44 protein-coding genes and 3 tRNA genes (2 of these 47 cut by a window edge) are annotated in these 57,671 nt (G+C 37.1%); 34 read left to right on the forward strand and 13 right to left on the reverse strand.

The annotated features are described in order from the left end of the window. The 9 genes from prmA to DYE19_RS01055 form a co-directional block, all read left to right on the forward strand. Positions 1-655, forward strand: the 3' portion of a protein-coding gene (gene prmA / locus DYE19_RS01015; protein ID WP_115322317.1) for a 50S ribosomal protein L11 methyltransferase. Its footprint begins 227 nt before the window's first position; the window shows 655 of its 882 coding nt (coding positions 228-882); its start codon lies beyond the left edge, outside the window; it ends in the stop codon at positions 653-655. Positions 656-896: 241 nt separating this feature from the next. Beyond that, positions 897-1,895, forward strand: a complete 999-nt coding sequence (gene dusB, locus DYE19_RS01020; protein WP_049214295.1) for a tRNA dihydrouridine synthase DusB — start codon at positions 897-899, stop codon at positions 1,893-1,895. Further along, positions 1,876-2,175, forward strand: coding sequence for a DNA-binding transcriptional regulator Fis (gene fis, locus DYE19_RS01025; protein ID WP_005723276.1), 300 nt, complete (start codon positions 1,876-1,878; stop codon positions 2,173-2,175). The genes dusB and fis overlap by 20 nt, the downstream gene beginning before the upstream one ends. A 242-nt stretch (positions 2,176-2,417) precedes the next feature. Beyond that, complete coding sequence (gene purL / locus DYE19_RS01030; RefSeq protein ID WP_115322318.1) at positions 2,418-6,311, forward strand: phosphoribosylformylglycinamidine synthase; 3,894 nt, start codon at positions 2,418-2,420, stop codon at positions 6,309-6,311. A gap of 78 nt (positions 6,312-6,389) precedes the next feature. Next, positions 6,390-6,836 (forward strand): hypothetical protein, encoded by a 447-nt coding sequence (locus DYE19_RS01035; RefSeq protein ID WP_115322319.1) that lies wholly within the window; start codon positions 6,390-6,392, stop codon positions 6,834-6,836. Continuing rightward, entirely contained in the window at positions 6,829-7,605 is a 777-nt protein-coding gene (locus DYE19_RS01040) for an adenylate/guanylate cyclase (RefSeq protein WP_115322320.1), read from the forward strand. The genes DYE19_RS01035 and DYE19_RS01040 overlap by 8 nt, the downstream gene beginning before the upstream one ends. 319 nt (positions 7,606-7,924) lie before the next feature. Then, on the forward strand, positions 7,925-8,386 hold the full coding sequence (locus DYE19_RS01045) for a hypothetical protein (protein WP_115322321.1): 462 nt from the start codon (positions 7,925-7,927) through the stop codon (positions 8,384-8,386). A gap of 60 nt (positions 8,387-8,446) precedes the next feature. Then, positions 8,447-9,472 (forward strand): DUF6630 family protein, encoded by a 1,026-nt coding sequence (locus DYE19_RS01050; protein ID WP_115322322.1) that lies wholly within the window; start codon positions 8,447-8,449, stop codon positions 9,470-9,472. Between the two features lie 147 nt (positions 9,473-9,619). Next, a complete protein-coding gene (locus tag DYE19_RS01055) occupies positions 9,620-10,699 on the forward strand; it encodes an endonuclease/exonuclease/phosphatase family protein (protein ID WP_115322323.1) in 1,080 nt (359 codons plus the stop codon). Between the two features lie 72 nt (positions 10,700-10,771). Here the strand turns inward: DYE19_RS01055 and DYE19_RS01060 are convergent, their stop codons facing one another. Together DYE19_RS01060 and DYE19_RS01065 are read right to left on the reverse strand one after the other, a co-directional pair. Then, positions 10,772-12,427 (reverse strand): phospho-sugar mutase, encoded by a 1,656-nt coding sequence (locus DYE19_RS01060; protein WP_115322324.1) that lies wholly within the window; start codon positions 12,425-12,427, stop codon positions 10,772-10,774. A 413-nt stretch (positions 12,428-12,840) separates the two neighbouring features. Beyond that, on the reverse strand, positions 12,841-14,598 hold the full coding sequence (locus tag DYE19_RS01065) for an ABC transporter ATP-binding protein/permease (RefSeq protein WP_049214280.1): 1,758 nt from the start codon (positions 14,596-14,598) through the stop codon (positions 12,841-12,843). A gap of 187 nt (positions 14,599-14,785) precedes the next feature. On the opposite strand from DYE19_RS01065, the gene DYE19_RS01070 reads away from it, so the two are divergent. After that, positions 14,786-16,441 (forward strand): putative transporter, encoded by a 1,656-nt coding sequence (locus DYE19_RS01070; RefSeq protein WP_115322325.1) that lies wholly within the window; start codon positions 14,786-14,788, stop codon positions 16,439-16,441. 63 nt (positions 16,442-16,504) lie between these two features. On the opposite strand, the gene DYE19_RS01075 is transcribed toward DYE19_RS01070, so the two are convergent. Next, positions 16,505-16,795: a YfcZ/YiiS family protein gene (locus tag DYE19_RS01075; protein ID WP_049214276.1), complete on the reverse strand. Its 291-nt coding sequence runs from the start codon at positions 16,793-16,795 to the stop codon at positions 16,505-16,507. A gap of 222 nt (positions 16,796-17,017) precedes the next feature. Between DYE19_RS01075 and DYE19_RS01080 the strand changes: the two genes are divergently transcribed. The 4 genes from DYE19_RS01080 (at position 17,018) to DYE19_RS01095 (ending at position 20,426) form a co-directional block, all read left to right on the forward strand. Beyond that, positions 17,018-18,343 (forward strand): porin, encoded by a 1,326-nt coding sequence (locus tag DYE19_RS01080; protein ID WP_115322326.1) that lies wholly within the window; start codon positions 17,018-17,020, stop codon positions 18,341-18,343. Positions 18,344-18,408: 65 nt separating this feature from the next. Then, positions 18,409-18,951 (forward strand): methylated-DNA--[protein]-cysteine S-methyltransferase, encoded by a 543-nt coding sequence (locus tag DYE19_RS01085; RefSeq protein ID WP_115322327.1) that lies wholly within the window; start codon positions 18,409-18,411, stop codon positions 18,949-18,951. 9 nt (positions 18,952-18,960) lie between these two features. Beyond that, entirely contained in the window at positions 18,961-19,629 is a 669-nt protein-coding gene (mutH, locus tag DYE19_RS01090; RefSeq protein ID WP_115322328.1) for a DNA mismatch repair endonuclease MutH, read from the forward strand. 68 nt (positions 19,630-19,697) lie between these two features. Continuing rightward, the gene (locus tag DYE19_RS01095; protein WP_049214269.1) at positions 19,698-20,426 is read left to right on the forward strand and encodes a TerC family protein; all 729 of its coding nucleotides are present in this window, start codon (positions 19,698-19,700) and stop codon (positions 20,424-20,426) included. 62 nt (positions 20,427-20,488) lie between these two features. Here DYE19_RS01095 and polA read toward each other — a convergent pair whose 3' ends face one another. Then, positions 20,489-23,278, reverse strand: a complete 2,790-nt coding sequence (polA, locus tag DYE19_RS01100) for a DNA polymerase I (RefSeq protein WP_115322329.1) — start codon at positions 23,276-23,278, stop codon at positions 20,489-20,491. 249 nt (positions 23,279-23,527) lie between these two features. Here polA and DYE19_RS01105 point away from each other — a divergent pair, with 249 nt between their 5' ends. From DYE19_RS01105 to DYE19_RS01130, 6 genes are all read left to right on the forward strand, one after another. Next, the gene (locus DYE19_RS01105) at positions 23,528-24,346 is read left to right on the forward strand and encodes a 5'-nucleotidase, lipoprotein e(P4) family (RefSeq protein WP_049214265.1); all 819 of its coding nucleotides are present in this window, start codon (positions 23,528-23,530) and stop codon (positions 24,344-24,346) included. A 130-nt stretch (positions 24,347-24,476) separates the two neighbouring features. Continuing rightward, complete coding sequence (locus tag DYE19_RS01110) at positions 24,477-24,698, forward strand: YceK/YidQ family lipoprotein (protein WP_115322330.1); 222 nt, start codon at positions 24,477-24,479, stop codon at positions 24,696-24,698. 13 nt (positions 24,699-24,711) lie between these two features. After that, positions 24,712-26,727, forward strand: coding sequence for a DNA helicase Rep (gene rep / locus DYE19_RS01115; RefSeq protein WP_115322331.1), 2,016 nt, complete (start codon positions 24,712-24,714; stop codon positions 26,725-26,727). Between the two features lie 119 nt (positions 26,728-26,846). Then, positions 26,847-26,939: transfer RNA gene (locus DYE19_RS01120), tRNA-Ser, on the forward strand. Between the two features lie 65 nt (positions 26,940-27,004). Further along, positions 27,005-27,081 (forward strand) — tRNA-Arg (locus tag DYE19_RS01125). 60 nt (positions 27,082-27,141) lie between these two features. Beyond that, positions 27,142-27,218: transfer RNA gene (locus tag DYE19_RS01130), tRNA-Arg, on the forward strand. A 117-nt stretch (positions 27,219-27,335) separates the two neighbouring features. Here DYE19_RS01130 and DYE19_RS01135 read toward each other — a convergent pair. Further along, positions 27,336-27,731 carry a hypothetical protein gene (locus tag DYE19_RS01135; RefSeq protein WP_115322332.1) on the reverse strand — a complete coding sequence of 132 codons (396 nt, stop codon included), beginning with the start codon at positions 27,729-27,731 and terminating at the stop codon, positions 27,336-27,338. A 120-nt stretch (positions 27,732-27,851) separates the two neighbouring features. On the opposite strand from DYE19_RS01135, the gene DYE19_RS01140 reads away from it, so the two are divergent. From DYE19_RS01140 to purT, 5 genes are all read left to right on the forward strand, one after another. Continuing rightward, positions 27,852-28,451: a beta-phosphoglucomutase family hydrolase gene (locus DYE19_RS01140; RefSeq protein WP_049215164.1), complete on the forward strand. Its 600-nt coding sequence runs from the start codon at positions 27,852-27,854 to the stop codon at positions 28,449-28,451. A gap of 3 nt (positions 28,452-28,454) precedes the next feature. Beyond that, positions 28,455-29,066, forward strand: a complete 612-nt coding sequence (locus tag DYE19_RS01145) for a sugar O-acetyltransferase (protein WP_115322333.1) — start codon at positions 28,455-28,457, stop codon at positions 29,064-29,066. Next, on the forward strand, positions 29,059-29,541 hold the full coding sequence (locus DYE19_RS01150; protein WP_049215168.1) for a YqaA family protein: 483 nt from the start codon (positions 29,059-29,061) through the stop codon (positions 29,539-29,541). The genes DYE19_RS01145 and DYE19_RS01150 overlap by 8 nt, the downstream gene beginning before the upstream one ends. Before the next feature lie 179 nt (positions 29,542-29,720). Beyond that, positions 29,721-30,227: an S-ribosylhomocysteine lyase gene (luxS, locus tag DYE19_RS01155; protein ID WP_049215170.1), complete on the forward strand. Its 507-nt coding sequence runs from the start codon at positions 29,721-29,723 to the stop codon at positions 30,225-30,227. A 37-nt stretch (positions 30,228-30,264) separates the two neighbouring features. Then, on the forward strand, positions 30,265-31,446 hold the full coding sequence (gene purT, locus DYE19_RS01160) for a formate-dependent phosphoribosylglycinamide formyltransferase (protein WP_049215172.1): 1,182 nt from the start codon (positions 30,265-30,267) through the stop codon (positions 31,444-31,446). Positions 31,447-31,526: 80 nt separating this feature from the next. Here purT and gdhA read toward each other — a convergent pair whose 3' ends face one another. Together gdhA and DYE19_RS01170 are read right to left on the reverse strand one after the other, a co-directional pair. Beyond that, complete coding sequence (gene gdhA / locus DYE19_RS01165) at positions 31,527-32,873, reverse strand: NADP-specific glutamate dehydrogenase (protein WP_115322334.1); 1,347 nt, start codon at positions 32,871-32,873, stop codon at positions 31,527-31,529. A gap of 482 nt (positions 32,874-33,355) precedes the next feature. After that, positions 33,356-33,982, reverse strand: a complete 627-nt coding sequence (locus DYE19_RS01170) for a YchE family NAAT transporter (protein WP_115322335.1) — start codon at positions 33,980-33,982, stop codon at positions 33,356-33,358. Positions 33,983-34,296: 314 nt separating this feature from the next. Here DYE19_RS01170 and mltF point away from each other — a divergent pair, with 314 nt between their 5' ends. The 3 genes from mltF to tnpA all read left to right on the forward strand — a co-directional run bounded on the left by mltF (position 34,297) and on the right by tnpA (position 36,612). Beyond that, on the forward strand, positions 34,297-35,763 hold the full coding sequence (gene mltF, locus DYE19_RS01175; RefSeq protein WP_115323561.1) for a membrane-bound lytic murein transglycosylase MltF: 1,467 nt from the start codon (positions 34,297-34,299) through the stop codon (positions 35,761-35,763). Positions 35,764-35,773: 10 nt separating this feature from the next. Continuing rightward, entirely contained in the window at positions 35,774-35,926 is a 153-nt protein-coding gene (locus DYE19_RS11230) for a hypothetical protein (protein WP_162837296.1), read from the forward strand. A gap of 176 nt (positions 35,927-36,102) precedes the next feature. Beyond that, complete coding sequence (gene tnpA, locus DYE19_RS01180; protein WP_115322336.1) at positions 36,103-36,612, forward strand: IS200/IS605 family transposase; 510 nt, start codon at positions 36,103-36,105, stop codon at positions 36,610-36,612. 71 nt (positions 36,613-36,683) lie between these two features. Here the strand turns inward: tnpA and dsbB are convergent, their stop codons facing one another. Both dsbB and nhaB read right to left on the reverse strand, forming a co-directional pair. Continuing rightward, positions 36,684-37,220: a disulfide bond formation protein DsbB gene (gene dsbB / locus DYE19_RS01185; RefSeq protein WP_115322337.1), complete on the reverse strand. Its 537-nt coding sequence runs from the start codon at positions 37,218-37,220 to the stop codon at positions 36,684-36,686. A gap of 15 nt (positions 37,221-37,235) precedes the next feature. After that, complete coding sequence (nhaB, locus tag DYE19_RS01190; protein ID WP_115322338.1) at positions 37,236-38,780, reverse strand: Na(+)/H(+) antiporter NhaB; 1,545 nt, start codon at positions 38,778-38,780, stop codon at positions 37,236-37,238. A gap of 152 nt (positions 38,781-38,932) precedes the next feature. On the opposite strand from nhaB, the gene fadR reads away from it, so the two are divergent. Next, a complete protein-coding gene (gene fadR, locus DYE19_RS01195; RefSeq protein WP_049215182.1) occupies positions 38,933-39,658 on the forward strand; it encodes a fatty acid metabolism transcriptional regulator FadR in 726 nt (241 codons plus the stop codon). Positions 39,659-39,706: 48 nt separating this feature from the next. On the opposite strand, the gene DYE19_RS01200 is transcribed toward fadR, so the two are convergent. From DYE19_RS01200 to DYE19_RS01215, 4 genes are all read right to left on the reverse strand, one after another. Continuing rightward, a complete protein-coding gene (locus DYE19_RS01200) occupies positions 39,707-40,744 on the reverse strand; it encodes an ABC transporter ATP-binding protein (RefSeq protein ID WP_115322339.1) in 1,038 nt (345 codons plus the stop codon). A 2-nt stretch (positions 40,745-40,746) separates the two neighbouring features. Continuing rightward, on the reverse strand, positions 40,747-42,405 hold the full coding sequence (locus DYE19_RS01205; protein ID WP_115322340.1) for an ABC transporter permease: 1,659 nt from the start codon (positions 42,403-42,405) through the stop codon (positions 40,747-40,749). Positions 42,406-42,487: 82 nt separating this feature from the next. Next, positions 42,488-43,501 (reverse strand): Fe(3+) ABC transporter substrate-binding protein, encoded by a 1,014-nt coding sequence (locus tag DYE19_RS01210; protein WP_115322341.1) that lies wholly within the window; start codon positions 43,499-43,501, stop codon positions 42,488-42,490. A gap of 283 nt (positions 43,502-43,784) precedes the next feature. Next, positions 43,785-44,999 (reverse strand): pyridoxal phosphate-dependent aminotransferase, encoded by a 1,215-nt coding sequence (locus tag DYE19_RS01215; protein ID WP_049215189.1) that lies wholly within the window; start codon positions 44,997-44,999, stop codon positions 43,785-43,787. Positions 45,000-45,167: 168 nt separating this feature from the next. Here DYE19_RS01215 and DYE19_RS01220 point away from each other — a divergent pair, with 168 nt between their 5' ends. From DYE19_RS01220 to DYE19_RS11435, 5 genes are all read left to right on the forward strand, one after another. Further along, positions 45,168-46,466, forward strand: a complete 1,299-nt coding sequence (locus tag DYE19_RS01220) for an isochorismate synthase (RefSeq protein WP_049215191.1) — start codon at positions 45,168-45,170, stop codon at positions 46,464-46,466. Between the two features lie 9 nt (positions 46,467-46,475). Then, a complete protein-coding gene (gene menD, locus DYE19_RS01225; protein ID WP_115322342.1) occupies positions 46,476-48,182 on the forward strand; it encodes a 2-succinyl-5-enolpyruvyl-6-hydroxy-3-cyclohexene-1-carboxylic-acid synthase in 1,707 nt (568 codons plus the stop codon). A gap of 56 nt (positions 48,183-48,238) precedes the next feature. Continuing rightward, the gene (gene menH / locus DYE19_RS01230) at positions 48,239-48,970 is read left to right on the forward strand and encodes a 2-succinyl-6-hydroxy-2,4-cyclohexadiene-1-carboxylate synthase (RefSeq protein ID WP_115322343.1); all 732 of its coding nucleotides are present in this window, start codon (positions 48,239-48,241) and stop codon (positions 48,968-48,970) included. Positions 48,971-49,300: 330 nt separating this feature from the next. Beyond that, positions 49,301-51,025, forward strand: coding sequence for a ShlB/FhaC/HecB family hemolysin secretion/activation protein (locus tag DYE19_RS01235; protein WP_115322344.1), 1,725 nt, complete (start codon positions 49,301-49,303; stop codon positions 51,023-51,025). A 29-nt stretch (positions 51,026-51,054) separates the two neighbouring features. Then, on the forward strand, positions 51,055-57,671 hold the 5' end (the start) of the coding sequence (locus DYE19_RS11435; protein WP_255313056.1) for a YopT-type cysteine protease domain-containing protein. Its footprint extends 9,814 nt past the window's final position; 6,617 of the gene's 16,431 nt are visible here — the first part of the coding sequence; its start codon is at positions 51,055-51,057; its stop codon lies beyond the right edge, outside the window.

Genomic DNA, 57,671 nt, shown 5'->3' on the forward strand with positions numbered 1-57,671 from the left:
ACATTACCTTAATGAAAACTCAGCTTACAAGATTGAACAAATCGAAGATAAAGATTGGGAACGAGAGTGGATGGATAATTTTCATCCAATGCAATTTGGCAAACGCTTATGGATTTGTCCAAGTTGGCGTGAGGTACCTGATGAAAATGCCGTCAATGTGATGCTTGATCCAGGGCTTGCTTTTGGAACGGGAACACATCCGACCACTGCATTGTGTTTAGAATGGTTAGATGGTTTAGATTTAACCAATAAAACCGTTATTGATTTTGGTTGCGGTTCGGGAATTCTCGCTATTGCAGCCCTGAAATTAGGGGCTAAGCATGCAATTGGCATTGATATTGACCCACAAGCCATTCTTGCTAGCCGTAATAACGCAGAACAAAACGGTGTAGCAGAGCGCCTACAGTTATTTTTAGCTGATGATAAACCTGCAGATTTAAAAGCGGATGTAGTTGTAGCAAATATCCTCGCGGGTCCATTAAAAACACTTTATCCTGTGATTAATCAACTAGTTAAACCAAATGGGGTTTTAGGCTTGTCTGGCATTTTATCTACACAGGCACCTTCTGTTTGTGACACTTATGCACAAAAATTTACGTTAGAACCTGTACAAGAACGTGACGAATGGTGTCGGATTACAGGACAACTAAATTGATAATAGTATTATAATTGAGTATAAAATTTAATCTGAACAATAAATTGTCAAGTTTTATTTAAATTTTAATCAAGGAAACGGTTGCATTTTTAATAAAAATCAAAAAATATCAAAAAAATGCTTTTTGTATAAAAAATATGCTTTGCAAATGAAGCAAAAGTGCGTATTATAGCGACCCTTGTCGGTTAGGGTGGGTGTCAAACTAACAATATCCGGATTTATGATATTTGAGAGGTAGTAAATGCGAATAGGTTCTTATCAACTTAAAAATCGCATTCTTTTAGCTCCAATGGCGGGTATTACTGATCAACCTTTTCGGCGAATCTGTGCTCATTATGGTGCAGGTTTAACTTTCTCCGAAATGATGTCAACGAATCCACAAGTTTGGCATACAGAAAAATCGAAACTGCGTTTGGCTCATCACCAAGAGGCAGGGATTAATGCTGTGCAAATAGCAGGTTGTGATCCTGATGAAATGGCGAAAGCTGCTCAAGTTAATGTCGAGTATGGGGCAGAAATTATTGATATCAATATGGGCTGTCCTGCCAAAAAAGTGAATCGTAAAATGGCTGGCTCTGCACTTTTACAATATCCTGATTTGGTTAAACGTATTCTTGATGCTGTTGTTAATGCTGTTCATGTACCAGTAACCTTAAAAATAAGGACTGGTTGGGATCGAGATAACCGGAATTGTGTCGAAATCGCTAGAATTGCAGAGCAGTGTGGTGTTCAAGCTTTAACTATCCACGGACGAACAAGGACTTGTATGTTCGAGGGGGAAGCTGAATATGACAATATCAAAGCGGTTAAACAACAAATTTCCATTCCTGTCATAGCTAATGGCGACATTACTTCTGTTGAAAAAGCAAAGTATGTTCTCAACTATACCAACGCAGATGCAATAATGATCGGACGTGGTTCATTAGGCAATCCGTGGCTTTTCCAAGTGATGGAAGGCTTAATTGAAAAAGACTCGATTGTTTTAGAGCCAAGTTTAAACGAGAAATGTAATGTGATTTTACAGCATATCCAAGACCTCCATCATTTTTATGGTGCAGACAAAGGATGTCGTATTGCACGTAAACACGTTGCTTGGTACTTACAGGGAATTCAAGCTAATCCCGTTTTTAGACAGGCTTTTAATGCAATTACTGATCCCAAAGAACAATTGATTGCTTTAGAAGATTTTTTTAATTTGATTCTGATGGATAAAGAAAAAAATGTTAGAACAACAACGTAATCCAGCTGATGCATTGACAGTATCAGTGTTAAATTCACAATCTCAGGTAACAAATAAACCATTACGCGATTCAGTGAAACAAGCATTGCGAAATTATTTGTCGCAATTAGATGGCCAAGATGTAAATGAGCTTTATGAATTGGTATTAGCGGAAGTTGAACACCCTATGCTGGATATGGTTATGCAATATACACGTGGTAACCAAACTCGTGCGGCAACAATGTTAGGCATTAACCGTGGAACTTTACGTAAGAAACTAAAAAAATACGGTATGGGTTAATTAACCAGTGTATTTTTGACTAATTTGTTAGTTAGATAAGGCGGACTTGGGTTCGCCTTTTTCTATATATATTTTTGCTTTATGACAATTCTATTTATACTGAAATGTTGTCAAATTTGACCGCACTTGAATGCTTATCTCTCTACATATAAATATCTACGCAAACGTTTTCGTTTCGGTGAAATTTCCTTTATAATAGCCTACAACTTTTTCAATTTATTTTACTCAACAGGGCTAATCCTATGTTACAAATTTTTCGTGGTTCTCCTGCACTTTCTGAATTTCGCTTAAATCAATTGGCAATGACTTTCCAAAAATCTACTTTGCCTGTGAAATCTTGTTATGCAAAATATTTACATTTTGCTCATTTAACTGAAGGCTTAACAGAAGAAGAAACGGCGAAGTTAGAGCAGTTATTGCATTATGGACCAACGCTCGCTGAACATGAACCTGTAGGAGAATGTTTCATCGTGATCCCTCGTATTGGGACAATTTCTTCTTGGTCATCAAAAGCAACAGACATTGCGCATAATTGTGGGTTAAATAAAGTGAATCGTTTAGAGCGTGGTCTTGCATTTTATTTTGAACTTGACCGCACTTTATCGAGTGAAGAACAACAAAAATTGGTTTCGCATATTCACGATAGAATGTTAGAAGGTATTATTCGCAATGCAGAAGATGCGAAAGTGTTATTTGACCAACAAGAACCGAAGCCATTTACGACAGTCGATATTCTTACTGGCGGTCGTCAAGCGTTAGAAAATGCGAATGTAGAATTAGGTTTGGCTTTAGCAGAAGATGAAATTGATTATTTAGTGGAAAATTTCACTGCACTTGGGCGTAACCCAAATGATATCGAACTCTATATGTTTGCACAGGCAAACTCTGAACATTGCCGCCATAAAATTTTTAATGCAGATTGGATCATCGATGGCGAAAAACAAGAAAAATCCTTGTTTAAAATGATTAAAAATACGTTTGAGAAAACGCCAGATCACGTTCTCTCTGCTTATAAAGATAATGCTGCGGTGATGGAGGGCTCAAAAGTCGGACGTTTCTTCCCTGATCAAGATGGGCAGTATCGCTACCACAATGAAGATGCACATATCTTAATGAAAGTGGAAACCCATAACCACCCAACTGCGATTTCACCGTTCCCAGGAGCTGCCACAGGTTCTGGTGGTGAGATCCGTGATGAGGGGGCAACAGGTCGTGGTGCAAAACCAAAAGCCGGTTTAGTAGGTTTTTCTGTGTCTAACCTAGTGATCCCCGGTTTTGAGCAACCTTGGGAAAATCCCGTTTCTAAACCAAATCGTATTGCCTCTGCGCTCGATATTATGATCGAAGGACCTTTAGGTGGCGCGGCATTTAACAACGAATTTGGGCGCCCAGCATTATTAGGTTATTTCCGTACTTATGAAGAAAAAGTGAATAGTTTTGCGGGTGAAGAAGTACGTGGCTATCACAAACCCATTATGTTAGCAGGCGGTATTGGTAATATTCGTGCAGAACATGTTCAAAAAGGCGAAATCCCTGTAGGGGCAAAATTAATTGTCTTAGGTGGTCCTGCGATGAATATCGGTTTAGGCGGTGGGGCAGCTTCCTCTATGGCTTCTGGTAAATCAAAAGAAGATTTGGATTTTGCTTCTGTACAACGTGATAACCCAGAAATGGAGCGTCGCTGCCAAGAAGTGATTGATCGTTGCTGGCAGTTAGGTGAGGACAACCCTATTTTATTTATTCATGATGTCGGCGCAGGTGGTTTATCAAATGCGATGCCAGAATTAGTACACGATGGTGGGCGTGGTGGTAAATTTGAATTACGCAAGATTTTAAGCGATGAGCGTGGCATGAGCCCGTTAGAAATTTGGTGTAACGAATCACAAGAACGCTATGTGTTAGCTGTTTCTCCTGAAAAATTGGCATTATTTACCGCACTTTGTGAGCGTGAACGTGCGCCATTTGCGGTGATTGGTGAAGCGACGGAACAGGAACATTTAACCTTACACGATGAGCATTTCGGTAATGCCCCAATCGATTTACCAATGAACGTGTTATTGGGTAAAACGCCGAAAATGACCCGTGATGTGAAATCAAAAACCGTAGAAGGTACGGCTATAGATCAATCACAAATTGACTTAAAAGAAGCGTTCCATCGTGTGTTACGCCTACCTGTGGTGGCAGAAAAAACTTTCTTAATTACTATTGGTGACCGCTCTGTAACTGGTATGGTGGCGCGTGATCAAATGGTGGGTCCATGGCAAATCCCTGTGGCAGACTGTGCAGTAACGACAGCAAGTTTAGATAGTTATCACGGTGAAGCCATGTCAATGGGTGAACGTGCGCCCGTAGCATTATTGGACTTCGCTGCTTCAGCACGTTTAGCGGTAGCAGAATCCATTACCAACATTGCAGCAACTAACATTGGTGACATCAAGCGCATTAAATTGTCGGCGAACTGGATGTCTGCTGCAGGTCACGAAGGTGAAGATGCTGGCTTATACCAAGCAGTAAAAGCAGTCGGTGAAAAGTTATGTCCACAACTTGGCTTAACTATTCCAGTGGGCAAAGACTCGATGTCAATGAAAACCACTTGGAACGAAAACGGCGAACAAAAAACGGTTACTGCACCATTATCACTTGTCATCAGTGCATTCGCACGTGTAGAAGATGTGCGTAAAACCGTGACACCACAATTACGCACCGATAAAGGACACAGCCGCTTATTATTAATTGACTTAGGGGAAGGCAAAAATCGCCTAGGGGCAACCGCACTTGCCCAAGTGCATAAACAACTTGGTGATAAACCTGCTGATGTAGTGAACGTTGAAAACTTGAAAAACTTCTTCAATGCCATGCAAGCCTTGGTAGCAGAGCAAAAATTATTGGCGTACCACGATCGTTCAGATGGTGGTTTAATCACGACCCTCGCGGAAATGGCGTTTGCGGGTAACTGTGGTTTATCGATCCATATCAGCGCATTAGGCGATAACGATCTTGCGGTGTTATTTAACGAAGAATTAGGCGCGGTGATTCAAGTGCGCGAGAGCGATTTAAGCTATGTGCGTGAGGTGTTATCACAGCATGGCTTAATTCACTTAACTAAAGAATTAGGGGAAGTGACGACAGAAGATCGCATCGAAATTTCTCGCGGCACTAAATTATTATTCAGCCAAAAACGTTCTGAATTACGTGGTATTTGGGCAGAATTAACCCATCAAATGCAACGTCTACGTGACAATCCAGAATGTGCCGACCAAGAGTTTGCGGCAAAAAAAGATCCGGAAAACAAAGGCTTCTCTGCCCATTTAACCTACGACATTCACGAAGATATCGCCGCACCTTATATTGCCACAGGCAAGAAACCACGCATTGCAATCTTGCGTGAACAAGGGGTTAACAGCCATTACGAAATGGCTGCTGCCTTTGATCGTGCAGGCTTTGAGGCGATTGATGTACACATGAGCGATTTACATAACGCTCGCTACAACTTAAAAGAGTTCAATGCGTTAGTGGCATGTGGTGGCTTCTCTTATGGTGATGTACTTGGTGCAGGTGGCGGTTGGGCAAAATCGATCTTATTTAACCCAATGTTGCGTGATCAATTTAGCGAATTCTTTGCTAATCCAAACACCCTCACCTTAGGGGTGTGTAACGGTTGCCAAATGGTTTCCAACCTTGCTGAAATTATCCCGGGTACAGACGCTTGGCCACGTTTCGTGCGTAATAAATCTGAACGTTTCGAAGCTCGTGCGGCATTAGTGCGTATTAATGAAACCAAATCACTTTGGTTCCAAGGCATGGCTGGTTCACATATGCCAATCGCGGTTTCACACGGTGAAGGACGTGTCGAGTTCAAACACGATAAACAGTTACAGATGTTAAAAGATCAAAACTTAATCGTAGCACAATACATCGACAACAACCTCAACCCAACAGAAATCTACCCAGCCAACCCAAACGGTTCAGTGGAAGGTATCACCGCATTGTCTAACCAAGACGGACGCGTCGCCATCATGATGCCACACCCAGAGCGAGTATTCCGCACGGTTTCTAACTCATGGCACCCAGAAGATTGGAGTGAAGATGGGGCATGGATGAGATTGTTCCGAAATGTACGTGTTGCGTTGAAATAATGAATAAAAGCCACACCTTTGGTTGGGCTTTTTATCAATTTTATATTTATTAAAATAGAGTTAGTTTACGAGTTATTTATGAGTTCAAATTTTAATATTATAGATGTATTAGAGAAACAAATTGTAAATATGCAACCAATAATTCAAAGTCAGGATAACAAAATTAGCTTTCTTTTGGTTTTTTGTTGTCTGCCAATTAGTCAATTAGAACATTTTGAAAAAATGTTGCCATGTTTAACTCTCACCTGCTTAGGAAGACTGTTATTAATTTTATTGATTGTTTTATGGATTTGTTCTATTTTCGTTTTATTATACGGTTTATACCCTAAAAATAAATTTAAATTTATTAATGTAGAAACTAATGAAGAAAATTATAGAATATTTCTAGAAAACGATTATAAAAAAGTAAAAGAAATTCTATCTAATAAAATTAGATATGTGAAAATAGCAAATGTATTAATTTTATTATGGTGTGTCATCTTAGCTATATCAGAAATGATTTATTGGGGAGTATTGTATGTCTAATCTAACAAAACAACAAAGAGCGGATATAGAAGAAATTATTACAAAAGCTTTAGATATAGCTGAAAAATTTTGGAATGAAAGCGGTCGAAAATTAGAAAAAGAAGTCGCTCTATCTGCTAATGTTATAGATAGTATTAATGAAGCAAGATATTCTGAAGAAAGTGTATCATCTCAAATACCAAATCATAGAACTGTCAACCCCATTAAAAGTGAAAATGATGAGTTTATAGCAATTGTTGCAGATATGAGATATTCAACGAAACATGCTAAAACTCAAACCGGAGGTATAAATCCTCTCAAAAGAATTTTTCTTGAAACATCAGCTCTTTTACCCGCAATAGAGAAAGTAATAAACATACATGGAGGTTCTGTAACTGAGTATTTAGGTGATGGGGTTTTAGGTTTCTTTAAATTTAACACAGAGAATATATATAAGTCATATAATGCTGCCAAAGTCATTATCAATGATGTTGGTCCAATGTTAAATGAAATATTATACGAAAGGTATTCATTACCTAAAGAAATTTACTTAGGAGTCGGATTAGCAAAGAGCCAAACGATCATCTATGCTGCAGGAGTAGAAAAAAAGTACGCTAAAGCTTTTGGTAGTTGTGTATATGATGCGACTAAATTATCTTCTGGAGTGAATATCATTGGAGTTTCTGAAGGATTAAGAGATGTTTGGCCTCAATCTACAAATGGGCAGGTAACGCTTATAAAGAGGAAATTTAGAGATATTGATGGTTATAAAATAAATCCTAAAAAATAGGAGATTTTCATATGAGCTTTTATCTCGATGGTGCTCGTCTTTTAGCACAACTGTTCGAAACCTTAGATTGGATCCCAAATATTGTCAGCCTTGTTTGAGTATCCACTACAAGGGGTGACAATTTTTTTCATTAATAAACTTTTTAGTTCAAGTGCCATTTTTAATTTCGGGATTTTATAGCCATATAAATTATTCACCTAGATATCACAAACCACAACATAACCAACCACTATCAATAAAGTGCTTCAGATATAACCCTTTTTAATCAATACTATCGTATAATAAACAAGCTATTTTTGCTTTTATTAGGATTGTATTTATGAAAAAACGTCAATACTTCAAGTCCCTATATGTTGTTCTTTTGGGGAGTGTTTGCTGGTTAAGTGTTAATGCTCAATCTCAGTTATTCACGCCAGAGCAAATAACTAAAATTGAAAATCAATTGATTGGGGAACACAAACTTTCTTTACAGTGGGTGAGTTGGGAAACGTTTGGCTCAGTGGATATCTTAAGAGATGCCGATGGGTTAAGTATTGAAGGGATACAAGAGTTAAATGGGAATTTTGTCTCTTTATTTGGCAAAATTAAGGTGATTGATGAAAAAGCGTTTCTTTTTACAGGGGAAATTGTCACACGTGTTGATCATATTAATAACGGTAAAGCATGTATACGACAGGGGACGTATGAATTCCGAGCAACGGGAAAACGCAAGTATTGGCGTTTACAACAAATGGAGAACCCTTGTGATCCTGTGACTGATTATGTTGATGTATATTTTTAAGTCAGTAAAGTGCGGTAGGAATTTTGATAAATTTGACCGCACTTTTTAATGGAGAGCAAAATGACACTCATCGAAAAGCTAAAAAAGATTGAAGACTATGTTTTACAACATTGCCAATATCGTTTTTATTTCGCTAAATCACCATTTGGTATGGCGTTAAAGGCACAATATTATTATTACCCTGAAGATATTCCAGAAGCGACGAAAAATTTGGCTAGTCATTTTTTAACTCAAGCAGGCTATGAGGATTTTTATACGCCCCTTGAAGAACTGATGAACAAGGCGAAGATCACACCGCCTAGTCCTGCGGAGATGATTGAGGGAGGCAATTGGCGATTTTTTGCGATTAAATTTAATTTCTTTTCTCCGTTAAATCCAGCATTGAAGAAATATTATAATACAGAATATGTCACTTTTATTTGCATACCTTGCCAAGATCATGAAGGTAAGGATGATATGGAGTTGCTTTATACCTCACCGACAACGGGCAATTTGTTCAAAGAAATGCGTAATAGCCAGTTGCTAGAACCAAGTCAGGACACTTATCATGCTTATCTGCAATTACTTGAAGAAGCTGTCGATTTTATGTGCGAAAAATTAGATATTGATGCAGCAGAACCAATTGACCTTACAGAAGCATTACATGACTTCACTACTTTATTAAATATTCATGATAAAGAGGAATTTATAAAACGTTATCAACAAATTCAAGAGGCGCCTGAAAAATGCCTACTGGATTTAGTCGAACAAGGCTATGCAGCGGAAGGTGATAAACCTGAATTGGCATTTTTAAGCTATCGCTTCTTATTGCTACCAATGTTAACAGCGTTTGATACGGATTGGCGTATTGATAATGAAGAGTTAAGCGAATACTTATCAGACGTGATTGGTAAAAAATTCAAATTACCGAAAAAAGCGCTTGAACCTTATGAAATTGTCGAGCGTTTAGAGCAAAAGAGTGACTATACGTTGTTAAATATTGAAACAGAACAAGACTCATATTGCTTATTCGTTTGTAAACAGCGAGATAAAAAGCGGATTTTACAGCTAGCAAGAGTGTTAGATTTGGATATTGTGCCTTTTTAACTAGAGCGATAAAAATCTCTTTTGCTTTGTATGTGTTAAAAAGTTGGTGAAAAATGACCGCACTTTTCTTTCTCTGATATTTTCCTCTTTTATCAATAATGCTACTATTGTCCAACTTTTAACAAATTGTTGACATTGCTTTGCACAATGGATTGGTTATTTTTTATTTTTTTAAGCATCCCGATTATTGCTACATTACTCCCTTTTTTACCGTTTAATCATTGGACGGTGCGGATTTTTGATTTTCCTCGTTTACAGATTGCAGGGCTCAATTTACTTTGTTTGGTAGTAAGTTGGATTGTGCAGCCTGATCCGATGTGGCTGTTGGTGACTTTGCAGTGTTTGAATCTGAGTTGTATGGCGTATCAAATTTGGGAGATTGTTTCCTATACACCTTTGTCACGCCCACAAGTCTTGCAATATCATGGAGAAAAAGACGAGCGTAGTATTTCTTTGTTGACAGTCAATGTGCTGACACCGAATAGACAAGTAGGTAAGTTATTGCAACTGATCGAAACTTGGCAGCCTGATGTCGTGCTGACATTAGAAACAGACTTGTGGTGGGAGGAAAAGTTATCCTCATTAGAAGAAACCTATACTTATACAGTTAAAATTCCGCTAGATAATTTATATGGTATGCATTTATATAGTCGCTTACCATTGCGTAATACAGAAGTACGTCACTGGGTACAGGAAGATATTCCATCGATTTATACTGAAACTTGTTTGCCTTCTGGGGAATGGATTCATTTGTATTGTTTACATCCTATGCCTCCAACACCGACAGAAAGTGCCACCTCAACACAACGTGATGCAGAACTTTTATTAGTTGGGCAAGAAATTAGTCAAAATAATCAATCTGTATTGGTCTTTGGTGATTTAAATGATGTAGCTTGGTCATCAACATCACGTTTATTTCAGAAAACTAGTGGCTTACTGGATCCTCGAGTTGGGCGCGGATTATATAGCACTTTCCATGCAACCTACCCTTTTTTACGTTGGCCATTGGATCATATTTACCATAGTAATGATTTCATGATGCGTGATATTCGTGTGTTATCTCATATCGGTTCTGATCATTTTCCTGTCTATGGGTGTTTCCAATATCACCCTTGTGTTGAAGCTGCCCAACCTGAACCAGAAGTAGATGTTGAAGATCATGAGTTAGCCCAAGAAAAAATTGATGAGGCAGAGCCTGAGAAGAAAGTTGTTGAGGAAAAATATTGAGTAGGAAATCTATGTATTCAATAAAAATGGCACAAAATTTTGTGCCATTTTTTTATGTTTATTTATCAATGATTAGCAATCTTGTTTACCAAATTCATCCTTACGCAAGATTTGACGTACACTTTCATCAAACTGTGCTAGAACGTGTTCAGCATCTTGTGGATCTTTGCCTTTCGCATCTAAATAGAATTTGATTTTTGGTTCTGTACCTGATGGACGCGCGATTAAACGGCTACCATTTTCAAGCACAAAGACCAAAATATCGCTTTGGCGATCAGTTTTAGTATGGTCTAAGAATTGTGCCACTTTGAAACCACCGATTTCACTTGGTGGGTTGTTACGAAGAGCGGTCATTAATTTACCAATTTCAGATAAATCATCAACACGAATTGAAATTTGTCCACTCACGTAAGCGCCAAATTCTTGTGTGAATTCATCAGCATAATCTGCTAGCGTTTTGCCTTGTTTTTTCAAGTAACGTACTAAATCTAAGAAGGCAATTGCAGCAGAAATACCATCTTTATCACGTACTTTATCTGGGTCAACTAAGTATCCAAGCGCTTCTTCAAAACCGAATAATAAGCCATCGACTTTACCAATATATTTGAAGCCAGTTAACGTTTCTTCAGATTGGAAGCCATATTTTTTGGCGATTTCTGCTAGTGCTGGAGAAGATACGAGTGAGCAGGCTAAAACCCCTTTTTGACCTTGAGCATGATATTGTTTTGCTAAATACCAACCTAAGAAACAACCTACTACGTTACCATGTAGTGGTTTCCAGTTACCTTCTGCATCAGGTACTGCAACAGCAAGACGATCAGCATCAGGGTCATTAGCAATGATAAATTCTGCATTTTTTTCTTTTGCGACTTTAATCGCTAAATCTAATGCCCCTTTTTCTTCAGGGTTAGGGAAATTAACTGTTGGGAAGTTACCATCTGGTTGAATCTGTTCGTGTACTAAATGTGGTTGTGGTAAACCCGCTTTTTCTAAAGTTTTGCTCAATACTTCATAGCCAACACCATGCATTGCCGTATAAACATAGTTAATATCTGCTGGTGGCTCTTTAGCAAGTGTCGCTGTTTTAGCAATGTAAGCATCGACTACTTCATCATTTAATACAACGAAATCTTGGCTGCGTGGTAAATCATTGATTGAGCCTGCTGCTACTTTATCAATCAATTTAGCGATATCTTGATCTGCCGGTGAAACAATTTGTCCACCACCATTCGCTTTGCCTAAGTATACTTTATATCCATTATCTTCAGGTGGGTTGTGGCTTGCTGTGACCATGACTCCTGCTGTAGTATCAAAATATTTGATTGCATAAGCGAGTACTGGTGTTGGCAATTTACGTGGTAATAAATAAGCTTTAATACCCGCTCCAGCCATAATTTCCGCAGTATCGCGAGCAAAAACATCGGAGTTTTTACGACCATCATAACCAATCACAATAGATGGAGTTTGGTCATAGTCTTTTAAATAGTTAGCTAAACCGCCAGCGGCTTGTGCAACAAGGACTCTGTTCATCCCCATAGAACCTGCTTGTAGACGACCACGTAGACCAGCAGTACCAAATTGTAAACGACCGTTAAAACGAGCAGCTAATTCTGTATTTGCTTTTTCATCGCCAGCTTTGGCTGCGTCGAGCAGTTGTTCTAATTCTGCGCGAGTTTCAGCATCAGGATCTTGTGCTAGCCAATTTTGAGCGACAGTGAAGATTGTCATAAATTCTCCTTAATTTTTATTAAAAAATTATGTGATATAAAACATCTCTAGACTAGCTGAAAAAGGAAAAAATTAAAATGACTAAACTCAAATTATTTGAGCTTAGTCACTTTGTAATCGATTGCTTTTTTATTTTGATGTTAGTGTGATACTCAGAGTCTGTGAGATTTCTTGAGGTTTGAATTATTGATATAGAGAAATAAGATGCCTTATTGTGAAGTAATAACAAAGCAAAATATGTTTTGATCTGTTTTACTAGAAAGCGGATGGCTTGATTAGTTTAGTCTTTTTTCATTTAGCTTTTTAGCCTAAATTATCGTCTTTTCCGTTCTTTTTTTAATACTTGGTATTAAAGTGCGGTGAGGTTTGAACAAATTTTAAAGGCTTTGCATTGAAGCAAAGCCTTTGTGGGATTAGTTAATTTGCAGATGTTGTTGATGGTGTTCAATTAATGTTGAACGATGCCCTACACTAATAATCGTGGTGTGAGGTAATTCTGCTTTAAGTAGGCGATACATCGCATCCTCTAATCCTTCATCCATACTTGCAGTTGCCTCGTCTAAAAAGACAACCGTTGGTTTGCATAAAAGGATTCGAGCAAATGATAAACGTTGTTGTTCACCAAGAGAAAGGACGCGGGTCCATTCATTTTCTAATGTCAATTTATCTGCTAAATGGCCTAATTGGACTTTTTGTAAAATATCGACCGCACTTTGTAGATCCATATTATCAGGAGCGATATCTGGATAGTACAATGCATCAATTAAGCGACCTTGTGGCAAATAAGGTTTTTGCGATAAGAATAATGTATTTTGCTGTGGACAATGAATGATGCCACTCGCATAAGACCATAACCCTGCGATTGTTCTGAGTAAAGTTGTCTTACCGACACCTGATTCGCCTTGAATTAATAGTGATGTACCAATAGGTAAGTTAAGATTAAGATTTTGTATTAATGTCTTACCCGTTGGTGTATGAACAGTTAAATTTTCGAAGCGTAAAGTATTTTCACTATCTTGAATAATTAAATCTGAAGGTTGATTAACCTGTTGGATAGCAGTATGGAAACCTGTTAAACGATCGAGTACTGCACGATAAGCGGCGAAATCATCGTATGAGTTACGGAAGAAAGATAACGCGGATTGCACACGACCAAAAGCACTTGACGTCTGCATTAAGTCACCTAGTGTAATTTGATTACTAAAATAACGTGTCACTTGAATAACAAGTGGGAATACGACGGAAATTTGTGTGACGATTAAGTTAAAGCCAGATAGTTTTAACGTACGGTGTACAACTTTCCAGACATTATCAATAACTTGATCAAACTGAGAAAGCAAAAGACGTTTTTCCATTTTCTCACCGCGATAAAAAGCAATACTTTCTGCGTATTCTTTTAAACGAATGAGAGAATAGCGGTAGTTTGCATTTAGACGCTCATTTGCAAAATTAAGTTGGATCAATGGACGTCCAATTTTGAAGGCAAAAATACTCGTAAATAATACATAAATAAATACGAGGAATACCATCGCATGTGGTACTTCAATACTACCAATATTCATTGTGCCAGAGAGATTCCATAAAATAATAGTAAATGCCACAATAGACACAATAGAAGAAATTAAACCCGTAGCGAAATCTAAAGTATTTGTCACAAAAGAATTGATATCTTGCTGGATACGTTGATCTGGGTTATCTAAATGATTTTCAAGATATTGTGTTTTGTAATACGCTTGATTTTCAGTCCATTTATTTAACATTTTATTGTTAAACCAAAGACGCCAATGGATTAAAAAACGCTTACTTAAATAATAGCTTAATAATGCATTACCAATACTTGATGTGGCGACCACTGCAAACACGACCATTTGTTGCCAAAAAACCGTTTCATTCATATCTTGTAATGACTTATACAGGGCGTTATACCAGTTCGAGACTAAAATATCGATACGTACTGAAAGTAAGTCAAAAAAGACGATCACAATAAAATAGACAAGTGGTCGAATATTCTTTCTTGGATTGAAATAATCTTCAGCTAATAACCAAAGTTGATGTCCCCATCTGGTTGTTTTTGACACAATATAGACGGCGATAGGAAAAATGATAGCAGTAAGGGAGAGACTTTTTAGCAACCAGAAAAAAGAGTCTGAGAGTTCTTGCGACCAATTCATGATAAATCCAAATATCAAATGTTTTGTAAAAAAATAGTGTCGTATTCTTAAAAATTTTTAGGTATTAAGCAAGAAAAATGTGATTAAGATTAAGTTTTTATTATTTCGTTAAGTTTTTAAAAATAGAGATTGATATAATTATTTATAGTTATTTTTGTTAAATTAAAAATTGATGTAGAGGTAAATTATGAGTGATATTGCGATCACTATAAGCCTCCTTGCACTTGTCGCTGTCATTGGGTTGTGGATAGGACATTGGAAGATTAGAGGCGTGGGGTTAGGTATTGGTGGTGTACTTTTTGGCGGGATTATCGTTGCCCATTTCATAAAACAATATACTTCGCTGGAATTAGATCAACATACCTTACACTTTATTCAAGAATTTGGCTTAATTTTATTTGTTTATACAATCGGTATTCAGGTAGGACCAGGTTTTTTTGCATCATTACGTGAATCAGGCTTGAAACTCAATGGCTTTGCAGCCTTGATTGTCTTATTAGGCTCTTTATCTGTTGTTGCCATTTATCTCATTGCAGATATTCCATTAGAGATTATTCTTGGCATTTATTCAGGCGCAGTGACCAATACTCCTTCTCTTGGTGCGGGTCAGCAAATTTTAGCTGAACTCACTTCTAGCCAAACGACTTCAACAATGGGGATGGCTTATGCTATGGCATATCCATTCGGGATTTGCGGTATATTGCTTTCTATGTGGCTCATTCGTTTATTTTTTCGCATTAAAGTGGATGATGAAGCGAAAAACTTTTTAAAAGAAAGTGGGCAGGATAAAGATAGTTTAGGATCGATGAATATTAAAGTGACTAATCCAAATTTAGATGGATTGCGTTTAATTGATATTCCTGGGTTTGATGAGAAGAAAGATGTGGTTTGTACACGCTTAAAACGAGATGAAAATATTAGCGTACCACAGGCCAATACTATTATTAAGCAAGGCGATCTTTTACATCTAGTTGGTGAGCTTCCTTTATTACGTAAAATTAAATTAGTTTTGGGGGAAGAGGTTGATGTGCCATTATCAAGTTTTGCAGGTGATCTGCGTTCAGATCGTATTGTTGTTACGAATGAAAAAGTATTAGGTAAACGGATTCGCTCTTTGGGTATTCATCAAAAATATGGTGTTGTTATTGCACGTTTAAATCGTGCAGGGGTAGAGTTAGTCCCAACAGCAAATACAACATTACAATTTGGTGATGTGCTACATGTTGTTGGACGTAGTGAAGTATTAAACCAAGCTGTGTCCGTGATTGGTAATGCGCAACAAAAGTTACAACAAGTCCAAATGTTACCTGTCTTTATCGGGATTGGTCTAGGTGTATTATTAGGCTCGATTCCTTTCCAAATTCCTGGCTTTCCCGTCGCGTTAAAGCTTGGATTAGCTGGTGGGCCATTAGTTGTTGCTTTGATCCTCGCACGTATTGGAAGTATTGGAAAATTGTACTGGTTTATGCCACCAAGTGCGAACTTAGCATTACGTGAAATTGGGATTGTACTGTTTTTAGCTGTTGTAGGGCTAAAATCAGGTGGAAACTTTATGGATACACTACTCAATGGTAGCGGTTTAGAGTGGATGGCATATGGTATTATTATTACATTCATTCCATTGATGGTAACAGGGCTGATTGCACGTTTATATGCCAAAATGAATTATTTAACCCTGTGTGGACTATTAGCAGGATCAATGACAGATCCTCCAGCATTAGCTTTTGCGAATGCGATTAAAGAGGATAGTGGCGCGTCGGCGTTATCATACGCGACGGTTTATCCGATGGTGATGTTCCTCAGGATTATATCACCGCAATTATTAGCCATATTGTTGTTTTAATGAAAAAGAAAAGACTGCATAGTAATATGCAGTCTTTTTTTAGGCTTTTAATCTTATCAAAGATTATCTTGTTGAAAGTTGGAAAATCATCGCTTCTGCTTGGCAACTGAATTCAAACTGTGCTTTTAATAGTGCACCATTTTCAGTTTTCACGATCTCACTTTGAATTTGGCAAGGATCGCTTTCTGCTGCTTTTGCTTTTTGGGTTAAATAAGCGAGGGCTTCTTGTGCTAACTCCTCTGTGTCATAAAGTTGCTCAAAATCTACTGTGCAGTCAGAACCATCAATAATTGTACCTACATCAACACAACAACAAGCTTTTGCTTCTTCAGCGCTACATTTTAATTTGCTCATATTTTATCCTTTGATTACTTAGTAAAAATTTATGGTTATTTTACCACTGTTCTAATTCTTCGCAAAATTTAACCGCCCTTTATTGAGGTTATGGCTTCTAGGGTGTGCGGTTATACTGGTCTGAACTCTTATTTAAATTGAGAAATAAATTTGCACCAGTATGCATACTTCTTTAGAATCCAAACGCTTATTACATATAATTTAAACAACAAAGGGCTAAAAATGGCAAAAACGAGCAAATTTACTCAAACTCTTCTTTCTTCAATTTTAGCTGTCGCGGCAGGCAGTGCTTCAGCAGCAGCGTTCCAATTAGCAGAGGTTTCAACTTCAGGTTTAGGTCGTGCATATGCTGGTGAAGCAGCAATTGCTGATAATGCAGCAGTTGTCGCAACAAACCCTGCGTTGATGAGCTTATTAAAAAGGCCTGAAATTTCTATTGGGGCAATTTATGTAGACCCGAATATTGATTTAGAATCACCTGCACCTGGTTTCTCATATAAAAATATTGCACCGAATGCATTAGTACCTACTGTTTATGGGGTTTATCCAATTAATGACAAATTTGCAGTAGGGGGCGGTGTTAATGTGAACTATGGTTTGGCAACGGAATTTAATGATAAGTATGCAGGTGGTTTTTTAGGTGGAAAAACAGATCTCACTGCGATCAACTTCAATTTAAGTGGTTCTTACCGTATTACAGATAACTTAAGCTTTGGTTTAGGCTTAAATGCAGTGCATGCGAAAGCAAAACTGGAGCGTTATGCTGGCGTGGCGCTTAAAGCGAAAGCTAAACAATTAATGACTAATCCTCAAATGACTCAAATCGCTCAAGCACTTGCTGCATTGCCAGAAAATACCATCATTTCTAAATTAGAGGGTGATAAATGGGGCTTTGGTTGGAATGCGGGCTTAGTGTACGAATTTAATGAACATAACCGTATTGGTGTGGCTTATCATTCACAAGTGGACATTGACTTTAAAGGAGACTATTCAAATCAATTTCCAACAAATAACCCGATGTTAATTGCTGCATTAAAAGCGAGTGGTATTACCGCAACTGGTGGGCAAACTATCCCAGGATCATTAAGTCTACCATTACCAGCTTATTGGGAAGTCTCTGGTTATCATAAAATGACCGATCGTTTTGCGATGCACTATAGTTATAAATATACTCAATGGAGTAAATTTAAAGAACTACGTGCAAAAGGTGCTGACGGTACAACGTTATTTAGTAAAACTGAAGAGTTTAGAGATTCTTCGCGTATTGCTTTAGGTGCAAGTTATGATGTGACTGATGCCTTAACTGTCCGTGCTGGTATTGCTTATGATGAAAGTGCAGCACAGGATCATCATAGCATCTCAATTCCAGATACAGATCGTACTTGGTATAGTTTAGGGGCGACTTATCGCTTTACACCTAATGTTTCTATTGATGCAGGCTTTGCTCACTTAAAAGGGAAGAAAAATACTTTTAAAGAGGAGGGTGTTCCATTCACCAGTAAGGCGACTGCAAATCTTTACGGTTTAAATGTGAACTACCGTTTCTAATTTAGGCAGAAATTTAGCATAATAAAGCGTACTTCGGTACGCTTTTTCTGTTTAGGAGATATAGGATGCAGTCTATTTATTATTGTTATTTTGAGGCACCTGTAGGGCGTTTATTAATGCTGTCTCAAGATAATAAATTAACCAATTTGGATTTTGAATTAGAGCAGATCGCGCCGAATCCAACATGGATTTTTGATGAAAATAGACCGCTCTTTATTCAAGTTAAACAGGCATTAGCTCGTTATTTTGCTGGTAAACCAGAAAATTTCGTTGATATTCCTATTGCGCCAAAAGGTACCGACTTCCAACAGCAAGTTTGGCAGGCGTTACTGCAAATCCCCTATGGACAGACATCCACTTATGGTGAGCTAGCGCAGTTAATTAATCACCCTAAAGCTATGCGGGCAGTAGGGGGGGCGGTAGGACGTAATCCGATTAGTATTATCATCCCTTGTCACCGTATTTTAGGCAAAAATCGTAGTTTAACCGGGTTTGGTGGCGGCTTACCGACAAAACGCCATTTATTGCAATTAGAGCATATTGCTTATATAGATAAAGGTATTGAATTTGTAAAACCTAAGTTATTGAAGAAATATTATCAAAATTGACCGCACTTTATGATTCCTCGTACTGAACAAGCATTACTTAAACGAGCACAGTCCATTGCTGGCTTAACCTTTGCTGAATTAGCCTATACTTTACATCTACCTATTCCTGTAGATTTAAAGCGAGATAAAGGATGGGTAGGGATGCTCATTGAAGCTGCTTTGGGTGCAACAGCAGGTAGTAAAGCAGAACGTGATTTTGCTCATCTTGGCATAGAACTAAAAACAATCCCGATTAATTCACAGGGGGTACCTTTAGAAACCACTTTTGTCAGCCTTGCACCATTAATTCATAATACGGGAGTGAGTTGGCAGAACTCACATGTGAGATATAAGCTAAGTAAAGTCTTGTGGATACCGATAGAGGGCGAACGTCATATTCCTTTAGCAGAACGCCATATTGGACAGGCGATTTTATGGCAGCCCTCAATGGAACAGGAATACCGTTTGCAGCGTGATTGGGAAGAATTAATGGAATATATTAGTTTGGGTAAGGTGGAACAAATTACAGCGAAATTAGGCGAAGTATTACAATTACGCCCTAAAGGCGCAAATAGTAAAGCGCTCACTAAAGGGATAGGCGAAGATGGTAAGATTATTGAAACTTTGCCTTTAGGTTTTTATTTACGTAAAGAGTTTACGACTGAAATTCTGCAGCAATTTTTACAGGGTCATGATTAATTTCTTGGCATTTTTTAAACAAAACTATATGATTTGTACAAATTTTTTAATTTGAAGGAAAAGTGATTATGTTTGAATGGTTAGCTAGCCCAGAAGCTTGGATTGCGCTGTTTACTTTGGCTGCATTAGAAATAGTTTTAGGTATTGATAACATTATTTTTATTAGTATCTTAGTTGGGCGTTTACCAGAGGGACAGCGCCAATCTGGGCGTTTAATTGGTTTAGGGCTCGCGATGGGGATGCGGATTTTACTCTTGCTCTCGTTATCTTGGGTGATGTCATTGACTACCCCTTTATTTACAGTATTTAGTGAAGAGATTTCAGGTCGAGATTTAATTTTATTATTTGGTGGATTATTTTTGGTTGCAAAAAGTACCCATGAAATTCACCATGCAATGAGTCCTGAAGAAGAGAATGAAGAAAATACACCGAAAAAGGCTAGTTTTATTGGGATTTTAACGCAAATTGCTATTTTAGATATTGTGTTTTCTCTAGACTCTGTGATTACGGCAGTGGGCATGGTGGATCAAATTGAAGTTATGGTGGTGGCTATTGTGATTGCAGTTGGTGTGATGATGTTTGCAGCAAAACCAATAGGGGATTTTGTCGAAACTCATCCAACGTTAAAAGTGTTAGCCTTATCCTTCTTGATTTTAATTGGCGTAGCGTTAATTGGTGAAAGCTTAGATTTCCATATTCCGAAAGGTTACATTTATTTCGCAATGGGCTTCTCTGTTGTAGTAGAGATGATTAATATTAAAATGCGTAAAAAATTAATTAAGAAACCAACAGCATAGCAGTTGGTATTTGGTATATAAAAGGCGGAATATTACTTCCGCCTTTTACATTCTTTTAAAGATTAATGTGCTTCATCCCAATTTTCACCTACACCTACATCGACAATGAGTGGGACGACGAGTTGTGCTGCTTGTTCCATCGTTTGTTTAATGAGTTGGGTAAATTCAGAAACTTTTTCTGAGCGCACTTCAAACACTAATTCATCATGTACTTGCATAATCATTTGGATATCAGAATGGTCTGCAATTTGCTGATCTAATGCAATCATTGCCCGTTTTATAATATCAGCTGCACTACCTTGCATTGGGGCATTAATTGCTATACGTTCAGCGGCTTTACGACGAATCGCATTTGTTGAGCTAATATCAGATAAATATAAACGACGATCAAATAAAGTCGAGACATATCCCTGTGCTTTCGCTGTTTCGCGAATATCATTCATGAATGTTTGGACATTTGGATAACGTTGGAAGTATAAATCCATATACTTTTGTGCTTCTCCGCGTGGTATACCTAACTGACGTGATAGACCAAAAGAGCTCATACCATAAATTAAACCGAAATTAATCGCTTTAGCACTACGACGTTGCTCATTGGTGACTTGTTCCAGTGGTATGCCAAAAATTTCGGCAGCAGTAGAGCGGTGAATGTCTTTTCCTTCATTGAACGCATTAATCAGCCCCTGATCTTTTGATAAATGCGCCATAATACGTAATTCAATTTGTGAATAGTCTGCTGCAACTATACTATAGCCTTCACGAGCAACAAACGCTTGGCGGATACGACGTCCCTCTTCATTTCGAATCGGGATATTTTGCAGATTTGGATCGCTTGAAGATAAACGGCCTGTTGTTGTGATAGCTTGATGATAAGAGGTATGCACACGTCCTGTTTGTACATTAACCATTTGTGGTAATTTATCCGTATAAGTTGACTTGAGTTTACTTAAGCCACGATGTTCCACTAATACTTTAGGTAATGCATGTTCATAGGCTAATTCTTCTAATACTTCTTCATTGGTAGAAGGAGCACCTTTTGGTGTTTTCTTTAAAACAGGTAAACCTAATTTATCAAATAAGATCTCTTGTAATTGCTTTGTGGAAGCTAAATTAAAGTGTTGACCCGCTAATTCATAAGCTTGTTGTTCAAGTGCGGTCAATCTTGCACCGATTTCATTTGATTGCGTAAAGAGTGCATCACAATCAATTAATACACCATGGCGTTCAATTCGAGAAAGGACCGCAATTAATGGGCGCTCAATGTTTTCATAGAGTTCAACTAACGTCGGTTGTTGTGATAATTTTGGCCATAATACTTGCTGTAATTTCATCGTAATATCTGCATCTTCAGCAGCATATTCAGCCGCTTGTTCTAAGGGGATTTGATTGAATGTTAGTTGAGATTTACCTTTACCTGCAATTTCTTCAAAGCTAATGGTTTGATGACCTAAATACCGTTTAGCGAGATCATCCATATTATGGCGACCCGTGCTATCTAACACGTAAGAAAGTAGCATAGTATCGTAAGCTATTCCTTGTACATGAATGCCATGACGAGCAAAAATACTAAGATCAAATTTGATATTTTGTCCTACTTTTTCAATAGCTGGATTTTCTAAAATAGGTTTGAGTAATGCGAGTGCATGATCAAAATTGACTTGTTGTGGCGCACCGATATAGTTATGTTTGAGTGGAAGATAAGCAGCTTCACCATTTTCTAGGGCAAAAGAAATCCCGACCAGATGAGCTGACATATAGTCTAAACTGTCTGTTTCCGTGTCTATAGCAATTAATTTTGCCGTTTCTAACTTACCTATCCATTTCTCTAAAACCGATAAACTGAGGATACAGTCATATTGACTGCGATCTATGCTAATTTTGACGACACTTTCTGTTTCAGTTGCTAGTGGTGTGATTTGATAGTGATTGATTTTGATTGCTTGTTCGTGACCGTTCGTAACCGTGCTTTCACCGTTCATCACTTCGTTAAGCCAACGTTTAAATTCATAACGTCCAAAATATTCGATAAGCTGGTCGTTATTTGCAGCACTCAGCGTGAGTTCTTCAGGTGTAATATTTAGGCTAACATCTGTTTTTATCGTCGCAAGTAAATAGGATAAATCAGCCATTTCTTTTGCATCAAGCAGTTTATCCCCCAGTTTTTTCGCACCTCGAATTGGCAAGTTAGCCACTTTATCTAAGTTGGCATAAATTTCCGCCATGCTACCAATGCCTTGTAGTAAACCTAAAGCAGTTTTTTCGCCCACACCAGGTACACCAGGAATATTGTCTGAGCTATCTCCCATTAGCGCAAGGTAATCAATAATCAACTCAGGAGGCAAACCATATTTTTCAATCACACCTTCGCGATCAAGTAAGCTGTTATTCATTGTATTAATGAGCATAATATTTTCATCAACGAGCTGTGCCATATCTTTATCACCCGTACTGATTAAGACTTTTTTACCCGCTTTTGAAGCTTGCACTGCTAGAGTACCGATAACATCATCGGCTTCTACTCCTTCAACAACGAGAAGAGGAATACCTAAGGCTCGAATGATATTGTGGAGAGGCAAGATTTGTTGGCGTAATTCATCGGGCATTGGAGGGCGGTGTGATTTGTATTGCTCAAACATTTCGTCACGGAACGTTTTACCCTTAGCGTCAAATACCACAGCAAGATGACTTGGCTGTACTTGTGCAATCAAACTTTTTAGCATATTCAATACGCCATACATCGCACCAGTTGGCTCATTTAAAGAATTCGTGAGTGGTGGGAATGCATGAAATGCGCGATATAAATAAGAGGAGCCATCAACAAGAACTAAAGGGTTTTCTGCAATTTTTGCCATAATTGAACCGTTTTTAAAATGAAAATTTGGCTGCCATTATAGCGTAAAAATGAAGGAAAAGTGCGGTCAAAAAAAGGAATGTTTTTTTCAGTATGTATCATTTTATTGTCAAGAAATGTAAAAATATTCACAAAAAGAAAAAAGTTTGTGATCTTAATCACATTCAGATTGGCAGTAACTATCCCTTTATTTATTAATTTGTTAAATTAATATCCGCATAATTTTAATGGCCAATTCAAGGAGAAGAAAATGAAAAAATTTAAGTTATCAGTGATTGCAGTCAGTTCTCTTGTATTATTAGCAGCATGTTCAAACCAACAAGCTATGGAACAAGAAAATCAGGCTAAACTACAACAGCAAGTGACAATGGGTTTAGTGTGGACACAACAATCTGGCGAGTATGATGCTTTGGCGCATCAAGCATTCAATTCAGCAAAAATCGCTTTCGATCATGCTAAAGTGAAAAAAGGTAAGAAAAAAGCAGTTGTTGTTGATTTAGATGAAACAATGATCGACAACAGTGCGTATGCTGGTTGGCAAGTAAAAACAGGTCAAGGTTTTTCACCAAAAACTTGGACTAAATGGGTAGATGCAAGACAATCGGCTGCAATTCCAGGAGCAGTAGAATTCTCTAATTATGTCAATGCAAATGGTGGTACGATGTTCTTCGTGTCTAACCGTCGTGATGATGTTGAGAAGGCGGGAACGGTTGATGATATGAAACGTCTTGGTTTTACTGGTGTGAATGATAAAACATTATTATTGAAAAAAGACAAATCAAATAAATCAATCCGTTTCAAACAAGTTGAAGACATGGGGTATGATATCGTACTATTTGTAGGTGATAACTTAAACGATTTTGGTGATGACACTTACAAGAAAAGCAATGCAGAGCGTCGCGAATTTGTGGCTAAAAATAGTAAAAAATTTGGAAAAACCTTTATTATGTTACCAAACACACAATATGGTGACTGGGAAGGTGGTTTAGATAAAAACTACTTTAAAGGTGACTCACAAAGCAAGTTAGATGTACGTGCGAAAGCAATCCATGCTTGGGATGGTAAATAAGGCTTTTCTTTTCATTTGACAAAATGCGGTGACATTTTTGTTTACCGCATTTTTCTTTCTGACGATTTTCTTATCGCATTTTAAATGTATTACTTATATCATTAGCCTATCTTTTATCATGGGGATAATGATGCAAAAAATATTTCTCATTTTGACCGCACTTTGTTGTTTAAATGGCTGTGGAACAATAGTCAAGTTAATTGATCCAACAGAGCCTTATTCTGCTTATGCGGGGATTAGATATGATGTGGAAATGGCGAAACAGTGGGGATTACCTATTTTAGACTTACCACTTTCTTTTTTACTCGATTCCGTCTTATTACCTTATGTTTGGTCACAACAAATACAATAAAAAATAATTCGCAATGAAATTAAATGAGCAACAACAAAAAGCAGTTAAATATGTAACAGGTCCTTGTTTAGTATTAGCAGGGGCTGGCTCGGGTAAGACAAGAGTGATTATTAATAAAATCGCATATTTAGTAGCAAATTGTGGTTATCAGCCACGTCAGATTGCAGCAGTGACTTTCACGAATAAAGCCGCGCGTGAGATGAAAGAACGGGTGGCACATTCTATCGGTAAGCAAGCAAGTCGTGGGCTTACTGTGTCTACTTTTCATACATTAGGTTTTGATATCATTAAACGAGAATACAAACAGTTGGGCTTGAAAGCGAATATGACTCTGTTTGATGAACATGACCAATTGGCGTTATTAAAAGAGCTGACAGTGGATTTGCTTGCAGAAGAAAAAGAGTTATTACGTGAGCTAGTCTCAACTATTTCAAATTGGAAAAATGATCTGATTTCTCCTCAACAAGCAAAAGCGTTAGCACGTGATGCTAAAGGTGATACTTTTGCAATATGTTATGAGCGCTATAGTAAACAAATTCGAGCGTATAATGCGTTAGATTTCGATGATTTAATCATGTTGCCGACTTTATTGTTTAAACAGAATGAAGATGTACGTTTAAAGTGGCAGCAAAAAATTCGATATTTATTAGTAGATGAATATCAAGATACGAATACTAGCCAATATGAGTTAATTAAACTCTTAGTGGGTGAGCGAGCATGTTTTACTGTAGTGGGAGATGATGATCAGTCTATTTATTCGTGGCGTGGTGCACGTCCCCAAAATATGATGCGTTTAAAAACGGATTTTCCTCAATTAGAAGTCATTAAATTAGAACAAAATTATCGTTCAACACAGCGTATTTTACATTGTGCCAATATTCTTATTGCTAATAATGAACATGTTTTTGATAAACAACTTTTCTCAACTCTACAATCAGGAGAGAAATTACAAGTTATTGAAGCAAAAAATGAAGAGGACGAGGCAGAACGTGTAGTAAGTGAATTAATCGCTCATCGTTTCATGAATAAAGCAAAATATAAAGATTACGCTATTCTATACCGAGGTAACCATCAGTCTCGTTTATTAGAAAAAGTGCTCATGCAAAACCGTATTCCTTATAAAATTTCAGGAGGGACATCATTTTTCTCTCGCGCTGAAATCAAAGATATGATGGCATATTTACGTTTATTGGTTAACCAAGATGATGACGCAGCATTTTTACGCATTGTGAATACGCCAAAGCGTGAAATTGGTACAGTGACACTGGAAAGATTAGGTACATTAGCACAAGAGAAACAGATAAGTTTGTTTGAAGCAATTTTTGACTTTGAACTGATTCAACGAGTTACACCTAAGGCTTACAATGCATTGCAAAATTTTGCTCAATGGGTCGTACAATTGAGTGATGAAATAGGACGCTCTGAACCTGAACGGGCGATTCGGACTATGCTAGCGCAATTACATTATGAAGAATATTTATATGAATATGCACTAAGTCCAAAAGCAGCAGAAATGCAAAGTAAAAATGTTGCCACTTTGTTTGATTGGGTTGGTGATATGCTTAAAGGAGATGAAGTTGATGAACCAATGAACTTAAATCAAATTGTCACTAGATTAACTTTACGCGACATGATGGAGAGAGGTGAGGAAGATGATGAAAGTGATCAGGTTCAATTGATGACATTGCATGCTTCTAAAGGGCTAGAATTTCCACATGTTTTTTTGATTGGTATGGAAGAAGGGATTTTGCCACATCAAACCAGTATTGATGAAGATAATGTTGAAGAAGAACGCCGCTTAGCTTATGTTGGCATTACGCGTGCACAACAAAATTTAGTCTTTTCTTTATGTAAAGAGCGCCGTCAGTTTGGTGAAATTTTGAAACCTGAACCAAGCCGTTTTTTAGCTGAATTACCTGTAGATGATATACAGTGGGAGCGTGATAAACCACCGATGACAAAGGCACAGCAGCAAGAAAATACGGCGAATCAGTTAGCCAATTTACGTGCTATTTTACGGGGAAAATAATTTTTTTCTCTTTTATTTACTCTCATTTGTAGAGAAATCAGTCAACTGAATGTTTTTTTATAAAAAATGATTTGACTTATTTTCAGAAAAAAGTATCATACCGCCCACAAACCGATTGTGGTGAGATGGCCGAGAGGCTGAAGGCGCTCCCCTGCTAAGGGAGTATGGGGTCAAAAACTCCATCTAGGGTTCGAATCCCTCTCTCACCGCCATTTACTCAAGTTTACAAGTTATTTAGCTCAAAGTTGTTTAGCTCAATAGCAAGTAAACAAGTGCTGCACCCGTAGCTCAGCTGGATAGAGTACTCGGCTACGAACCGAGCGGTCAGAGGTTCGAATCCTCTCGGGTGCGCCATTTTAAATTGACTCTATTGTTTAGAATGGTTTAAGCAAGTAAATAAAATTCCCATTATACGCACCCGTAGCTCAGCTGGATAGAGTACTCGGCTACGAACCGAGCGGTCAGAGGTTCGAATCCTCTCGGGTGCGCCATTTTATATCTTAATTTCCCTTTTAGATTCAAATTATTAATTTATCTGCTATCTAGCGTGACTTTCTATAGAAGAATAGTTTATTTCTAGTAAAGAATTGATGGGTTAACTTGTCATCTTATTGAATTGCTATTTGTTCTAGCTTCTCTAAAATTTGTGGTTGATCAAGTAAAAGCGAATAATAATTGGCTAAGAAATAGCTCTGCTCATTAGCAGGGATAGGGAAGGGAATCAGTTGTAAAATTTCTTCATGTATTGCTAATACTGTCGGGAAACAGACCGCACTTTGAATCTTGGCTTGAAAATCCTTATGTAAAGGTGACGCACAATGTTGACGCTTAATTCTACCAAGTGAATTAGCTAAATGAATAAGCAGAGTCGTAGCTTGTGCTCTATTTACATCAACATACCAATGCTGTGCTAAATGATGTCGTGCATTGAATACAATTTCAATAATTTGCTCATCAATTAATTTACGAACTTGTAACATTTCCAAATGAGATTGAATATTCATATTTTCCTCACTACGACTTATTATTCAGTCTAGCTCAATTCTATAGAATTAAACAGTGCATAGATCACAAATTTATAGCACAATACACATAATTTAAATTACGCTGAGAGCAGGTAAGTGATGTTAGATAAACAACGTTTTAACCAATATGCTGGATTAATTTTTGATATGGATGGTACTTTAATCGATACTATGCCGTGTCATGCAAAAGCTTGGTTGATGGTTGGTGAGCATTATGGTTATACCTTAAAACCTGAAATTATGTATAACATGGCAGGCGCACCACTACAGGCGATTGCACAAGCAATCATGCAAGAAGCCAATATGCCTTCAACGTTATTACAAGATGTGATGCGTTTAAAACGTCAGTTTGGTAAAGCACTTATTTTAAACCAAGCGACACTTTTACCTGCCGCCGATGTAGCAAGGCATTTTTATAGGCAAAAGCCACTGGCGTTAGGGACAGGATCGCATCGTGAAATGACGCATTTGCTACTAGATAAATTGGATATTGCTTATTGTTTTGATGCGATTGTTACTTCGGAGGATGTGGAAAAACATAAGCCTGAGCCTGATACTTTTTTACGTTGCGCTGAGGTAATTAAAACTAAGCCACAAGATTGTTTAGTTTTTGAAGATGGGGATTTAGGTATACAAGCAGGGTTAGCTGCAGGTATGCATGTGTTTGATGTGAGAACGAACACATTAATTACAGGATAATATATGCTAACAGATAAAGAAAGAATGCTCACAGGCTTAGCACACCAGCCGTATGATAATGAATTAGCCGAATTACGACTGCGTAATAAAGAGCTATTATATGAATATAATATTTTAACTCTCCCGTCTGATAAAAAGAACAAAGAGCGTTTAATTCTAACAATTCTTGGTAAAGCAACGAATACCCCACATATTAATTCCCCTTTCTATTGCGATTATGGTCAATTTATTGAAATAGGTAAAAATTTTTTTGCTAATTACAATTGTACGATTTTAGATACTGGTGGAGTGAGAATTGGTGATGATGTGCTATTTGCACCAAATGTGAGCTTATATACTGTTGGTCATCCAATTGATCCTGAGTTACGTAAAGCAGAATGGGAACAAGCATTACCTATCGTGATTGGGAATAATGTATGGATTGGTGGTAATGTTGTGATTTTAGGTGGCGTAACAATTGGTGATAATTCTGTAATAGGTGCTGGTTCTATTGTTACGCAAGATATTCCAGCTAATTGTGTCGCAGTAGGTAACCCATGTAGAGTATTAAGAACAATTAGTGCAAAAGATCGTGATGATTATTTACAACGTTTTAAACCTAATTTAAATGATTGATTTATGGTCTTGGGAGTTCTGGCAACAGCATAGCTTATATTTGATGTTTGTCAGTGCATTTTTAAGTGCTACAGTTTTACCTGGTAATTCAGAAGTTGTTTTTATTGGATTATTAACACCTTTGGCTTTAAATCAGAATAGCTTGTTAAACGAGCAGATAATAAGTTTATTTATGATTGCTGTATTAGGTAATAGTCTAGGAAGTTTTAGCACCTATTGGCTTGGGCGATTATTACCTCAACTGTCAGAAAAACAGCAGCAACATCCACGTTTTGAATGGGTCGTTAATCGAATTCAACGCTATGGTATTTGGAGCTTATTTTTTAGTTGGTTACCTGTTGTCGGAGATATGTTTTGTGCTGTAGCGGGCTGGTTACGCATCAATATGTTTGGTGCATTGATTCTCATTACATTTGGTAAGTTAGTACGTTATCTTTTTTTGTTGTTATTAACGATGAATTTGTTTGCAATTTAAGTAAAATAAATATGTTTTTAACATAAAAAACACCACCCTAAAGGGTGGTGAAATAACCTAAGGAACCAATTTTATTAAAAACAACTGCAAGTTGCTGTATTTTAAGACAGGTACTTTATAGTAAAGTTCAAAAAATTTAATCGGAATTAAGATTAGTTGATAATTTAAAGGAAGTCATTATGCCATTACTTGATAGTTTTAAAGTCGACCATACTCGAATGAATGCTCCTGCTGTACGTATTGCTAAAACGATGCGCACCCCAAAAGGGGATGACATTAGTGTCTTTGATTTGCGTTTTTGTGCACCAAATAAAGATATTTTATCCCCTAAAGGAATTCATACTTTAGAGCATTTGTTTGCTGGTTTTATGCGCGACCACTTAAATAGTGATCATGTTGAAATTATTGATATTTCACCAATGGGCTGCCGTACAGGCTTTTATATGTCATTAATTGGCACACCGAATGAGCATCAGGTTGCAGCAGCTTGGTTGGCCTCAATGCAAGATGTTCTTAGCGTAAAAGAACAAAGCCAAATTCCAGAGTTAAATGAATATCAATGTGGTAGCTATACAGAGCATTCGCTTTCAGATGCACATCAAATTGCGCTGAATGTCATTTCAACAGGTATTCGCGTGAATAAGAATGAAGACTTGTTGCTTGATGAAAAATTATTAAACTCATAATCTTATATTCAGACAACATAGCCAGAAGGAAATGAATATGACAATAATTGGTACGCCTTTAACGCCAAAAGCAACGAAAGTGATGATGCTTGGGTCTGGTGAATTAGGAAAAGAAGTGGTGATTGAATTGCAGCGTTTAGGTGTTGAGGTTATTGCGGTTGATCGTTATGAAAATGCACCTGCTCAACAAGTTGCACATCGAGCCTATACTATTTCCATGTTAGATGGTGAGGCATTAAAAGCTTTAGTAGAACAAGAAAAGCCAGATTATATTGTGCCAGAAGTAGAAGCAATCGCGACAGCAACATTAGTAGAACTTGAACAGGCAGGCTTTAATGTGATTCCAACAGCGAAAGCCACTCAACTAACAATGAATCGGGAAGGAATTCGTCGTTTAGCTGCTGAAGAGCTAGGATTGCCAACCTCACATTTTCAATTCGTAGATAATTTTGCAGATTTCAAAGTTGCGGTGGAAAAAATTGGGTTGCCTTGTGTCGTTAAACCAATAATGTCTTCTTCTGGTCATGGACAAAGCATTTTAAAATCCGCAGATGATATGCAAAAAGCGTGGGATTATGCACAACAAGGTGGGCGTGCTGGTGGTGGTCGCGTTATTGTCGAAGGATTTGTGAAATTTGATTATGAAATTACATTATTAACTGTACGCCATATTCATGGCACTTCTTTTTTAGCACCAATTGGTCATATACAAATTGATGGTGATTATCGTGAGTCTTGGCAACCTCAAGCAATGTCACATGTCGCTCTAGCTAAGGCGCAAGAGATCGCAGAAAAAATTACGACGGCACTAGGTGGTCGTGGTATTTTTGGTGTAGAAATGTTTGTTTGTGGTGATGAGGTGATTTTTAATGAAGTTTCTCCACGCCCTCATGATACTGGGATGGTGACGCTAATTTCACAAGAATTATCAGAATTTGCATTACATGCACGCGCTATTTTAGGTTTGCCAATTCCAGAGATTCATTTAATTAGCCCGTCAGCCTCTAAAGCAATTGTAGTAGAAGGGCAGTCAAATCAAGTTCAATTTGGTAATTTAGCGGAAGTTCTGGCTAAACCGAATACAAATATTCGTTTATTTGGTAAAGGTGAAGTGAAGGGGCATCGTCGTATGGGGGTGATTTTGGCTCGAGATAATTCTGTGGAAAATGCCTTAGATAAAGTACGTCATGCTTATGATCAATTAGAGATTTCGCTTTAAAAATTAGATAAAAAATTGACCGCACTTTCGTATTGTATAAGAAAAAGTGCGGTCATTTTCATAGTTGTTTCTATCAAGAGTTAGAATACACCTTGTGCTAACATCGCATCCGCTACTTTGACGAAACCCGCGACATTTGCACCCACGACATAGTTAATATTACCTTGGTTATCTAAACCATATTTTTTACAGTTAGCATGAATATCAAGCATGATTCGCTGTAATTTGGCATCAACTTCTTCACGTGTCCAACTTAAACGTTGTGCATTCTGTGACATTTCTAAACCAGAGGTTGCTACACCGCCTGCGTTAGCTGCCTTACCTGGACCGAATAAGACTCCCGCATCTAAGAAAGCATCAGTTGCTTCAATTGTAGTCGGCATATTAGCGCCTTCCGCTACAAGCTGTACACCGTTAGAAACTAATACTTTTGCATCTTCAAGTTCAATTTCATTTTGTGTTGCACAAGGTAGAGCAATATCTACTTTAATTTCCCAAGGTCGTTTGCCTTCTACATATTTTAAACCGAATTGTTCTGCATATTCTTTTACACGACCACGTTTTACATTTTTGATTTCCATTAGTGCTGCCAGCTTTTCTGTTGTGAACCCAGATTCATCATATACATAGCCCGCAGAGTCTGAACAAGTGACGACTTTCGCACCAAATTCTAACGCTTTTTCAATAGCATATTGTGCAACATTACCTGAGCCTGAAACTGCAACAATTTTGCCAGAAAAGCTTTGTCCTTTTTCTGCAAGCATAGCTTGTGCAAAATAAACTAAGCCATAACCTGTTGCTTCTGGGCGAATTAAGCTTCCACCAAAGGTCAAACCTTTACCCGTGAATACACTGCCTGTTTGATTAGATAATTTTTTCATCATACCTGCTAAATAGCCGACTTCACGACCACCCACACCAATATCTCCCGCCGGTACATCCGTATCTGGACCTAAATGACGATATAATTCGATCATAAGTGCTTGACAGAAACGCATCACTTCAGCATCACTTTTCCCTTTAGGATCAAAGTCTGAGCCACCTTTACCACCTCCCATCGGTAATGTTGTTAAAGCATTTTTAAATACTTGTTCAAAGCCTAAAAATTTTAGAATAGATAAATTAACCGATGGGTGGAAACGCATGCCGCCTTTAAACGGACCAATTGCGCTATTGTATTGCACGCGAAATGCGCGGTTTACTTGTACTTGACCTTGATCATCTGTCCATGCTACACGAAATTGAATTGCGCGTTCAGGTTCAACTAGACGCTCTAATAGAGCTTGTGAACGATATTTAGGATTTTTTTCAAGAAAAGGCCAGATGGATGTTAAGACCTCTTTGACTGCTTGTAAAAATTCGGGTTGTGCGCCATCGCGCTGTGCAACTTTTTCTAAAAATGCTTCTAATGATGCAACTTGAGACATAATGATTTCCTTCTGAATATGATATTTAAAGATGTTTGCAATTTATTATAGTTGTTCGCCTTGTTTGGCACAGGACAGAGTATTGAACAGAATGAAATGCTTATGCAAATCTTTTTTTTCTATATTTTAAAAAAATAAAATGAAATTAAATTTAATTTAAATAAAATGCGTTTCTTTTAGAATTATTTTAAATTGTTTCTTTTATATTGGTGAAAGTTTATTTTTGTATCATAAAAATTGAAATAGATAAAATGGTGAAAAGGTTTAATGATAGTTAAAATGCGGAGATGAGAGAGGTACTTTTTAGCAACTATACTCTTTGGAGGGAGATTGATATCTATATCATGAGTCATTTGAATATGAAACAGAGGGTTGTAAAATCAGAATGTTGTATTGCCCTATATCTTGAAAACACGTTACCTTATTTAAGGCAAGTTAAATCGGGTAACGTATTTCCCTAAGATTAAAGACTTATAGCGAGTTTATACAATCCCTAAGTTTCTTAATCCCCCGATGATAATTTCAATACCAAGTGACATCAATAGCAAGCCCATAATACGTGTAATGACATTAGAACCTGTTTTCCCCAGTTTTTTGATTACAGGTTCAGAGTAGCGAAATAAAATATAACAACCTAAGCCAAATAACATAATAGTAATGGAAGAATAAAAATAATCGACAATACTATGTTGTGTTGAGCCAAAGACGATGGTGGCACTAATAGACCCTGGACCCGCCATAATGGGCATCGCAAGAGGGACAACTGCAATGTTATTATAGTCATCAAAGTTTTCATTTTTTTCTTCTTTATTGATTTTATGCTCACCAATTTTCCCGTTAATCATCGTTAATGCGATTAAAATTACGACAATTCCGCCTGCGATACGGAAAGAATCAATGGAAATATGAAAGGCATTGAGAATAAAGTTACCGAAGAAGAAACTGACCAATAAGATAATCACAATAGAAATACAAGTGATTAACCCCGTTTTATTTTGTTGTTCTTTTGATAGCGATGCTGTCATTGAATAAAAAATTGGTACAACGCCTAATGGATTAACCAGTGCAATTAATCCAATAAAAAATTGAAGATAAATCGCAAGATCCATCTTAAGTCTCCTATTAAAATGATAGCAGGAATGTATGTGCGCACATTATATGGATGCACTTCTCAATATACAAGGAAAGTACACAAGCACATTGCGTTTTATCAAAATAACATGCCATTTATTGCCTGAGCCGAGTCGCTTTCTAACATAAAGCTTGAGTTATAGATCGAAGGACTATAGTGGCAGAATCTTGAACTGGTACGACACCATATCGAAAATTCGATCAAAAATAACCGCACTTTTTTAGTTTGTCTAATTGCAATTTAATAGTTAAAATGCCTAAATTTAACGTCATCACATTAGAAAGAGGTCATTTGAAGGGTTTATTTATACGTATTATTGCTATAGTAGCATTGCTATTGTGGGCAGTAGATATGGTATTTCCTTGGCAACAAATAATGCGCTCGGAAGAGAATCGTTATACCGCGATACAACATCGCGGTAAATTAGTTGTGGGAACGATTAATAATCCGATTTCTTATTTTATTGATCATTCAGGACAGCCAGCAGGATTGGAATATGAATTGAGCAAAGCCTTTGCGGACTATCTTAATGTTGATCTTGAAATTTCAGTCATGACGAATGCAGATGAACTATTTCAAGCTTTAGAAAATAATAAAATTGATATTGCAGCGGCAAATTTATTATATCAAGCAAAGAAATTAGAGAAATTTCAAGTCGGACCTACTTATAATTCAGCCTCTTGGCAATTAGTCTATCGTAAAGGTACTGAACGTCCACGTAGCTTAGGTGAGTTAAAAAGTACAGTCAGTATTGCCTCTGGCTCAGAACTCATCACATTATTAGAAGAAGCAAAAGAGAAGTTTTCTTCGCTCAGTTGGAAGGTGAATGAAAAGCTCACCCCAGAAGAATTATTAATTCAGATGGCAAACGGTAAAATAGATTACGTGATTGCCAATTCCATTGATGTGTCAGCGGTTCAACAAATTAAACCTAATGTTGCAGTCGCTTTTGATGTGACAGATGAATCGACAGTCCATTGGTATTTACCGAGTAACTCTTACAGTGAGTTACAAGCATCCTTACTAGACTTCATGAACAGTGCCATTGAAACGGGTTTAATTGCACGTATCGAAGAAAAATACTTTAATCATCTAGCACAATTTGATTACGTTGATACACGCAGTTATTTAAGAGCAATTGAAACTGTACTACCTAAATTTGCGCCATTATTTGAAAAGTATAAAGGAAATTTAGATTGGCGTTTATTAGCAGCAATTGCTTATCAAGAATCTCACTGGAATCCAGATGCGACCTCTCCGACAGGCGTACGTGGAATGATGATGTTGACCAAAGCAACAGCCGATCGTATGCGTATAAAAGATAGGACAGATCCTGAACAAAGTATCAAAGCTGGTTCAGAATATTTACATTGGCTGATTACACAAATGCCAGATACTATTGCAGAAGATGAGCGTATTTGGTTCGCATTAGCTGCCTATAACATGGGATTGGGGCATTTACTTGATGCTCGTCGTTTAACTAAAAGTTTAGGTGGTGATCCTGATAACTGGCTGGATGTGAAAAAGAACTTGCCTCTATTAGCTGAAAAACGTTACTACACGAACTTAAAATATGGTTATGCAAGAGGATATGAAGCCTATCATTATGTTGAAAATATTCGACGTTATATGAATAGCATTGTGCATTATTACCGTATTCAGCAAGCGAATATCGATGAGATTGAGCTAGAAAAGATGAATTCAGATGAACTTAATACGGAAGTAGACACAATAACTAAAACAGTTGTAACACAATAAGAGGGATACTATGGCTAGACGTAAAAGCTTTTTAAAGCCAACAAAAAAATTGTATCGTTTATCACAAGGACGAGCGTTACGTTTAAAGCGTTTAAAACAACGCAAAGCGCGATTACTGGCAAGACATTCATTACAATTTGTCGTTCAAGAAATTCAATGTTAATAAAAATAGTGTAGCTTTTCGCTACACTATTTTTATTTATAGCTAGACAAAGTCTAGCTATAAAAACCATACGCTTTGCGTATGGAACAGAAAAGCTTAAGCGGTGAGCAGAACAAAACATCCTCCTATAATGAACAAGGCTGACAACCAAAATTCAACATATAGGAGGATAAGTCATGGCAAGTAAATCCAATGACGATTCAAGTCTATCACACACAAGATGGAACTGTAAGTACCACATAGTCTTTATCCCTAAGTATAGGAGAAAAGCAATTTATGGAAAATTGCGAGTTGATATAGGAGGGATACTAAGACAATTATGTCACTACAAGAATGTAGAGATAATAGAGGCATATGCAATGAAAGATCATATCCATATGCTGTTAAGGATACCTCCAAAACTGGCCGTTTCAAGTTTTATGGGGTATTTAAAAGGTAAGTCATCGCTAATGATATTTGAAAGACATGCAAATTTAAAATATAAGTATGGGAATCGAAATTTTTGGGCGAAAGGCTATTATGTAAGTACAGTAGGTTTAAATACAAAAATTGTAGAGGAATATATCCGAAATCAGGAAAAGGAAGATATGATTCAGGATAATTTATCGAAGAAAGAATATATGGACCCTTTTAAGGGGGAGGCAACAGAGTTATTGAACGGTTGTCAGACCTCACATGCCCCTTGAGGGGCATGTGAAGTACTAGGCCCTTATAGGGTGGCCTAAAAACCGCCCGTTTTACGGGCGGATTGTTATTTTTAATGAAATAACATACGTTGTTTGGGTTTAAGGCGCTTAATCTGACTAATAAATAAAAGAGCGAGTAGTAATGTATAGACGCTGAAAATCACAACTAACCACTGTACCATCGAAAAGCCTAAAAACTGCCACGATATTTCACTACAAGAACCATAAGGTTGGAAGAGATAAGGAAACCATTTATCTAATGGCAATGTTTCAGGAAATTCAGCAAATGCTGAACATTGTTTCCAAGGCGCTGGATAAAGTTGGAAATCTAAATGTGTTAAACTTATCATTAGCCCTTTTATAGCACTACCTAACCCTAAAATTAATGCAATTAAGCGTAAAATCATTGAGTTAGGATAAAGCAAACCAAATAAACCCGCAAAAGCAATGCCAAGTATTGCGACTCGCTCATAAATACACATTACACAAGGTTGTAATCCCATACCATGTTGGAAGTAAAGCGCGATCCCTTCTAGTGCTAATGCTGAAAATAATAGTAGAAACCAGCCACTTCGTTTTGTTGATAGTGTTTTAAAAAAACTTAGCATTCTTCCTCCTGCACATTATGGCATTGGTGCGATAAGACCAAATTGAATGAGCGCGGCTGTTGTACTTGGTAAAAGAAATTCAACTGCTAACAGCCCAATGACAGATAATACAATAGTATAAGGTAGTGCCATATAGACCATTCTGCCATAAGACAAACGAATTAATGGTGCGAGTGACGATGTTAATAAAAATAAAAAGGCTGCTTGACCATTTGGTGTAGCGACTGAAGGTAGATTTGTTCCTGTATTAATCGCAACAGCTAATAATTCATATTGAGCCTGAGAGATGAGTCCTGCTTCAAGAGCTGCCTTTGTTTCATTAATATAGACAGTGGCAACAAAAACATTATCTGAAATTGCAGATAATAAACCATTGAATGTGTAGAACAGCGCTAATTGTGCATTTTCACTTGCAGAGAGAACAAATTGGATAATCGGCGCAAATAATTGCTGGTCAATGATAACTGCTACGACAGAAAAGAATACTGCGAGTAATGCTGTAAAGGGTAATGATTCTTGGAATGCTTTTCCAATAGCATGTTCGCTTGTTATACCACAGAATGAAGTAGCAAGGATAATAACTGTTAAACCAATAATACCGACTGCTGCTAAATGAAAAGCTAAACCAATCACTAACCAGATACCAATTAGTGCTTGACATAAGAGTCTTAAGCGATCTTGTTGTGACATTTTTTGTTGATTATTGCGATCGAACTTCGCTAGGATACCCCATACTTTACGTGGTAATTTAGCACCATAGCCAAAAAGACGGAACTTTTCGACTAACCAACAGGTGATTAAACCACAGAAAAGAACAGGCAGTGTGACAGGTAACATGCGTAAAAAGAATTCTGCAAATCCCCACTTAGCTTGCTCTGCAATAATTAAGTTTTGTGGTTCACCTACCATCGTCATGACACCACCTAATGCAGTTCCGATACAGGAGTGCATCATTAAACTACGTAAAAATGAACGAAATTGTTCTAATGTTTCTTTATTTGTACCTATCTTGTCATCTTTAGTAATATCTGTTGAGTCATTGAAATTATTACCTGATGCAACTTTGTGATAGACACCATAGAACCCCATGCCGACACTAATAATGACGGCAACAACTGTTAACGCATCTAAAAATGCAGATAGGAAGGCTGCACTCAGACAAAATGCAAGAGAGAGTGTCAGTTTAGAGCGGATACTTAAAAGAAGTTTAGTAAAAACAAACAAGAGAAGTTGTTTCATGAAATAAATGCCCGCAACCATGAAAATTAATAGCAGAAGGACTTCAAAGTTTGCCAAAATTTCTGCTTTTACATGTTCGGGATGTGTCATACCGATTGCAACAGCCTCCAGTGCAAGTAAGCCACCTGGTTGGAGGGGATAGCATTTTAGCGCCATTGCCAATGTAAAGATAAATTCTGCAACCAGTAACCAGCCCGCTACAAAAGGACTAATAAGGAAAAAGACTATTGGATTAATGATAAGAAACGCAACAATTGCGATTTTATACCAATCAGGACTTGCTCCTAAAAAATTTTTTAGGAATGCTTGAGTATAACTCATTTGTACTACCACCTTAGTTTAATATTTAATATTTTGAAAAATTTTGCATATAATTAAGATAATTGTAATATATACTTCATTGCACGATAATACTTAAAATAACTATTTGTTAGCTGTATCACATTTTAAATTTAATCAACTAGAAGAAATGTATGAATAATGATCAACCTCTTTTAAAAGCTCAAAGCCCGGCTGGTTTAGCGGAAGAATATATTGTCAGAAGTATTTGGAATAACCATTTTCCACCAGGTTCTGATTTACCAGCAGAGCGAGAGCTAGCTGAAAAAATAGGCGTGACTCGTACGACTTTGCGCGAAGTTTTACAACGTCTTGCGCGTGATGGGTGGTTGAATATCCAACATGGTAAACCAACAAAGGTCAATGATATTTGGGAAACCTCAGGTTTAAATATTTTAGAAGTATTAATTCGTTTGGATAGTACTAAACTGCCAAGTTTTATTTCTAATGTACTTTCTGCAAGAACTAATATCTCAGCGATTTATATCCAAAAAGCGTTTAAATTAGAACCTGAGAAATCACTCAGTATATTTAATGCATTAGATACATTAGAAAACAGTGCGGAAGCCTATACTAATTTTGACTATGATTTATTTCGTAAATTAGCTTTTGCCTCAGATAACCCTGTGTATGGATTGATATTAAATAGCTTAAAAGGGTTGTATTCGCGAGTAGGCTTGTTTTATTTTTCAAATCCTGCGGCACGCGATCTAGCTAAAGTTTTTTATACCCAATTACGTCATCTTTGTGAAACTCAGCAAACTTCAGAGGTGAAAGAGTGTATCCGTCAATATGGTAAAGACAGTGGTGTGATTTGGGCACAAATGCAAGAGTTTTTACCTGAGAATTTTAGTGATTAAACAAAAACAGCGTGTAATACGCTGTTTTTGTTTATATGTCTGTCTCTTTTATTTCTCGAATAAAATCGGCAAAGTACATTTATAATTTAAACGCACTCTTTCGCCTACAGGGAAATTTTTGGGACTCTGTACAGTAAATATCTTATCATTTATTTTTACATCATATTGACAATAAGGACCGAGAAAACGTTTTTTAATGATAAAGCCTGAACCACTATCATCACGATGAATTTGAAAGCTTTGTGGTCGTACTAACCAATCTACTTGTTTTATACAGTCAATTAGTTTTCCATTGGAAAACTTGAGCACTTGTTCAAATTGGTAATGACCAATGGGAGACTCAAAACTATTCTCTGATGTTATTTGACAGTCTAAATAATTCACATTCCCTAAAAACTCAGCAACAAATTTATTAATTGGCATTTGATATAGTGCATCAACATGACCGATTTGAACAATTTTTCCCTTATCCATAATGGCAAGTTTATCTGCAAAAGCGAATGCTTCTTCCTTACTATGAGTAACAAAAATAGCAGGTATTTGTTGGCTTTTTAAAATCTCTTTGATTTCATCAATCATTTGGTAGCGTACTTGACTATCAATATTAGAAAAAGGCTCATCTAATAATAGTAAACGAGGTTCGCACGCTAATGCTCGCGCGATTGCCACACGTTGCTGTTGACCGCCTGATAGTTCATAAGGATAACGTTCTAAGAGACCTGTTAAACGCACAAGAGCGGTCATTTTTTCAATCATATTTTGCTTTTCAGTACGGCTTTTATGTTGTAACCCAAAAGCGATATTTTCTTTAACTGTTAAGTGAGGAAACAGCGCATAGTCTTGGAAAATAACTCCAATTTGCCGTTTTTCAACAGGTAGCTTCGCCAAGTTTTGTTGGTTAAATAGGATTTCTCCTTTCTCAATTTCTTGTAAACCAGCAATAGATTTTAATAATGTCGTTTTGCCACAACCACTTGCCCCAAGTAAACACAAAATCTCGTTTTTTGCCATTGTGAGATCTAAGTCCTTTAGTACATTTTCAGCATTGTAACCACAAGTAAGTTGGGAGATTTGTAATATAGTCATAATTAGCGATCTTTTTCTGAATTAAGAACGAGTGAACGAGTTAACCAAATCACAGGCAGTAATCCAACTAAAACTAATGCGATAGCTGGTAGAGCTGCTTGTTCAAGTTGTTCATCTGAAGTAAAAGTAAAGACATGTGTTGCTAACGTGTCAAAATTGAAGGGGCGTAATAGTAATGAGGCATTCAATTCTTTCATTGTTTCAATGAAAACCATCATTAACGCTGTCAAAATGCCTTTGGAAAGTAGTGGCATATGGACAAGGCGTAGCATCCTAAAACCATTGTGCCCTAATGTTCGACTTGCCATATCTAACGACGGTGAAATTTTTTGAAAAGATGTTTCAATTCCACCAATTGCCATAGCAGAAAAGCGTATTGTATAGGCTGAGAGTAATGCAAACATTGAGCCCGAGAAAATTAATCCAACAGGTGAAATACCTAGTGATTTAAATAGCGTATTGAGCAGATGGTCTGCACTCGTATAAGGAATGAGAATCCCAATAGCTAGTACCGTGCCAGGCACAGCGTAGCCTAATGATGACAATTGAAGACCGTAATAAGCGGTTTGTTGTTGTCGCGGTGATTGTTGTAATGCCAGTCGATTAAAAAAATGTAGAAATAAAGCTAAAAGTACACAAACAACGGCTGCAATCATTGAGCTTGATAAACTGTGATAAGCATATTTCAAAAAGTTGTCTGCTTGAGTAATATCAAAATAAGAGACAGCCCAATAAATTAGTTTTATAAAAGGGATGACAAAAGCAATGCTCACCAATCCCCAACAGTAAGTTTGAGCAAGAAATAATTTCATACCAGATAGCGGTTTTAAACTGCGTTTTTTCTCATAACCACGCTGATAAGTTTTTTGTTTACGGCGACTATAACGTTCTAACCAAAGTAAGCTAAAAATCATAAATAGCATTAAAAGTGAAATTTGGCTGGCTGAACCTAAATCACCATAACCTAGCCAAGTATCGTAGACCGCAGTCGTGAGCGTGGGGACAGCAAAATAATAAACAGTACCAAAATCACCTAGAGTTTCCATAGCAACTAATGAGGCACCAGCAGCAATAGCTGGGCGAATTAAAGGAAAGGTCACTTTTCTAAATAAATAAAATGCATTTGCACCTAAGGTTTTTGCGCTATGGATTAAGTTTTCTGATTGCTCTAATAAGGCAACACGAACGAGCAAAAAAACATAGGGATATAGAACAAGTGCGAGCACAAAACAGGCGCCAGTTAGGGAGCGGATACTTGGAAACCAATAGTCTTTAGGGTTATCCCAACCAAAAAACTGGCGCAATACAGATTGAACAGGACCTGCATAATCTAATAAGTCTGTATATAAATAACCAACTAAGTAAGCAGGCATAGCTAGAGGTAAACACAACACCCACTGTAATATCTTTTGCCCCGTAAATTGATAAGTTGAAATAATCCAAGCAGCAGGAATAGCAAAAATAAGACTTAAAAAAACAGTACCTAAGACAAGCAGAAGAGAATTTAAACTATAATCAGTGAGTACAGTTTGCCAAAGATGTTGGATATTTTCCCAATCAGCTTGCCAAGATTGATAAAAAATAGACAATAAAGGTAAAAGGAAAAATAGCACGATAAAAAGTGCAGTTAAATTTAAGGCTGTTTTTTTGAGTAAATACATCTTAAAATCGCAAATATAAATAATAACCTAAAGGGCGACTAAAAGCCGCCCTTAAATTTAATTGTGTAGTAGAAACGTTAAATTAAAGATCAAATTTTACTTCGTCAATTAGTTTTAACGCTTTATCGTAATTTTCAGCGATTTTTTCTAATGCAATGTTATCTGCTTTAAACTCGCCCCAAGATGAAACTAATTTAGAACGTTCAACACCTGCTTTCACTGGATATTCGTGGTTTAATTCCGCGTATAAATGTTGTGCTTTATCACCACTTAAATACTCGACTAATTTCACTGCATTTTCTTTATTTGGTGCATGTTTTGCAATAGCAACACCACTTATATTTACGTGTGTTCCTTGTGATTTTTGATTAGGGAAGTTGATATATACTGCTTCTGCCCAACTACGTTGTTTTTCATCATCTAACATTTTACCGAAGTAATAGCTATTTCCTAATGAATAATCACAAACACCTTCTTTAATTGCTTTTACTTGATCACGGTCACCACCTTGTGGTTTCTGTGCAAGATTCGCTTTCAATCCTTCTAAAAATGCTTTTGCTTTTGCTTCACCATCATGTGCAATCATTGACGCAACTAAAGAAACGTTGTAGGCATTTTTACCTGAACGTACACAAACTTTACCTTTATATTCAGGTTTCGCTAAATCATAATAAGTGAAATCTGCTGGTAATTTACCTACACGATCTTTTGATGTATAGATTGCACGAGCACGAGTTGTTAAGGCGAACCACTCATCTTTTGAATCACGGAAATTAGCTGGAATATTTTTTTCTAATGTTTCACTATGAATAGGTTGTGCTAAACCTGCTTTCACAATTTCCATTACACGGCTAATATCAACTGTTAATAAAACATCTGCTGGACTTAACTCACCTTCGCGTTTTACACGATCGACTAAACCTTTATCAGCAAAAATGACATTGACTTTTACGCCAGTATCTTTTTCAAAGTCTTTTAACATTGGCTCGATCAAATACGGTTGACGATAAGAATAAACGTTAACTTCATTTGCTGCCATCGCAGAAGTTGAAATAACTGCAGATAAAGCCAGTGCTAATGTGGAGATTTTTTTCATAATCACATTCCTCAGATGAGTGTTGACAGTTAAAAGTGCGGTCAATTTAACCAATAATTTGATTTAAGTCAATGAGAATTATTTTTATTTGGCTTTTTGATAAAAGTTACTTAATTGAACATACGAATTTCAGTAAAGTAAAAAGTTTATCAGGGAACGATAAATATAGAATAGGCTTGTAGGACTGTTTAAATGTTAAATGGACTCGTTTTATGAAAGCGAGTCCATTTTTGAGGAATAAATGAGAATAATGTGATAAGAAATTATTTTTATTACATTCTTTTTATTGGCGGTAAGTTTCTAAAAAACGAGCCAGTTTACTTAATGCCTCTTCAATTTGGTGAACATAAGGTAATGTCACAATTCGGAAATGGTCAGGTGAGTGCCAGTTAAAACCGCGTCCATGTACAAGTAGGACTTTTTCTTGGCTTAACAAATCAAAAACCATTTTTTCATCATCATAAATATTAAATTTCTTAATATCTATTTTCGGGAACATATAAAGGGCACCCTGTGGTTTCACACAGCTTATACCTGGAATTTGATTTACTAATTCGTATGCTTTATTGCGCTGTTCTAGCAAACGTCCACCAGGCAAAATAAACTCATTAATACTTTGATAACCGCCTAATGCTGTTTGAATTGCATGTTGCATTGGCACATTCGCACATAAACGCATAGAAGCTAGCATATCCAAACCTTCGATATAACCTGCTGCCGCTTTTTTGGGACCGTTTAAAATCATCCAACCTTGACGAAATCCTGCGACACGATAGGCTTTTGAAAGACCATTAAATGTCACCGTCAATAAATCTGGTGCAAGAGCAGCAACATGGTGGTGTACTGCATCATCATATAAAATCTTATCGTAGATTTCGTCAGCAAAAATGATCAGATTATTTTGACGAGCGATTTCAATGATCTCCAATAACAATGCTTCACTATAGACTGCACCTGTTGGATTATTAGGGTTAATAATGACAATAGCTTTAGTTCGGTTGGTAATTTTACTTTTAATATCCGCAATATCTGGGAACCAATTCGCCTGTTCATCACAAAGATAATGTACTGCTTTTCCACCAGAGAGCGTTGCTGCAGCAGTCCAAAGTGGATAATCAGGCATCGGAATTAAGACTTCGTCACCATCATTTAATAATGCTTGCAGTGACATAGTGATGAGCTCTGAAACTCCATTGCCAATGTAAACATCATTGACTGTTGCTCCATGAATCCCTTTTGATTGGTAATACTGCACAATTGCTTTACGTGCGGAATAGAGACCTTTAGAGTCACAATAGCCTTGTGCAGTTGGGAGGTTTCGAATGACATCCACTAAGATTTCATCTGGTGCTTCAAAACCAAATGGCGCAGGGTTACCAATATTAAGTTTTAAAATTTTATGACCTTCTTCTTCAAGACGAAGAGCTTCTTTATGCACTGGTCCACGAATATCGTAACAAACGTGTTCCAATTTATCTGATTTCGGAAAATGCACCATGGGATTGACCTTATGTTTGCGCTGTAAGAATGAAATTGACTGAAAATAACGACACTTTACGCTTATTTATGTAAGGAGAAAAGATTTTGTAAAATTTTCTATTAAAGTGCGGTAGAATTAATGTTTATTTTTAACTTATTTTTTTGCTAAAAACAATGCTTTTTCAACATGGATAATTTGCAAACAATTAAAGCACAATTAATTACACTAATAAATGCTTATCAACCCTCCGAAAATCAGGAGATTGCCCTTTTTCAAGTACAATCAATGACATCGTTTCCTTTATTGTCTTGGCTAAAATCGCAACACAATTATCCTCAATTTTATCTTAAGATTCGCGATGGCTCTTCAACTTGGGCATCAATCGGAAAAGTGCGATCATTTTCAGATGTGGCTTTAGCTGAACAATTTGTACAAACACATGATTTATCATTGGTCGGTGGTTTACAATTTTATGGAGAAACCTTATTTGTATTACCGCGTATTTTATTGCAACAAACGCAAACAAGCTTAACAGTTACACTCTTTATTGATACACAAGATTTTGTGCAAGATAAACAGCGTGCACTTGACAGCTTAGAAACTTTTACAAAACAGAGTGTACTTAAACCTATTCAACAGCCAATCCAATTGCTTTCACAAAAAGCAAACCAAGCAGAATGGTGTCATTGGGTGGAATTAGGTCTACAAAAAATTCAGCAAAGTGAACTGAGTAAGATTGTCCTAGCGAATGAAAGCTGTTTTAAAGCTTCAACTCAACTCAATCCTAATGATTTCTTGGCGGAAAGTGAAAAATACAATTTAGGCTGTTACCACTTTTTATTTGCTGAAAGTGAAAAACACGCCTTTATTGGTTCAACGCCAGAGTTATTGTATCGCCGTCAAGGATTACACTTAAAAACAGAGGCGCTTGCAGGAACGGCATTTATGGGCGACGACCTAGAACAAAACCAACAACAAAGTGACTGGTTATTACACGATAAAAAGAATGAGTATGAAAATAAACTTGTGGTTGATGGTATTTGCCAAAATTTACACCCCTTTGTACAACAAATTGTTGTAGATGATGTCGAATTAAAAAAGCTACGTAAAGTACAGCATTTAAGACGTAAAATTTCCGCGAAGTTAAAAGCAGGTTGTGGCGATAAAGATATATTATTAGCGATGCATCCAACAGCAGCAGTAGCAGGGTTGCCACAACTGGAAGCAAAACAAGCTTTACGAAATTTAGAAAATTTTGACCGCACTTGGTATGCGGGCACACTTGGCTTTATGAATGCATCACAAGCAGATTTTTGTGTGACGATACGGTCTGCTTTTATCGAACAAATGGAAAATTATAGCCAATTATGTGTTTTTGCAGGAGCAGGGATTGTTGAAGGCTCAGTACCGCTGTTAGAATGGAGAGAAATTGAGCGTAAAGCAGCAGGCTTAGTTTCATTATTGCAACAGAATCATGATAAATAGGAAACAAATATGTCAATAAGCGTATTTAATCGTTGTTGGGCAAAAGTGATCTTAGAGACCCTTGTGCGCCAAGGCGTATCACATTTTTGTATCGCACCTGGTTCTCGTTCAACTCCGCTAACGTTAGAGGCTGTTCGTTTACAAGAAAGTCAGCGTATTAACTGTCATACACACTTCGATGAACGTGGTTTAGGTTTTTTTGCTCTAGGGCTGGCTAAAGCAAGTAAAAAACCTGTTGCGGTGATTGTCACATCAGGTACTGCAACAGCAAATTTATATCCTGCTATTATTGAAGCGCGTCAAACAGGTGTTAATCTTATTATTTTAACGGCAGATCGCCCACTCGAACTACTAGAATGCGGGGCTAATCAAGCCATCTTACAACAAAATATGTTTGCTGATTATCCTGTCGCAGCAGTGAATTTACCCAAACCAAGCCAAGATTATTCAGCACATTGGCTGATTTCAACTTTAGATCAAGCTTGTTATCACCAAAAAAATCAAACAGGCGTGATACATATCAATGTACCTTTTTCTGAGCCGTTATATGAAGCAAGTAGTGAGGCAATAGATACTCACCCATGGTTAGAAAATATTCATCGTTGGTTAAGCCAGAAAAAACCTTGGATTATACAACAGTCAGAACAAAAAGAAGTCTTAATGCATGCAAATTGGGATCACTGGCGTACAATGCGTGGTGTGATTGTAGTAGGGCGTCTGCCAGCAGAACAAACAATGGGTCTCATGTCTTGGGCAAACACCATGGGATGGATTGCATTAACAGATGTGCAAGCGGGTGTAGAGGCAAGCTTACCCTATGCGGATATTTGGCTAGCAAATCAAACTGTAAAACAAAAATTATTGCAAGCTGACATTGTCATTCAATTTGGCTCGGGATTTATTAGTAAACGTATTAACCAATTTTTAGCAGAATTTAACGCGGAATATTGGATCGTCGAACAAAGTGAGCGTCTTGTCGATCCCGTTTTACATGCGCATACTCGTTTTAATGTTAAAGTCCATCATTGGCTACGAGCTCACCCGCCATTGCGTCAAAAACCTTGGTTATTAGAACCCTTAGCTTTAGCAAAATTCTGTGCAAGTTTTATTGAAAAACAAGTGGGTGGTAATTTAAATGAGGCTTCATTAGCGCATCATTTAGACCGTATTTTACCTAATAATGGGATTTTATTTCTAGGCAACAGCTTGTTTGTTCGTTTAGTGGATGCACTTGCCAAGCTACCTGAAGGCTATCCGATTTATACGAACCGTGGTGCCAGCGGTATTGATGGATTACTAGCAACAGCTGCAGGCATTGGTATTGCAGCGAATCAGCCCGTTGTCGCCATGATTGGTGATTTATCCGCGCTATATGACCTTAACTCACTCGCATTATTCAAAAAAGTCACTCAGCCAACGATTATTTTTGTTATTAATAATAATGGTGGTGCTATTTTTGATATGCTCCCGGTCGACGCAGATGTTAAAGATAAATATTATCGTATGCCACATCACTTAGAGTTTTCACATATTGCGCAAACATTTGATCTTAAATATGCCCGTCCTTATACTTGGGCAGATCTTGGCTCTGTATTAAAAATAGCCTATTCTCGTCGAGAGACCACTTTAATTGAAATTAAAGTCGGTGCGAGTGATGGTAGTAATATTTATAAACGTCTTATTGAACAAATTAGCTATGCAGTAATTGGTGAATAGGCTACAGTTCAATTAAATGCTCGCCTTTAGCGAGCATTTTTTTATGAGGAAGAAATATGCCCGTATTAGTTTTTTTACATGGTTTACTTGGGACTCGAGATGATTGGCAAAAAGTCATCGAAAACTTACCGCACTTTTCTTGTATAGCCTTTGATCTTCCTTTTCATGGTCTTGCTAAACAGGAACAGGTAGCGGATTTTTCACAAACCTGTGACTATATTGCGACACAAATAAGGAATAACATTGGCAACAAACCTTATTATTTGATTGGTTATTCATTAGGAGGACGGATTGCGTTGTATTACGCCTTACAATATTCCAAGCCCAAAGGCGATCTAAAAGGTCTGATTTTAGAAGGTGCACATTTAGGCCTAACTACAGAACAAGAAAAGCAGGCTCGTTGGCAGCAAGATCAAGCTTGGGGTGAACGCTTTAATACACAATTACCACAAAATGTACTTAATGACTGGTATCAACAACCTGTCTTTGCTCATTTAACAGCAACAGAACGTACCAATTTAATTCAAAAAAGATCAATGCATTGTGGGAGGAATATCGCCCAAATGTTATTAGCAACCAGTTTAGCGAAACAGCCTGATTTCCGTGCTCAGTTACAGCACACTCACTTGCCAATTCATTATTTTTGTGGCGAAAAAGACCAGAAATTTCAGCAATTAGCACGAGCCGCAAATTTAGATCTCACTGTAATTCAAAATGCAGGACATAATGCTCATCTTGAACAAAGCCAACAATTTGCAATAAATATACAAGAAAAGATTATTTTTTAATCAAGAAGATGTGTTTATTGCGACATGAAAGATGATATTTGCTGACTATTGTTATTCTTCCCATTATAATAATTATGATTTATTTGATATATCGCAATGATTAATTAATCATTTCCATTGAAAATAATCATCTCATCTAAATTCAATATCTTATGATAATTTGATAATAAGGATTTATTATCAAATTTGATTTTTTTAATTTTATCATTTTAGCTATTTTTTTGTTTTATTTTTGTTCAATTTTATATTAAACCTGGTCAGACCAGGATGGTAAAATTATTTTATTTTTTTGTAGTAAAATTTCACTCTTCGTTAAAATATGGAGATTTTATGAGAAGACATCAATATAGGAAATTAAATCCTTTCTTTTTAAGCTGTTCTACAGCATTTCTTTTAGTACACTCAACTATTGCTCATACTAACGAGCAAAACCCATTAACCCAAGAATTGCTGCGATTGAAAAATAAACAGCAATTTGAAAATGTCGATGAAAACTTTAAAAAAGCGCAACAGTTTTTAGAAGACAAGCAAACGTTAGACGAGAAAGCCTTATCTATCCCAGAAGGTAGTGCCACGAGTAAATATAAAATTACCAGTATCGCGATAGACCTCGCGGGCGAGAAAGTTTCTCTTAACTTTGATGACGTGATTAATGCCTATAAAGAACAGCCACTTTCCACGAAAGTGGTTTTTCAGCTTGTAAAAGATCTGACGGAAGTATTATACCGTTCTGGCTATGTGACAAGCGCAATTGGCTTAAAAAGCACGAAAATCAAAAACGGTGATCTCGAATTTATTGTACTTTGGGGAAAAGTCAATGAGGTTCTTGTTGAAGGTGATAAACCGATGAGCTTCAGAGATAAAGCAATGGTATCAGTATTACCTAACTTACAAGGTAAAATTCTTAAAGTACATGATATTGACCAAATGATTGAAATTTTAAATACCACCAACAAAACCGCAAAAGTGAATGTGGTTGCCAGTGATGAAAAAGGTATTTCAAATTTAAATATTGAAAGACAACGTAGCATCATGCCTGATTTTACGGTTGGTTTTAATAACTCAGGGACAGAGAATAATAAGAATGGTCGTAACCAAGTTACTGCCAGTTTGTCATGGAGTGACTTATTAGGTACTAATGATAGTTGGCATTTCTCAACAGGTCATCGTCTTTATGATTACAGCCGTTTTAACAATCAGCGTAACTACTCTTTAACCTATACGCAGCCATTTTCTTTTTCAACTTTAGAATTAAAAATAGCTGAATCAGGTTATAAAAAAGCATTAGAAGGTACGACAGGAAGTTTTGCTTCAACGGGTAAAACACAAACCGCCGCCGCAAAACTGTCTAGTGTATTATTACGCGACAAAGAAACCATCCTCACCCTCTATGGTGAAGTTGAGTTTAAAAAACGGATAAGTTATTTCACTGATATTCTCATTGGTAATTATCACAATAATAAGCTGAATGTAGGCTTATCTTATGTGACCAACTTAGGCTACGGAAAACTCTATACCGACCTGTCTTATGCCAATGGATTACGTTGGTTTCGTGCTGATCGCTCAGCTTATGATACAGAAGGTGAAAAAACATTAAAATTATTGTCAGGAAGTATCAACTGGATCCGTCCAATATCTCTGTTTGAGCGTGCAATGAATTATCAGTTGCGTATAGGCGCACAATACGGCTTTGACAGTTTATATTCAGAAAACCAATTTTCTATCGGTGATGAATATACAGTAAGAGGATTTAAAGGCGGTGCGGCATCGGGCGACAGTGGTGCATACTTATCACAGACTTTAACTGTGCCTTTCTATCCACAAAAAGTCTATCTCTCCCAAATTTCACCTTTTGTTGGTGTAGATATTGGGAAAGTCCATCTCAAACAAACACATAAAGTCGATACATTAGCAGGCGTCGCCTTAGGAGTAAAAGCACAGATGAAATTGCTTTCGCTGTCTATGACTTATGCAAAACCACTCAATGGCGTAGGTAATGTTGAAAATCGTCATAAAAAACCCGTTTATTATTTTAGTGGCTCTGTTTCATTTTAATCTGTTTTAAGTTGAAGGATTAACTTAGTATGAATAAAAATCGTTATAAACTTATTTTTAGTAAATCAAAATCTTGTCTTGTGCCTGTTGCTGAATGCATTAAGTCCGCAATGGGTAATGGTTCGTCTGATTCAGTGTCTGACTCTAGTGATGAAGCAGAAGAACCGCCGCTCAGTGAATACTATGCTTTATCGCCTGTATCACTTTCATTAAAAAGCGCATTAAATCCTGTTTCCTCAGTGATGCGATTAACCTGGAAACAATTTTCGATTTTGTTGTTAACCGTAGTGTCTGCACCAGCTTTTGCTCAGGAGTCTAGTACAGACAATAGTGAAAAGGCTAAATTAATAGAGATCAAGGATAACAATAGCCCAGATATTCAGTTATCAACAATACAAGATGGTAAGCAAAATACAAAATTACATAAAACTGAAAACAATGTGATTGTGATTGATATTGCCACACCTAATAGTAAAGGGATCTCAGATAACCGTTTTGGAAAATTCAATATTCCTAATGGGGCAGTATTCAATAATAACGGTACCAAGGCAGAGATGCGTTCTAAATTAGTTGGATATATACCACATAACCAAAATTTAAGAGGTAAAGATAAACAAGAAGCTAATGTTATTTTAAATCAAGTAACAGGTAATCAGGAGAGTAAAATTGTAGGTGCTCTTGAGGTATTAGGTAAGAAGGCAGATATTGTCATTGCTAACCAACATGGGATTAATTTAAATGGTGTCAGAACCATTAATTCTGATCGTTTTGTTGCTACTACCAGTAGTACTATTGATCCTGAGAATATGCTTTTAAATGTAACACAAGGGAAAATCACTATTGATGTCAATGGATTTGCTACTGATGGCTTACAATATTTGGATATTATTGCTAAAACTATTGAACAGAAACAATCCATTACAACTAAAGGAGAGGAAAAGTCTGACACTGAAATTTCATTTATTGCTGGCTCAAGTGAATATAACTTAGAGACTCATAAACTAGTTAAAAATAAGAGTGCAGACACTAGCCAAGAAATTGCCATTACAGGTGCTAGTACGGGCGCGATGCATGGTAAAAAAATCAATATTATTGTGACCGATAAAGGCGCAGGGGTAAAGCATGATGGTATTATTTTATCTGAAAATGATATCCATATTGAGCTCCATGATGGTGATTTAGAGTTTGGCAATACCGAACAAAAGAAAGTGGGCGATCTAGATCGCAAAGTCCAAGCTAAGAAAAAGATTGAAGTAAAAGGCGCAAATCGCACCATTCTTGGTAGCCAAATAAAAGCAGATGAGATCGATATTGCAACAAAAGAAACCAAAATTCGCTCAAATGCTGAAGTTAGAGCGACTAAACAAGCCAAATTAAAATCAAATAATAAAATTTCTATTGAACAAAATGCCAAGTTAGTCGCAACAAAGGTCGATGTTGAAACGGAATCCCTTGAAAACGAAGGGTTGATTTATGGTAGTGATGTAAAACTTGATGCTAATGATTTAGTGAATAAACAGACTATTTTTGCTGAAAAGAAATTAGATATTAGTACAAAAGGCAAAAAAATGTCGATTTCTGAACAAGACTATGTGGCAACTAGACTCCTAGAGTCTAGCGCCAGTTTAAAACCAGGCTTTGTCAATAAAGGGATTATCGAAAGTAAAGAAGAGGCAACACTCACATTTAAAGATCAAACAAGTTATTTAGCAGAGAAAGATGATAAGTTTATTAAAGCAGGTAAAGAACTGACAATTAATGCTGAAAATGTTGAATTAAATCAACAGGATATCCAGTTAAGTTCAAACATCAATATTAATGTCAAAGAGAGCTTTATTAACCGCAATGGTACTCTAGCAACAGCACAGGATCTTAAAATTACTGCGGAGAACGGCAGTATTTATAATATTGGTGGTATATTGGGATCTGCGCAATCTTTGCACCTAAAAGCTGAGTCATCTAATGGGCAAGGCGGTAATGTTGTTAACCAAGACGGTGGCTTGTTACATTCATTAGGGGGAATGAATTTAGATGCGAAGTATACAGTCTATAATCTAGGCAATATCTGGTCGAATAAAAAAATCAAGGTGGAAGCGCATAAGCTGATTAATGATGTGCGTCTGTCAGGTAAAGTGACTTTCAAAGAAAACGAGTTAAATGGTTTGATTCAAGGTTTTTTTGGGGGTGCCTTTAAACTCAATGTAAATCTAAGTGGTCGCCTGTATGAAATGAGCCAAATTGCCCAACATGGTTGGCACAACAATGTATATAAATTAAATTTGAATGTGCAAGAATTAGATAAAGCGGATATTAAAGTCGAAAAAATGGGGATGATTCGCTCCGATGGCGATTTTGAGTTTAAAGCACGCAAATTAGCTTCAGGAGATCAAAAGACAGAAATCATTAACCATGGTCTAATTAATATTAAAGGTACGTTTAAATCCGATGCTGAAAAAATTACTAACCAAATGAAAGCATTTGAAGGCAATGCCCTTGAAACTGTTTTCAGAAATCCAGCCAAAATCACTTTTTATTACCAGCCACTGGCGCGTTTTTTCTTGACCGCTTTGTCGGGGAATGCTTCGCGTGAATTTAACAGTTTAGAAAGCTTTCTTGATGCGCTGTTCAGTAATCAGTCGATTTTAACCTCTTTTAATTATTCTGCGGAAAATTTCAATGCCTATAAGATCCTAAGTCACGTTCAACATTCGCCGATCTATCAAAAAGCGATGGCACAAGTCTTTGGTGCAGAATGGCATAGCCTTCCTTATGATCAAATGAAAACGCGTTGGCAAGCGTTTAAAGATAACCCAACAAACTTTAACTATTATCCAGCCGAAAAAGCTAAAATTTTAGCGGGTAAGTTTGATGCAGCTACAGAGCAATTACATAATGGCGAACACTCACAATATGACAAATTTGATGGCAGTATTACCATTGATACTCATAAATTGACTTTACCACAAGTCGAATTCCGTCCTGAATTTAGCAGTACAGAAAGTTTAGATGAGGGGACTATTGATCTATCTGCTATTGCTGAACTCTTGGATATTCCAAATTTATTTATTGATAGTAGTGTACAATTAGAAAAAGAAGGATTGGTTTTAAAGCCTTTAGATGAAGATCATGAATCTGGTTCTGGTTCTGGTTCTGAGTCTGGTTCTGAGTCTGGTTCTGAGTCTGGTTCTGAGTCTGGTTCTGAGTCTGGTTCTGAGTCTGGTTCTGAGTCTGAGTCTGAGTCTGAGTCTGGCCCTGAGTCAGAGGGAAAATCAGAGACGGAACCTTTACGTACTGATCCAACAATAGATTATCTTAATCCTGACGAATATCTGGAAAATGGATATCTTCTTAATGACCTTTTAAAAGAGCTTGGACAAGAGCCCCTTATAAAAGAAAATGAAAATCATTTTATTCGTTCCAAAAATTTAATCGGTCTTTATGAAAGGGGAGATAAAACTGGAAAAGGGGAAGGTGAAGTTTTAAAGCAAGTAGAAAAACTATTTAAACAAAAACAACAGGAATATCAAGATAGACTAAAAATATCAGTAGAAAAATCAAAATTAGAGAAAGAAAAACAACAAGCAAAACGTGTTGAACAAGATAAGCAAGAGGAAATACGCCAACAGCAAGATAAAGTCGCGAAACAAGCTGAAATTGCTAAAGAAGTAAAACAAGCAGAAGAGATTCGCGCAAAAGAAAAAGTGCTTGCTGAAGAAATTAAAGTCAAAGAAGAAAAACACAAAGAGGAAGTACGCGTAGCGGAAGAAAAACAAAAAGCCGAAAAACAGAAAAAAGCAGCAGAAAAAGCCGCGCACGAAAAACGCGAAGTAGAAGCGAAACAAACCTTTGAGCAAAATGCACAATATGAAGCCGATGCTGCGAAAAATGCTTCATTAAAAGTGATTGATGATAACCGTCCAAAAGTGGAAACTGATCCACTGTATCGGACCAAATTAAAATACATCAACCAAGATGAATACGCAGGCGCAAATTATTTCTTCAATAAACTTGGCTTAGATACGAAGGGGACGCAAAAAGTCAATGTGTTAGGTGACAACTATTTTGATCACCAATTGATCACGCGTGCAATTGAGAAAAAAGTCGATAACCGCCTTAATCAAAAATACAACCTGACAGATGTGGAGTTAGTGAAAAAACTCATGGAAAACTCTACATCACAAGCAAAAGCCTTAGATCTCAAATTAGGTACGGGATTAACTAAAGAGCAACAATCGAAACTGACTGAAGACATTGTGTGGTATGTGAAAACTAATGTGAACGGTAAAGACGTGTTTGTACCACAAGTGTATTTCGCTCCAGAAACGATTGCTGAAACCAAAAAACTACAAGGTTTAGGTACTGGTGTCATTAGCGCAGGCGAAGTCAATATTAAAGCAGAAAATGTCACGAATACAGGCACTATTGCTGGTGATAAAGTGAAGATTGAAGCGAGCAATAAAATCCAAAATAAAGGTAGTATTTTAAGTACAGAAGAAACTCGCTTAGTCGGTCATAAAGGGATTGAGAATCTGTCACGTAGTTTTGCAAACGATGAACTGGGTGTCACTGCGCAACGTTCAGAAATCAAGACAGAAGGTCATCTCCATTTAGAAACGGATAAAGACGCGAGCGTTGATGTACAAGCTTCAGATATTAAAGCAAAATCTGGCTTTGTGAAAACTGGTGATGTTAATCTTAAAGATACCTACAATACTAAACATTCTTATGAGGAGACAATCCAACATGCTGGGCTCCATACTATGACTCTTGAATCAGGTGGCATGTCTGTACCGACAGTCGCTTTAGCTTCACCAGAAAGTCATTCAAAACAGGAAAGTCAAGCAACTTCTGTTGGCTCAAAGGTTGATATCGGGCAATTACACTTAGCCGTTGAAAATGATGTGAATCAAGTAGGCAGTGAGCTTAAATCTAATCGTATCAGTGGTATTGTCAAAGGCAACTATAACACCGAAGCTGGTAAAAATGTGAAGCATGTCAAACGTGAAGACTATACTTCAGGTCTCTATGGTTCGGCACATGCAAGTGGTGGTGGCACCTCTGTTCGTTATGATTATAACAGTAAAGAGGGCGGCAAAGCGGCTACTAATGTACCAACTTCTCAAACAGGCGCAGGGGTTGAATTAGGTGTTTCGCTCACGCATGAGAAAGAATCCGCGACATTATTGACGCACACTAACAGTGAATTACAAGTCGAGAGCGGTAAATTACATGTATTAGGGCATGCAGATATTGGTGGTGTTGACATTAACACTAAGATTCCTGAAAAAGCCCAAGATAAAGCTGCGCCACAAGATACTGCGGCGTCAAATAATGACAAAGCAGCTCCATCAAACACAGCAGAAGCTAACAAGCCTAGCTCAAATGAGGGGCCAATTTTCAGAACATTATCAGAGGAAGAAATTGCTGAATTAATGTCAGAAAAATCAAAAGACTATTTTGAACAGCAAGCGAAAACAGCACCTGAGCAAGGTTTTGAATTATCTGCTAAAGAAATTAAATCGACTAAACAAAAAGATGAATATACTTTAGAGTCTACAAAAACGACATTTAAAATTGGCGCAGAGGCTGAAGCACATTCAGCAGTGGCAGATCTTGTTAGCCATATAGTGAAAGAATATCGTGATGCACAAAATGGTATTAAACAAGATGGTACGGCTGCACTTCAATATGCAAGTGATGCGTTGAATATTGTCACGGGTGATTTGGCGGGAACCTCAGCGAAAGTGGCAGTTGAACGAAACCATGAAACCAAAAATGCAAAAGAAACAGGTGATATTGTCACCAAGATTGGTGGTAATGTGACGCTTTCTGCACATAGTGGTAACGTTGAACTGAGAAATGTACAAAGTGATAAAAATACTAACTTAACCTTAAAAGCCAAAGAAGATATTAATATTCTTGCAGGTGAGAAAACTCGTCAAAGTAATGAAACTGTCTCAAGACAAAAAGTGGCAACTGGCGTGAATGCAGGCTGTAGTATGATGAGTGGTGCATGTACTGCGGGTACAAGTTCTTCAATTGAGGGTAATGAAAGTTATACCTCAGAAAACAGTCTGACACATAATAATAGCTTGCTACAAGGTCAAAATATTAAGCTTGAAGCGGGGCGAGATCTTAATTTAGAAAGCTCCAACATTGAAGCAAATAATGTTGATCTAAATATAGAAGGCACAACAAATATTATCTCTAAACAAGATACCTTGCAAAAATCAACCCATGGCTTTGATTATAATTTATCTGCTGGGGTAGCACTTTCTAGTGCCACTATTGCAACACCAACAGGGAATATTGGTGCTGGTTACACCAATGAAACGGAGACGAAGAGAACGGTTAACCAACAAGCAGGCATTAAAGCGAATAAGCTGACAGGTAAAACTCAGAACTTAAATCTTGAAGCTGGTTATATTGCAAGCAATGATAAGAGCGGAGACTTTAAAGTTCAAGGTAATGTAACAACGAAAGAACTGCATGATCATCATGATAAAGATGGTGGATCATTTGGTATGTCTGTTGGTATTAGTGAGCGTGGTACAACGGCATTTAACGTACGTGGTGGACGCGCAGATCAGAAACATTATAATGCGACACAGAAATCAACACTTTCTGGTGTGGATACCTCTAAAGC

Source organism: Pasteurella canis, assembly GCF_900454865.1.
Lineage (GTDB): Bacteria > Pseudomonadota > Gammaproteobacteria > Enterobacterales > Pasteurellaceae > Pasteurella > Pasteurella canis.

Bases quoted from the DNA above. Each gene is read 5' to 3' on its own strand.
- DYE19_RS01200 (WP_115322339.1), bottom strand. From the start codon at position 40,744: ATGACTATATTACAAATCTCCCAACTTACTTGTGGTTACAATGCTGAA.
- tnpA (WP_115322336.1), top strand. From the start codon at position 36,103: ATGGCAAGTAAATCCAATGACGATTCAAGTCTATCACACACAAGATGG.
- DYE19_RS01150 (WP_049215168.1), top strand. From the start codon at position 29,059: ATGATTGATTTATGGTCTTGGGAGTTCTGGCAACAGCATAGCTTATAT.
- DYE19_RS01050 (WP_115322322.1), top strand. From the start codon at position 8,447: ATGACACTCATCGAAAAGCTAAAAAAGATTGAAGACTATGTTTTACAA.
- DYE19_RS01075 (WP_049214276.1), bottom strand. From the start codon at position 16,795: ATGAGCAAATTAAAATGTAGCGCTGAAGAAGCAAAAGCTTGTTGTTGT.
- mutH (WP_115322328.1), top strand. From the start codon at position 18,961: ATGATTCCTCGTACTGAACAAGCATTACTTAAACGAGCACAGTCCATT.
- luxS (WP_049215170.1), top strand. From the start codon at position 29,721: ATGCCATTACTTGATAGTTTTAAAGTCGACCATACTCGAATGAATGCT.
- DYE19_RS01065 (WP_049214280.1), bottom strand. From the start codon at position 14,598: ATGAATTGGTCGCAAGAACTCTCAGACTCTTTTTTCTGGTTGCTAAAA.
- DYE19_RS01235 (WP_115322344.1), top strand. From the start codon at position 49,301: ATGAGAAGACATCAATATAGGAAATTAAATCCTTTCTTTTTAAGCTGT.
- fis (WP_005723276.1), top strand. From the start codon at position 1,876: ATGTTAGAACAACAACGTAATCCAGCTGATGCATTGACAGTATCAGTG.
- DYE19_RS01205 (WP_115322340.1), bottom strand. From the start codon at position 42,405: ATGTATTTACTCAAAAAAACAGCCTTAAATTTAACTGCACTTTTTATC.
- DYE19_RS01135 (WP_115322332.1), bottom strand. From the start codon at position 27,731: ATGAATATTCAATCTCATTTGGAAATGTTACAAGTTCGTAAATTAATT.
- menH (WP_115322343.1), top strand. From the start codon at position 48,239: ATGCCCGTATTAGTTTTTTTACATGGTTTACTTGGGACTCGAGATGAT.
- DYE19_RS01080 (WP_115322326.1), top strand. From the start codon at position 17,018: ATGGCAAAAACGAGCAAATTTACTCAAACTCTTCTTTCTTCAATTTTA.
- rep (WP_115322331.1), top strand. From the start codon at position 24,712: ATGAAATTAAATGAGCAACAACAAAAAGCAGTTAAATATGTAACAGGT.
- DYE19_RS01085 (WP_115322327.1), top strand. From the start codon at position 18,409: ATGCAGTCTATTTATTATTGTTATTTTGAGGCACCTGTAGGGCGTTTA.
- dusB (WP_049214295.1), top strand. From the start codon at position 897: ATGCGAATAGGTTCTTATCAACTTAAAAATCGCATTCTTTTAGCTCCA.
- gdhA (WP_115322334.1), bottom strand. From the start codon at position 32,873: ATGTCTCAAGTTGCATCATTAGAAGCATTTTTAGAAAAAGTTGCACAG.
- DYE19_RS01220 (WP_049215191.1), top strand. From the start codon at position 45,168: ATGGATAATTTGCAAACAATTAAAGCACAATTAATTACACTAATAAAT.
- DYE19_RS01170 (WP_115322335.1), bottom strand. From the start codon at position 33,982: ATGGATCTTGCGATTTATCTTCAATTTTTTATTGGATTAATTGCACTG.
- DYE19_RS01110 (WP_115322330.1), top strand. From the start codon at position 24,477: ATGCAAAAAATATTTCTCATTTTGACCGCACTTTGTTGTTTAAATGGC.
- dsbB (WP_115322337.1), bottom strand. From the start codon at position 37,220: ATGCTAAGTTTTTTTAAAACACTATCAACAAAACGAAGTGGCTGGTTT.
- fadR (WP_049215182.1), top strand. From the start codon at position 38,933: ATGAATAATGATCAACCTCTTTTAAAAGCTCAAAGCCCGGCTGGTTTA.
- DYE19_RS01070 (WP_115322325.1), top strand. From the start codon at position 14,786: ATGAGTGATATTGCGATCACTATAAGCCTCCTTGCACTTGTCGCTGTC.
- DYE19_RS01040 (WP_115322320.1), top strand. From the start codon at position 6,829: ATGTCTAATCTAACAAAACAACAAAGAGCGGATATAGAAGAAATTATT.
- DYE19_RS11230 (WP_162837296.1), top strand. From the start codon at position 35,774: ATGGCTAGACGTAAAAGCTTTTTAAAGCCAACAAAAAAATTGTATCGT.
- DYE19_RS01045 (WP_115322321.1), top strand. From the start codon at position 7,925: ATGAAAAAACGTCAATACTTCAAGTCCCTATATGTTGTTCTTTTGGGG.
- DYE19_RS01215 (WP_049215189.1), bottom strand. From the start codon at position 44,999: ATGGTGCATTTTCCGAAATCAGATAAATTGGAACACGTTTGTTACGAT.
- DYE19_RS01055 (WP_115322323.1), top strand. From the start codon at position 9,620: ATGGATTGGTTATTTTTTATTTTTTTAAGCATCCCGATTATTGCTACA.
- DYE19_RS01140 (WP_049215164.1), top strand. From the start codon at position 27,852: ATGTTAGATAAACAACGTTTTAACCAATATGCTGGATTAATTTTTGAT.
- menD (WP_115322342.1), top strand. From the start codon at position 46,476: ATGTCAATAAGCGTATTTAATCGTTGTTGGGCAAAAGTGATCTTAGAG.
- DYE19_RS01060 (WP_115322324.1), bottom strand. From the start codon at position 12,427: ATGACAATCTTCACTGTCGCTCAAAATTGGCTAGCACAAGATCCTGAT.
- purT (WP_049215172.1), top strand. From the start codon at position 30,265: ATGACAATAATTGGTACGCCTTTAACGCCAAAAGCAACGAAAGTGATG.
- DYE19_RS01210 (WP_115322341.1), bottom strand. From the start codon at position 43,501: ATGAAAAAAATCTCCACATTAGCACTGGCTTTATCTGCAGTTATTTCA.
- DYE19_RS01105 (WP_049214265.1), top strand. From the start codon at position 23,528: ATGAAAAAATTTAAGTTATCAGTGATTGCAGTCAGTTCTCTTGTATTA.
- DYE19_RS01095 (WP_049214269.1), top strand. From the start codon at position 19,698: ATGTTTGAATGGTTAGCTAGCCCAGAAGCTTGGATTGCGCTGTTTACT.
- DYE19_RS01145 (WP_115322333.1), top strand. From the start codon at position 28,455: ATGCTAACAGATAAAGAAAGAATGCTCACAGGCTTAGCACACCAGCCG.
- nhaB (WP_115322338.1), bottom strand. From the start codon at position 38,780: ATGAGTTATACTCAAGCATTCCTAAAAAATTTTTTAGGAGCAAGTCCT.
- DYE19_RS01035 (WP_115322319.1), top strand. From the start codon at position 6,390: ATGAGTTCAAATTTTAATATTATAGATGTATTAGAGAAACAAATTGTA.
- polA (WP_115322329.1), bottom strand. From the start codon at position 23,278: ATGGCAAAAATTGCAGAAAACCCTTTAGTTCTTGTTGATGGCTCCTCT.
- purL (WP_115322318.1), top strand. From the start codon at position 2,418: ATGTTACAAATTTTTCGTGGTTCTCCTGCACTTTCTGAATTTCGCTTA.